This is a genomic window from Paenalicyclobacillus ferrooxydans (genome assembly GCF_001399675.1).
GTDB lineage: Bacteria > Bacillota > Bacilli > Alicyclobacillales > Alicyclobacillaceae > Alicyclobacillus_B > Alicyclobacillus_B ferrooxydans.
In genome coordinates, this window is record NZ_LJCO01000064.1 from 1 (window position 1) to 57671 (window position 57671).

Genomic DNA, 57671 nt, shown 5'->3' on the forward strand with positions numbered 1-57671 from the left:
ACGACCGTTAAGACCTCCAGCGCCGATAATACTTGGAGCGCGAGTTCCTGGGAAGGTAGGACGTTGCCAGGCAAGTGAGTAACACAGAGGGCTCAGCAGAGATGCTGGGCTCTTTTTGTGTTGTGTCTTGATTGATTCGCGCGCGAAGGCGCGCACCTTCTATTCTTTTGTTCGATACTTTGAAAAGAGGATGTGGAAGGCAGGCCTGTGGCCTGCCCGACGCACGCGCGGGCTAAATGGCGATACAGCGGGTTCCCTAGGCTAGGCAGATAAGCGAAAGAATGTTCGTTGATGGCTGAATCCAGGCGGATACGGACGAAACAACGAACAGGACTTCCCTTGTAGGGGTTCGCAGCCCTCAAAAGTAGGTGAACGGAGGCAACAAGGGAAATCATGTGCGCTAAATGCCAGCCACCATGTGCAAAGGGAGCCAGAGAGGAAGATTTGTTCGTTCCCATTAAGGCGATGCGGCACTTTTGTTCGTTATGGACCATACAGAGGAAGATTCGTTTGTACCGCCGGGCCGGAGACCTCGCTCGGTACGTCCTGTCCTGATTGATTCGCGCGCGAAGGCGCGCACCTTCTACGCTTTGTCTCTTGCATTTTGCTTTGAATTTGAAAGCTGGGAGACCATCGAGAATAGTAATACAAAGGACAACAGTGAATGAGAGGCACAAGCATAAAAGCAGAAGCAAAAGAGGATGTGGAAGGCAGGCCTGAGGCCTGCCCGCTGCACGTGTAAGGTAAGTGGCGTTGCAGGGGGGCCTTAGGCTAGGCAGATAAGGGAAAGAATGTTCGTTGATGGCTGATTTTAGGCACGTACGGACGAAACAACGAACAGGACTTCCCTTGTAGGGGTTCGCAGCCCTCAAAAGTAGGTGAACGGAGGCAACAAGGGAAGTCCTGTGCGCTAGAATGTCAGCCACCATGTGAAAACGGAGCAAGAGAGGAAGATTTGTTCGTTCTCATCTGCGTGATGCGGCACTTTTGTCCGTTATATGGCAGACAGAGGAAGATTCGTTTGTACCGCCGTGCCGTGCCGGGCCGGGCCAGAGACCTCGCTCGGTGCGTCCTGTCCTGATTGATTCGCGCGCGAAGGCGCGCACCTTCTACGCTTTGTCTTTGCATTATGCTTTGACTTTGACAGCTGTGAGTGTGAGGTCATCGAGAATAGTAAGACAAAGGACAACAGCGAATGAGAGGCAGGAGTATAACATCAGAAGCAAAACCGGATGTGGAAGGCAGGCCTGTGGCCTGCCCGTTGCAACCGGAAGTTAAGTGGCGTTGCAGGGGGTTCCTTAGGATGGGGAGATAAGGGAAAGAATGTTCGTTGACGGCTGATTCCGGGTAAGTACGGACGGAACAACGAACAGAATGTCCCTTGTAGGGGTTCGCAGCCCTCGAAAGCCGGCGAACCGAGGCAACAAGGGAAGTCCTGTACGCTAAAATGTGAGCCGCTATGTGAAAACGGAGCAAGAGAGGAAGATTTGTTCCTTCCCATTCAGGCGATGCGGCAACTTTGTTCGTTATCACCGCAGCAGAAGAAATTCTGTCCGCTAGGTTCACGCTGTGTACCAGGTTCACGCTGTGCACCAGGTTCACGCTGTGCGCCAGGTTCACGCTCTGCGCCAGGTTCACGCTCTGCACCAGGTTCACGCTGTCCGCCAGGTTCACGCTGTGCACCAGGTTCACGCTGTGCACCAGGTTCACGCTGTGCACCAGGTTCACGCTCTGCACCAGGTTCACGCTGTCCGCGAGGTTCACGCTGTGCACCAGGTTCACGCCATGCGCCAGGTTCGTGCGGTGCAGGATAATTACCGCCCCTTATGGAGGGCACGGCCTCCCAGACCAGTCCTCTCCCGTACACGCATCTTAAACAGAAGTAAGCTGGGAACTGATTACACCGGAAGCGATACCGGCGTGTGGTGGAGATGTGCAAGCAGATCGTCTTTCCAGATGAGGACATTCCGCATATCGCCTGTCTCCTCGAAGCACTCGTGCCAACTGAACGCTTCCTGAAGCAGGTGTGGTGTATTTCCGCCTTTTGCGGTTGCGCGTTCAAAGTAGTCTCGGAGTGTATCCTGGTAATCAGGGTGGACGAGTTTTTCGATGATAACCTCTGCTCGCTCGCGAGCCGATAGGCCGCGTAAGTCGGCCAGTCCCCGCTCGGTGACGATGACATCGACATCGTGTTCAGTGTGATCAACGTGAGACACAAAGGGAACGATACTCGAAATAGCACCGCCTTTGGCAATGGACTTGGTTACGAAGATGGCGATGCCTGCATTACGGGCAAAGTCACCGGATCCGCCAATGCCGTTCATCATATGGGTGCCTCGGATGTGAGTCGAGTTCACATTGCCGTACATGTCGACCTCTAGTGCTGCGTTGATGGCGATGACACCGAGCCGACGGACGATTTCAGGGTGATTGGATATCTCTTGCGGCCGCAAAATGACCTTACTCCGGTACTTTTCAATATCAGGAATGATTTTGTGCATCATTGTCTCGGACAAGGTAAATGAGCAACTTGAGGCGAACGCTACTTTACCAGCCTCAAAGAGCTCAAATACGGCATCCTGCATGACTTCGGTGTAGATTTCAAGGTTCTCAAACGAAGAAGTCTTAAGTCCGCTTAATACCGCATTGGCTACCGATCCGACGCCGCTTTGCAGTGGAGCCAGGTTCTTCGGGAGTCGACCCTCTCGTACTTCATTCTCCAAAAACTCGAGAATATAATTGGCCATGGTCTGTGTTTCCATATCCGGTTGAACAATTGTTGATGGCGAGTCCCATTCGTCGGTGATGACAATCGCCGCAATCTTGTCAGGATCGCAGGGAATAGAGGCCCTTCCGATCCGGTCCTGGACTGAGACAAGTGGAATGGGTTGCCGATGCGGTCGCTTTTCTGGCAGATAGATGTCATGAATGCCTTCAAATTCGGCAGGGATAGCCATATTGAGTTCCACAATGACTTTTTTCGCTTGTTCAACGAACACCGGAGAGTTTCCAACACTGGTCGTCGGTACAATCCCGCCGTCTTCCGTGATGGCGACCGCTTCGATAATTGCAAGATCCATCTCGCCAAGAAGGCCGCTGCGAGCCCACTCAGCTGTGTGACTGAGGTGTTGATCGATGTATGCAACCTCACCGCGGTTGATTTGACTTCGCAGCGCAGCATCGCTCTGATATGGAAGGCGGCGCAGCGTCACATTCTGCCCAGCGAGGAGAGTGTCTGTGTCAGCAAGCGATGCTCCGGAATACAGATTGATTTTCATTGGCTCTGTTGTTTGCTCCAACCGTCTGACTAGTGCACGTGGGACCGCTTTCGCATCTCCAGACCGGGTAAACCCGCTGACGCCCACTGTCATGCCGTCCTGAATCATGTTTTGCGCCTCATCGGCGCTGATAATTCGAGAGCGCAAGTCGGGCCGTCGGATCCGCTCCTCATACATGTTCATCATCTCCAAGTAACCGTTTACATTTCGTCTATTCTGAAATATACAAACCAGCTTTTGATTTGTCTGGTGTTCTTGACAGACGCTGTTATTTGACGACAAAATCAACATAGAACGGATGAACAAAATGCCTATTTAGGCTATAGCTCAGATGAAGTATCTCGCGTAGGTGCTTCCGATCTGGCTGATGCCACTTGCTTAAATATGTCATAGGCTGTATGGACGGATTAAGCCCTGGCTAAACCGAACTGGACAACTGATTCATATGGACGCACCTTTGACCAAGTGATAGGTTTTGAACTCTGAGAGGTTTGCAACATGGAGGGGACCACCTTGGACGACAACGCATTGTGGGTACAGATCAGTCAAATACTTCGGGACCTCCTGCCGCCAGAAGCGTCGATTGCCGTGGCTAATGAATATCAATATCTAGACTACCGACCAGGCGAATACGATATTCATATTCAACCGGGGTCTACAATACCGCCGCGAAGCATCGCTGCACGTGTTGTCACACAAAAGGCCAGTATTGAGGGCTTTATAGACGCATCCTTGTTCGGGGTCCCTTACTTTGGCAGGGGGTACCCTTTTCATTTGGAGAACACAAGGGGGGCAGTGACCGTCATCTATCCACCGAACGCGGTGCCGATGAGTGAGAGTCAGGCCAATGTGTTTCGCCCTGGAGGTGCGAACTTTGAGACTGTTCGTCAGGGTTTACCCGCCTTTCCGCAACTGAGACAGGGGTCCCGGCTGGTAAGCCCTCCAGTCCGATTCGACCCTTCGGTTGAGCCATCTTCATACATTACAGGGCAGCAAGGAGAATCCTGGAGACCGATTCCCGTCAGCGAGATCGCATACTTTGAAAGTAAGGATAAGCGAAACTGGATGTACACCAAAGACGAGGCTTATACTACAATTCATACGCTTCAGTCCTTGGAAGCCATGTTACCCATGTCATTTTTACGGATCCATCGGTCGTATATTGTCAACATTGATATGATAGACCACATCAGTCGAGATCTCTCAGTTCCACTGTCCATTACGTTGTCTAAACCGACTGGACAGAAGTTGCCAGTGAGCCAATCATACGTGCGATTGGTTCGAAACAGGCTGGGTTTTTAGCCTATACTCTCATCAAAGGAATGATGTCTGTGTCAGAACAAAAGACATTTCAACTTCATATCACGTTGTATCCGATGCCGGATGGAATGTATGTCGCTACGTGTGCTGAGGTTCCGTCCTGCCAGATTCTGCGTCAGAACAAAGAGCATGCTTATACAGACGCCAGGAAATACGTCATGCAGTTCCTGCGCGAGCGTGAGGCCGAGGGCCGCCCATTTGAAGTTCCTGAGATTCGTGAGGTAGAGTTTCGAATCTAGAATTCGTATCTGGAGTTTCGAGTCTGGAGTTTCGAATTTGGAGTTTCGGGTCTAGAATTGTGGTCTGAAGGAGTGACGGGGTGATGACACGTCACTATGTTTATGTTGTGGAGTGTGCAGATGGCTCCTTGTACACCGGGTGGACGACGGATGTAGACAAGCGAATTGCCGCCCATAACACAGGCCGGGGTGCAAAATACACGCGCAGCCGGCGCCCAGTCGCCCTCAAACTCGTCGAAAGCTACGAAGATAAATCACAGGCACTGAAGAGAGAGGTCGAGATCAAGCGGATGCAACGCCGCGAAAAGCAGCGTCTCATTGACCAATATGAGCAATAGCAGCTGTGCACGAGACTGTCATTCCTAAGAATGCAGTTGCGAACTCATGAGAATTAGATACGACCTAAGACAGAAGTGGAACTCATGAGATTAGACACGACCTCAGAAAGAAGTGGATGAACAGACATGAAGAAGTGGTTGCTGTCTACGGGAGTTCTCGTTGTATCTCTGGTTTTGATGTGGGGATTCTCGTGGGCCTTTATCAAAATTGGCCTCATGTACTCGCCGCCCTTGATTTTTGCTGGGTTACGGACGCTCATCGGCGGCTTAGCGTTGGTGGTTGTCGCCGCCTTCAATGGAACGCGTCCCCAGTTTCGTCAGTATTGGCACGTTTACGTTATCTCCGCAATATTTAACGCTTTTTTGTTTTTCGGGTTGCAGACGGTTGGGATGGAGTTCTTGCCGTCCGGGTTGCTTTCCGTGCTTGTGTATCTGCAACCGATCCTTGCAGGTGTCATGGCTTGGATGTTCCTCGGTGAGCAATTGACTGTCCGAAAGGTCATTGGCCTGTGCGCTGGATTTCTCGGTGTGGCGGCAGTCAGCCTCGGGAGCATCGCAGGGCACACGTCTCCAATCGGCGTGATCCTTGCGATTTGCGGTGGATTTGCTTGGGCGATTGGAACGGTCTACTCAAAACGCGTTCAAGGCAGGGTCAACATGACATGGCTGGTTGCGTTGCAGTTTGTCTTGGGTGGTGTGGGTCTGCTTGCAAGTAGTGCTTTCAGTGAATCGTTCTCAGCGATCCATTGGACGATCCCGCTTCTCATCAGCCTGATTTACTCGTGCTTCATCGGAGTTTCCCTGTCCTGGATTGTATGGTTTACCTTAGTGCATCGCGGTGAGGTGAGCCGGGTTACGTCGTATGTGTTTTTCGTCCCCATTTTGTCTGTGTTCATCGGAATTGTCTTTCTCCATGAACGATTTACGCTGTATTTACTAGTCGGGCTTGTTTTTGTCGCGTTAGGAATCTATCTTGTCAACGCAAAAGCAAAATCTAAACTGTCCTTTGCTGATGCGAGGGCATCGGATGCTCCGCTGCAAGACGGGCGATAAACGTATACTGGTCGTAACAGCCTGGGGACTCCTTCCACCCGCGTATGCGGGGAGAGGGAGTCCCTTCAGTGTTTCGCCAGTGCAACACCCGTTTCCCAGACGTCTCGTGGTAACGCGGCTCTAAGACCAAGCGCGGTATGCTTGAGTTCTATTTTGCGCCGGCTGTGCCACTTGAGTGCTGCATTTAACATCGGTCGGTTCACTGCCGGATCGTCATCGAGATCGACGAGGGCATGTTCTGCTTCTTTATCGTGGGCTTTGGCTTCAACCAAACAGCCTACCGTTAACGAAAAGAGCTCACTGGTATCGGCATCGGCTCCCCACAACAGACGACGCAGATGACCCCCTGCAGTGCTCCTGTAATAGGTTGTCGCCCGATTCGCCTGTTCAAGTACCGACCATGCGCCTCGGTCGCGCAAGTTCGGGTCGTTCTGCATCTCTGCTACAATGGAGCAGAAGACTTGTTCCGCGAGAATGCTCATGTCGAGATAGCGAATCACGTTCGCAGCAATGGCATAGTGTTCAGACCCATAAAACACATATTTCCCCCCTCCCGGATACTGCGCTGACGCAACATGCTGTATTCATATGGGCATTCGCCTCAAGTTGTGATGGGTTGCCGGAAGATCTCCTTTGCAACGGATTGGACGCGGATTTGAAATCGATGAAAGAGGTGATGCAGAGTGATGAATGTTCATGTGCTCGGCTGTTGGGGTGCGTACCCTGAAGCTGGCCAGGCGACGACGGGATTGCTGGTTGAGACCGACAAACACAAAATTTTAGTTGACGTTGGATCCGGTGTACTCGCGCAGCTGCTTGATGTATGTGCCATTCCTGAACTGACCGCACTCATCGTTACACATCACCACCATGACCACACAGCGGATTTCGGTGTCTTGACTTACGCACTTTTGCTGGCGAGGCTGATGGGCAAGCGTAAAAGACCTTTGCCGATGTACATGTTAAAGGGGTCCGAAGAAAGAATGAGGGACCTTTCGAAGGAACCGCTGGCAGACGTACATATCGTGAATGCCACATCGGAGATCCAGATCGACGGCGTCCGAGTGACCTTTGCGCCAACGATTCACCCGGTGCCCTGTCTCGCGGTTCGGATTGAATACAGTGGAGAGGTGTTTGTCTTCTCCGCAGACACAGCGTATTCAGAACCCGTGATTGCCCTAGCCAAGAATGCTGACCTGTTTTTGTGCGAATCAAGTATGTACAAGGGTCAGGAGAAAGAAGCTAAAGGCCCAGGACACGTCACAGCACCCCAGGCAGGTCAAATGGCGGGTCTAGCGGATGTCAAACAGCTCGTTTTAACGCACTTGCCGCACTATGGGAACCATCAAGATCTCATTACACAGGCGATGGAGACGTACCATGGGCCGGTAACCTTGGCACAGCACCGTATGATTCTTCAGGTTGGAGGTCAACAGATTTGATAGATGAGGCACACGCGGCATCCGCCGTGCGCTTTGAAGGTGTGACGAAAACATTCGTGGAACGCAATCAGCCGACGCACGTTTTACGTGGAATCAGCGGCGAGGTGCCAGTTGGGAAGACGTTGACGCTGGTCGGTCCGTCAGGATCGGGAAAGAGTACCCTCTTGTCGCTGTGCAACCTGCTGTTAACACCGGATGAAGGTCAGGTGTACATCAATGGAAGGGAAGTTCGGCAGTGGTCTATTCCAAAGCTGCGTCAAACTGTCGGTATGGCTTTTCAGACACCCACTTTGTTTCCTGGGACGGTCCAAGATAACCTTGAACTCGGACCTCAGCTGCGGGGAGAACGGCTGAAGAATCCGGAAGAATGGATGGAGGCGGTTGACCTTCCGGCGAATCTGCTGGGACGCAGTGTGGAAGAGTTGTCCGGGGGACAGCGTCAGCGGATCGCGCTTGTTCGCACCATTTTAAATGGCCCATCGATTCTTCTGCTTGACGAGGTAACCTCTGCGCTCGACCCTTCATCGACTCAAGTCGTTGAAAAATTGATTACAGACTGGAAAGCAAAATCAGGTGCTGCGATTTTGTGGGTGACTCACCACCTTGATCAAGCACGTCGATTGGGCGATATCACGTGGTATGTGGAAGCGGGTGAGCTCTTGGAGGCGAATGATACAAAGACGTTCTTTACGCGTCCGGAGACCGAACAGGCTCGGTCCTTCATTCATCACAAAGACGCTGAATTGGATGACACAGACGGGGGAGGCGAAGAGGCATGAGTTTGCTGTCACTTTCGCTCACTTTGGCGTTTGTCGCTGTTGCATTTGCGGTAGCACTTTGGCAACGGCTCGGCATTGAGCGCGATATCGTGGTGTCGGTTGTCCGGGCTACGATCCAACTGCTGATTGTCGGGTACATCCTGAAGTGGGTGTTCACGTCAAAATCGTCTCTGTACACGGTGTTGATGGTTCTCATCATGATTGCGGTGGCAGTAGAGAACGCTCGTCGACGCGGGCGTCAAATTCCTGGCGTTTGGTGGCGATTGACCATTGCCATCTCACTGACGACATTCGTGACCATTGGTTTCTTGCTGCTTGTGCGCATCATTCCATGGACGCCTCAGTACGTAATTCCACTCTCGGGGCTCATGACCGGGAACTCGATGGTGCTGTCATCGTTGTTTCTAAATAACCTGGTTTCGGAGACAAAGAACAGACGAGAGGAAGTCAATGTCCTCCTCTCGCTCGGCGCAACACCTCCTCAGGCCATTCGTCATGTGGTCAATCGTGCGATTCGGACGAGTATGATTCCGACTGTGGATTCCATGAAGACGACAGGCCTGGTTCAACTTCCTGGCATTATGACTGGTCAAATCTTGGCCGGACAGGATCCGGTTACAGCCGTTCGCTACCAGCTGCTGATTCTGTTCGCCATCCTGAGTGCGGCAGCGATTACGAGCATCACACTCGGATACATGACCAAGAACAGTCTGTTTAATCGTCACATGCAGCTGCTACAGGCATTTACACATCGCGAAGCATAACGACAGCTATGAACCAACAATCGTGCCTCCGTTCACGTGGATGACCTGCCCGGTAACGTAGGTACTTGCACGCGATGCGAGATAGACATATGCCGGGGCAACCTCGACCGGTTGCCCCGCGCGCCCAAGCGGAGTGTCGGCACCGAAAGACATGACTTGATTGGCATCAAATGTGGATGGAATCAAGGGCGTCCAAATTGGACCTGGAGCGACGGCATTGACACGAATTTGGCGCGGGGCCAGGGACAAAGCCAGTGAGCGTGTAAAGGTGACAATGGCACCCTTAGTGGCTGAGTAATCGATGAGAGTCTTGTTTCCTTCGTAGGCTGTGACCGATGCCGTATTGATGATGGTGCTTCCCGACTGCAGGTGTGGGAGCGCAGCTTTAGACATATAAAAGAAGGAGAAGACATTGGTCTGAAACGTGGACTCGAGTTGATGTTTGCTGATGTACTCAATACCGTTTTGAGGGTGTTGCTCAGCGGCATTGTTCACGAGGATGTCCATCTGTCCGAAAGTCTGGATGGTTTTCGCAACCGCTTCAATGCAGTTTTCCTCTTCGCCGACATCCATCGCTTGCAACAGGCACTTGCGGCCCATGGACTCTACCATTTGTTTGGTTTGCTTGGCGTCTTCGTGCTCGTTCAGGTAGACGATAGCAATGTCGGCCCCCTCTTTCGCAAAGGCCAAAGCCACAGCGCGCCCAATGCCGCTGTCCCCACCGGTGATGAGTGCCGTGGAACCGGTCAGTAGACCGCTTTTTTTGTCATCTTGCCACATGAAAACAGGCTGTGGGGACATCTCTGTTTCGAGTCCCGGCTGATTGACCTGATGTTGAGCTGGAAATTGATTTGGGAAGTTCGGTACGTCTTCTTTTCGCACAGGTCACACCCCTTTCAGACCTTAGAGTGATCCTCGATGGGAGACTTATGCGGACGGCGGACGCTTCTTGTGATATATCTGAATTATGAGGAAGGAGGGCTGGTGATGCTGCGGTGGCTGAAACACGGAAAGTGGCCGAGGTGGATGGTGCGACTACATTACTACTCCATCGTATCGTTTATTCTCCTGATTTGCTCAGGAGTTGCATTGTTCTGGCAGCCGGTTCATACTGCTTTGATTCCGTACCTGCCGGCCATTTACCGCATTCACATTGTGTTAGGCATTATTTTTGGCGTGACCCTGCTTGTCCCGTTGATAGCGAGGCTCCCTGTCGGCAAACTTATCCGGAGGCTTGATTGGATATTTCCGCTCTCCCTTGGGACTGTCATTGTCCTCACCGGGATTTTGCTTTGGCAAGTGACATGGTTTCCAACGACCTGGCGCAGCCTCGCTTTTCGTTGGCACGGATGGATCTCGTACGTACTTGGCGGCTGGCTCATCATCCATGGCATTTACAAAGCCTTGAGCTATCGCCCGGCGAATCACGGATTTAATGGGTATGTCGACCCGGAACGAAGGCAGTTCGTACGGTGGCTCGGCTACGGCGTGGTGGGAACGGTGGTACTGACGGTGATCGATCCGGTGCGTTTGTGGAAGGTTGTTGTCACGCCAGGAGGGGGTGGAGGCGCACAAGCGACCGGATCGTTCGCAGAATATTACACAGTGACAAATGGGTATCCCACGACCACCTTGTCATCGTATCAACTGCACATCGGCGGATTGGTGACGAAACCGTTGACGCTGAGTTGGCAACAGATTGCTAGTCTCGAAGCAGTGTCAGAAAAAGAGGACTTTCACTGCGTGACAGGGTGGAGCGTGGCCGGCGTGCACTGGAAAGGTATCCACCTTTCAACCATCACGGCGATGGTCGGACTGTCTTCGAATGTCAAATACGTGCACTTCTATTCCTTTGACGGGCAATACACAGAATCATTGTCGCTGCCTGAAGCGCTCGACAAAAGTGTCCTGCTTGCTTACGAGTTGGACGGTAAACCGCTCTCCACACCACAAGGGTTTCCACTGCGTTTGGTTGTGCCAAAGATGTACGGCTACAAGTCCATTAAGTGGGTAAATAAAGTCGAGTTCAGCGACAAACCGTTAACCGGCTATTGGGAATACAGAGGCTACCCGAACGAAGCCTACATCGGCACTTCCATTTGATCGATGTCTGATCACTTGATCGACTTGATCGATGTCGAATCACGACGTAACACGAATGGTCTGCAAACCCGGCACGTCAATAGTCCGTTTGACGTGCCGGCGGAAGGGTCCGTGTCATGCTTGCAGGCAATGCGCGAGCTGGGCTAGGCGTCGGCGAAGGTGCATCTGCACCTGCTTTTTGGCGGCGCCGTCTTTCCTTGGCTGCATCTGCATCTGCCTTCGGCCTGCGCAGGAATAATGCCATGAACAAGGCGAGCGCTGACAACCCCGTGGCGACAAGATAGGCGTCATTAATACCGCTCACGGTCGCCCTTTGCATGACCATTCCATAGATGAGCTCCGTTGCAGTACTCGTGCCCTGTTGCAGCGGGACACCAAGTGCGTTGGCGGCAGCTTGGCTGATGCCATTGATGATATTCGAGAACTGCGGGTTAAATAGAGACAGGCTGTCCGCCATTCGTCCGTAATGAACGTAAGATTGGTTGGTCATGGTCGTTACGAGAAATGCAGTTCCGATGGAACCCGCGATCATCCGAACTGTGTTCGAAGCCGCTGTACCATGACTGTTTAACTGCCTTGGCAAGGCGTTAAGGCCAAACGTCATAATGGTCATGGCCAAGAACGACATCCCGAACATCCGGAACGTGTACAGCACCATCACATGACTGTAACTCGTTGTCATGGTCAGGTGCGTGAACTGGTACGTTGTAATGACCGTGATGAGCAATCCCACAATGGCTAGAGGGCGGATGCCGATGCGATCGAGCAATGCGCCAGACACGGGCGACATAATGCCCATCAGAATCGCACCCGGAAGTAACAACAGGCCAGATTGCAGAGATGTATACCCACGGATGTTTTGGATGTAGATAGGTGTTAGAATTGCGCCGCCGAACATCGCCATGTTGACGACCGAGCTGACAGCCGCTGACAGACTGAATCTGCCGTACTTGAAGACACGCAGGTTGAGCATTGGCTTCTTGGCGGTAAATTCACGAATAATGAACAGGATGATAAACACAACCCCGAGAATGAGTGAGACCCGAACTTCACCGCTCCCCCATCCCTTGTTGCCTGCCTCACTAAACCCATACAACAACCCGCCAAAACCAAGCGTCGACGTAATGAAACCAAGGGTGTCGAACGTAGGTTTGGAGCGTTCTGTAACGTTTTTCAAATAAACCATGGCCAAGATAATGTCGAGGATGGCGAGTGGAATCACGACGTAAAACAACAACCGCCAGGACCAGTTTTCAAGCATCCAGCCAGAGAGGGTGGGTCCGACAGCAGGTGCGAAAAACATCGCAATTCCGATGGTACCCATGGCTTTTCCGCGAACCTCGGGAGGATAGAGATTCAACACCACGGTCATCATCAGCGGCATCATTACGCCCGCGCCGGCAGCTTGGACTACCCGCCCCAACATCATGATGGTAAAAGAGGGTGCAACGCTGCAGATGAGCGAGCCAAGGGTAAAACTGCTCATGGCCGTAATGAACAACTGTCTCGTGGTGAATGTACCAATCAAGAACGCCGTAATCGGAACTAGTACACCATTGGTGAGCATGTAGCCTGTCGATAACCACTGAACTGTATCGGCGGAAACGTTGAACGCTGTCATTAGGTGAGGGATTGCCACGTTCAGGAGGGTCTGGTTCAGAATTGCTGCGAAGGCCCCAAATATGAGTACGCCCAAGATGGGGCCTTTGTGGATTTCGTTTGATTCATGATTGCCTATGGTTTGTGCCTCAGACATGCCAACCCTTCCTTCAATAACTGGTTTGATCGTTAAATATTATCTTGGCAAAAATATTAGCACGAAGGAGTATAAGACCTCCGCTTAGGCACTGTCAAGCTCGTACCCGTGCAAACAGCTTCGAAGACCTCTGCTCGGTTCTTCAAATCGTAAGCGTCTTTTCACCGTAGAAAGCCAAGTGACTTGTCTCTTCATATAAGGTGCCATCCAAATCGAGGATGAATACGCCGCAATCGGAGGGTTTCGAAATATCACCTTGTGATTAAGAAAGGGAGTGGTGGTGGCCAGTCGTTGTAAGTCATTTTCAGGCATTTTCAGTCCTTTTCTAAAATAAAGTCTGGACCAAAACGGCTGGTCCAGACTGAGGTCTCTTTCTCTCTATGCGGTTTTCTTATCACAGCGCGTGCCAGCGAACACAAAAACGGGTATTTCGTATTTGTGATTGAATCACTGTGTTTCGCTCCAAGCAGCTGACCCGCTTAATGGCTTAAGGCTTGATTCACGATGGTCGTCATGTTTTGAAGTGTAGCCGTCGTCGACTGGTTGCCATTGATACAGGCGGCCAACTGTGTATTTAGTGCATCCGAAACGTCTGACAATGCTGTCAGTCTTGGTGAGAAATAGGCGTCTTGAAGCTCTGTCGGTGCGATACCAACATTTGGATTATGGCTGACAAATGACTCCCAAGCGGGGTCTGTCAGGGCACTTTGACGAACGGGTAAATATCCCGTGCCTTCAGCCCATCCGATGGTGTTATCTTTAGACATCAGGAAATCGATGTACTCTGCCGCTGCTTGTTGTTCAGACGCGCTTGCATCCTTGAAGAGAACGATATTCGTCCCTGTTGCCGGGACCGCAGACTGCAATCCTTTTGGCAGCGGAGCGACGCTCCAGTGCGTGTTGTTATTTGTCATAAACTGTATCGATGTTGTGGAGTCAATGGTCATGGCATACTTGTTCGTGTTAAATCCGTCCGACAGGTATCCGGCCGGTGGAACAACCCAAGCAGCACTGTCTTGTTTAACCAGCTTGTTCAAGTAAGCCAAGGTATTCCGACCTGCTGCACTGTTGAGTGACGCTTGTTTCTGATCCGTTGAAAGAACCTGACCGCCAGCTTGGTTCAGAAACATCTCAAAGGTCGGCCAGTTGGCCTGAAAACCCAGACCCGGGACTCCGGTTGCCCTCGAGATTTGAATCGCGTCCTGCTCAAGTTGGCTCCACGTTGTGGGAGGGCTGGTTATGCCTGCCTTGCTGAAATCATCGGTATTGTAGTACAGAACATCAGCTGAGACTGTGAATGGTGCAGACACAAGATGCCCGTTGTACGAATTGTCGTTCTTTAAAACCGGAATCATGTCAGACACTGTACCTTGGCTTAATAGACCGCCAAGTGGTTGCAAGAGTCCCTGATTGTAGTAATCTGTTTCCCATGTATCTCGAACCTCTGCGATGGTGGGCGGTTGATTCGCGGCAATCGCAGCGTTTAACTTTTGCTGTTCTGTGGTGAATGATCCGTTAAACACAAGATTCACACGAATCGAAGGGTGCTGACTCATAAACGTGTTCGTCAGAGAGTTCAGTTCACTTGCGGCCGATCCGGACATAGCTTCATAGAACGTGATGGTAGCATTCGGATCGGTGGAGGCCTGTCCGCCCTGACCGTTCGTCTGCTGATTGGCTGCCTGATTTGCCTGATTTGCCTGATTTGGTTGAGTGTTGTTCCCGGTGGTGCTTGGGCTGGCAATTGGTGGAACTCCGCAGCCAGCGACGAGTGCAGCAGAGAGGGCAACTGTCGCCGTGGTGGCCATCCAACGATTGCGGTTCATCACAACTCATCCCCCTGTTATCCCGGTTCTCGTTAAAGACGAGGAAATTTTGACATCATTCGGCAGAATCTGATGAACCTTGACATATTCATCCTAGGATATATTGAACCTGTCTACAAGTAGTTATGGTAATTTCCGCCTTACATGGCTTGCCACTCTTGCCTCAGTAAACCGTACAGGTACATGTCGTGGTAATCGCCGTCTCGGTGCAAAAACTTTCGAAACGTACCTTCACGCAGAAAGCCAAGAGATTCGTATAGGTGAACTGCTCCTTTGTTGTAGGCGAACACAGTCAGTTGGATACGGCGCAGGTTGAGTTCATCAAAGGCAAACCGCAATAACGTATTTAGTGCATCCCGTCCGTAGCCTTTGCCACGATCTGATTCTTCACCGATGGCAATCACCAGCCAGCTGACTTGGTGCGACCAGAGGATACTGTCGAGTTCGACGTACCCGAGCAGCCGGTCATCATCTTGGTGGCGAACAGCGAACAGAAATCCATTTTGTTGGTTGATCCGGTTTTTGTACCAGTCTCGAATCTTTTCCGGGGACTGCGGGGCAGCGGGAATTGCGTCAAGGTGACGAAGAAAGTCGGATGCGCCGTACCAGCTCGTCACAATTTGGAGGTCTGATTCTTGCATTGCGTCCAGATAAATCGCTGTTCCTTTAAGTAAACCTTGCTTCAGCATTTCACCACTCCTGGTTGATCGGTCGACACAACTTTCGACAACTGATGCGCAATTCCTTTGAACCAGAAGCTGCGAACAAGAAAAAAAGCAGCTGCCGCAGAACACCGGCAACTGCCTTTGATTCAGCTTAATTTCCCTTTTCGAGCAGGTACCCAACATAGTCCAACATGGCTGAGGCACAGTGCGGACAATAGCCGTCTTGTTCCTGTAACCTGCGCTTGACGCTGTCGAGCTTCCTTCGCTGCTCTTCATCTGGGACTTTGCTGCTCAGTGTCGTACGGATGGTCCCCTGTAAATCCGCAAACAGTCGCTGTTCGATGGCTTCCTTGAGACGAGGGTGGCTGTCCCAGCGGAATTCCTTGCCATGTCTCGCCATGGCTCCAACGCGGACGAGCAATTCCTCGCGAAATGACTTCTTTGACCCTTCCGAGACACCAATCAGGTCCTCCAGGGAACGCATGAGTTTTTCATCGGGATCGACCCATTCTCCCGTAATCGGATCGCGCAGTTTATCTTCCCGCATTGAGGCTTCTGCACTGTCTAAGTAACGAATCAGAATGTCTTGAGCGCTCGACTCGAAGGCGGCAATAAATGCCCGACTGACCGTCTGTTTCGCATAGCGGTCGTACTCCGCGCGGATGGCGCCCACAGCGCCAAGGAGTTGATCGCGCTTTTCTTTACTCTCCGCACCCGTGTGATGGTCGAGCGATTCACGCAACGCTTTTAAAGCATCGGTCGGTGTCAGACAGTTGTGCGGTGAGGCAGCTATTGCTTGGGACAAGGCGTTGACGACCTGACGCGGAGAGACGCCAAACATGCCATCCCGTGGACTCAGCTCTTTCACTTCGCGCAGGTGGGCAGGACGGAATTCTCCTTCGAACTGTCCGTCGTACAACTTGAGCTTCAGTTCCGGACTGTATTTCTCCAGTTTCTCGTACCGTGACAATAACGCCCAACCGGCAGCCGCCTTTAGTGTCCACGGCGCGATGTGGGTGTCGAGGCGGTTCCCCATCATCTTGCTGTAAATCTGTTCTTCTGCAGACCATTTGAGGTTGTACGGCACCTTAATAATGTACGTTCTGCTTTGCAAGGCTTCGTTTTTCTGGTCGCTGACAAAGCGCCGATATTCTTCTTCGTTGGTGTGGGCCAGCAGGACCTCATCTGCACTGATGAGCTCAAAGCGGGGGGCTTTGATTTGCCGTTCCTGGGCCAGCGTGAGCAATGAAAACTGCAGTTCAGCTTTCGACTTCAGGAGTTCAATCAGTTCGGCGATGCCGCGATTGGCGATATTGAGCGTACCGTCAAAGCGCCAGGCGAGTGGATGGCTTTCGACGCCGTACTGCTGAAGGGCAACGATATCCACACCGCCGACTAAGTCACTGATGTCCTGACTGTTCGGATCACTCGGTGCAAACGCAGCGATGCCGACTTTGCGCTGTTCGCTGAAGACAATTTGTTCTACGGGAATGGTACTAATACTCGACCACGCGCCTTCCGCCTGTTCGAGTCGATACCGGCAAACGGGGCATAGTTCCCCCTCCACAAGGATACCTGTGTCTTGGTGGAGCTGCTTTCGGGCCGATTGCGGCAGCAAATGCAGTGGATCTTCATGCATGGGGCAGTCTGCAATCGCGTACACGGCACCTTTCGGTGTCTGCGTGTATTCCTCGAGTAGCCGCTTCATCCGCGTCGCAATCGTGCTTTTCGCACTTCCAGGCGGGCCCATCAAAAGGATGATGCGGCGTCGGATGTCCAGCCCCTCTGCACCCGCGTGAAGCGCACTCATTAACTGAGCAATCGGATCGTCGATACCAAATATCTCATCCCGGAACGCTCCGTATACAGGCGGCTCATCATCAGCGCTGAGCGCGATTCCTTTATCGAGGATGGCGTCATACAAAAGGGCGTGTGCACTCCGAGCAAATTGCTTGTGTTCCAGGATAAGCTCCAGATAGGACGCGAAGTCACCGCGCCATAGTTGCGGCTGCTTGTCCATCGACAGGTACTGTTTCGCCGTGTTCACGATGCATGCACTCCTTGATTCAATAATGTGTTGCTTGGTTGAACCAACTCCGTACGTCCGTGCCAAAGTCGTGCAATCCCGTTCAGAATAGGCTGCGCGTAATTTGCATCAACGTCGACATCTGCCTGCAGGCGAAGCACATCGCTGCTCACCGACTTTATCCTCACTTCCACAGCTGGTAACTGTGCCGCAAACCGTTGCATGTGATCGCGAAGCTGTCGCCAATTGAGTTTCGATTCGCGCAGTGCTTCACGAAGTATTTGATTGTCGTGAATGAAGGCTTCGTCGATTCTTCCGAGAAGACTTGCGTCACTCTCCCATCGTGCCAGTTCGAGAATATCGACACCGCTTTGTTCCAGGTATTCAAGTAAGGTCAGTCCGAGCCAGTACGGATTGGGTGTGTTGGTTCCAGGATTACCGGCGACTCCGGCGTTGAGCCAGGCGTCTTGCACGGCGGAGGATGAGATTTCGCTAAGAATCCGTTTGTGTGTCCAGCTTGCGAACCCTTCATGGAGGATTTTGGTTCGGGCAATCTGCTGAAAGTAGAGTCCGGTCTCTCGGACTACACTAAGCACATCCCTTTGCCATTCCTCCAGGGGAGCGCGGCGAATGAGAAATCGCAGGATATCTGTTTCACCGATACCGAGCTCAACCCCGCGCTTTCTCTCACGGAAGGCGCGTTCAATGTCTGAGGGATCAATTTGTTCAGCCGGAAACAGGCCCTTGTAATTGTCGTCCGCGACACCGGTTGCTCTGGTCGGCTCGGCCAGTTCTTCAAACCGTGCATGGAATTTGAGCGGGTGTGCGATGTCAAGCAACGATTCGACGGCGTCAATCCCGTACTCAGCTTCATACGCTCGAAAACGCAAGCTTGCAGCATGGAGAACCTGATCCATATCGACTCGCATCCGCTGACAATAGATATTTCGTCGAAACAAGTCCGTGTGTCCCATGACGTGACTGACCACGAACTCCTGGATTTCATCACTGTTTTCATCCAGTAAATATGCCTGACAGGGATCAAGATTACAGACCATTTCGTAAATCGTGCCGCGTCCGCGCTGATGGCTTGTTCGTTGTTGTTCGTAGTTACGCCCAATCGTCCAATGTGCGTAATGTCCAGGTAGTCCTGCTGCAGCAATGGCATACAATCGGTCTGCGCTGACCTCCCAGAAATTTGTCTCTGGAGGTTTCAGTCCGAGTGCTTCTGCGACATTTCGGATCTCGGGAAGGCGCTCTCTCCATCCCATTAGGCCTCGCCTCCAAACGTTTGCTGTAACCACTTCGATACCTCTTCATTACGCCAAATGTGTCCTGCTGTGACGCGCGGGAACTCATCACCGAGTTTGGCGATCAACGAACCTGCAGCGGCCTCTCGGCCAAAGTGAATCGGGGATACCTGACAAAAGGCATACATTTCGACTGCATCATGCAGGTCTTTCACTGCTTTCACGAAGACGGCGTCATCACTTGCCCAGTTGTCGCCATCACTGAAGTGGAGAACGTAGCGGTTATACTGGCCGCTTGGAAACCGCTCTGACAGGACCTGCGATGCGAGTAATACACCACTTGAGAGCATGGTTCCGCCCATGACCGTTGCCTTCAGGAACGTTTTCTCATCGACCTCTTCAGCCTTGGTGTCATGGAGGATAAAGACTGGTTGGCAGTTTTGGTACTGTTTCTTCAGCCACCGAAGGGCCCAAAACGCGGCAGCTCGAACGCGATACCGTTTCAGTTCGTCCATGCTTGCACTGGCATCTCGAACAAACACCACTACGGCCTTTGTAACCTCGCGCAGATTGGTTCGCACATCTTTGTAGCGGAGGTCCTCTTCGCGCCAACTCCCGCCGTGCTTGAGATGTTCAATCACAGAGCGTTTCAGGTGCAGCCTGCCTCTTGGCCCTCTCGTGGTGATTCCCTCAATTTGAGTGTCCACGAGTTCGTCCTCATGTGCCTTTGGCTTCAGACGCGGGAGCTTTAGGTCATCAAACAGAAGTTCTGACAACTCTTCAATTGTCAACTCAACTTCAATTTCAGGGTCTTTGTGCCCGATTCCGGGGCTGCCCTTACCGATTCCTTGCACAGTGGGACGGCTTTGCGTTGGTGCAGCCGGTATGAACCTTGGCTCATCAAGGTAACGCACAGGAATACGAATCCGTTTCCCATCTGGAGCGGTAATGATATCTTCGCCGCCGATAATCTGGGGCAGTTGTTCTTTGATGGCGCCCCGCAGTCTGTCGTGATGACGTTCTACATTCCGTTGCATTCGATCTGTTGGCACGTGTTTCACCTCCATTTCCTGTTCGAACTTTTCAGTCGATTCTGGCTCGTTAAATGTCATGATTTCCAGTTGAGCAACTAGACATTCAACAATTGCACAAAGGTTTCGGACTTTTTTAACGATGGACTGCTCACCTGACAGGGATCGAACCGGACAGACTGTTATACTGTCATCAGGAAGGGGATAACCCCAAGCAGTGGGAGGGGGCCGTCGTTTGTGAGGAGCCCCGATTAGGGGGAGTACCGATTGTGAGGAGTACCGAGTACATAGTACTTCTGTTTAGACGGGCTATTTCAAGGTTGCAACACGGTCTGACAGATGGCGGTAGATGTCGACTTGCTCGGCGAGCGTCATACGGACAAGGCCGCTTGTTGAAGGAGCAACAAAGTCTAGGACATTGTCGATGACGGACTCCGCCTGGAACCCCCAGAGCACGCCCTGTCGGCGACGAGTGAACTCTGCATAGACACCTTTTCCAACATAGCAGGCAATGCGTGGCTGATAGCGCGTCAACTTCTCATGGAGTATCATTCGGCCCTCTGCGTACTCAGATGACGTCAGTTCGTCAGCGCGAGCGGTCGGACGTGCGACGATATTCGTGAAACCGTAGCCGTAGTCACTCAGCAGGTTTGGGCTCTCTTCTGGCGCATATAGACGTTCGGTAAGGCCGCTCTCGTAAAGCACACGATAAAAACGGTTGTTTCGCCCGGCATAGTTAAACCCGCGCTCATAGGAAGTGAGCGAGGGATTGAATCCGACAAAGATGATCAAGAGGCCAGTTCGCAGTCTTTCTGTAATCATGTTGCTGCTCCTTTTGTTCCGTCGCGCTAGTGCACCATCGCGCTAGTGCACCATCACAAAGTATACCAACTTGGAGGGAGACTGAGTCATGCAAGACGAGAAGCTAAGGTATTTTTCAATCGAAGAAATGGTGGCACTTCCTACCTATATGGGTTTGGCCATCAGTCCGGATGGGGGGAAAGTCGCTTATGTAGAGCGGCTCACCGATTGGGATAAAAACCGTTATTTGGACTTGGTCTGGTCTTACGATAAAACATCCCGCCAGCGTGTGCTCGTGACCTCCGACAAGAACGGCGGATCGCGCCCCCAGTGGTCTTTGGACGGTCAACAACTCGCCTATGTATCGTCGGTTGAGGACGACGGGGAGCATAAACCACAGCTGTTTGTGCGCTCCGAGGAAGATGGAAGGACAGTTCAGGTGACCACATCTAAGGATGGTATCGGCTCGTATCTCTTTTCACCGGACGGCTGCGGCGTGTACTTTTTATCGCAACGCCCGAACGAAGCGCTTAAAAAACGTAAAGAGGGTTATGGCGATATAGAGTATGTAGACGTGGATTACGGTCGACAGACCCTCTATTACGTCGACCTCGAAAATGCGCGTCAATATAACGACCGCTTCAGCATGCCCAAATCCCTGAGAGAAGATGAGGGAAACAGAGCTGAGGCTAGGCTTTGTGTTGATCGGAGTGACCTCCATATACTTGAGTTTGATGTCTCCCCGGATGGCCAAACGATTGTATTTTCTGCTGCGCCATCGCCGAATTTCGAAGACATGAGTCAATACGCCCTGTACAGATTTGATGTCGCCACGAAAGAGGTAGTGCACCTGCACACAGGCCAACTCGAGGGTCGGATTGAAGGCCAAGTTGCCTTTTCGCCAGACGGGGAATCCTTCGTTTTTACACACCGAACGGGCGATGGCAAGATGTTTCGCAACAATGCGCTGGTCATTTATCATTTGCTGTCGGGGGAAATTCAATCATTGCCTGTGGACATCGACGAACAGTTATCTGTTGTGGCTTGGACAGAAGCTGGAATCGTAATCCAGTGGCAGAACCGAACGAATCGGTGGATTGAACGGATCGAGCTCGACGGGAGTCGGACATCAGTTGTCACGGGTGATGGTGTACAAGCTTTTGGAGCAAGCGTGAGCCTTGATGGACACGCCGTCGCATACATCCAGTCGACAGGGAGTTTACCTCTTGACGTTTATGTGGACGGCCATCGGATTACCGACCTCCAAGAGCGCTACACGGCGCACGAAGTAAGTGAGCGAAGAGTAGTCAGTTGGCAGAGCAGGGACGGAAGTGAGATCGAGGGTGTTCTTTGCGTACCAGGTGATTTTGATTCATCGAAGCGCTACCCTCTGCTCGTTGTCGTCCACGGCGGACCGACCTGGGCTTCCTTCCCGTCGCCGACACAGGACAAATATTATCCTATTGAGCAGTTTATTGAGCGGGGATTTATCGTGCTGTTGCCCAACTACCGAGGCAGTTCCGGCTATGGTGAGGCATTTCGCGCATTAAACGAACGGAATCTCGGTATCGGTGATTACGAGGACGTCGTAACAGGTGTTGAATCACTGGTTCATGCTGGGTTCGCAGACCCCGAACGGGTCGGTGTGATGGGGTGGAGCCAAGGAGGTTACATTTCCGCCTTTTGTACAACCTTCAGCCGCAGGTTTCGCGCGGTGTCTGTCGGCGCGGGTATCAGCAACTGGGTGACATACTACGTCAACACGGATATCCATCCGTTTACCAGACACTACCTCGGCGACACGCCGTGGCGAGATCCGGAAGTCTACCGGAAAACCTCTCCGATGACGTATATCGAACAGGCCGCAACGCCAACTCTGATTCAACATGGAGACAAAGACAGTCGTGTTCCGCTCCCAAATGCATTTGAACTCTATCAGGGCTTAAAGGACGTCGGGGTGGAGACGCAGCTTGTCGTGTTCAAGGGCATGCAACATGGATCCGATAAGCCAGGCTGGAACCGTGCCATCATGCATCAGAATTATGCGTGGTTCTGCCACCACATTTTTGGCGATCCGCTGGATGCTTTCTGGCTGTAAGTCAGCTCGACTGAAAGTAAGAACTGCCGTAACTAGGCTCTGTTGCAAGTCAGGATCTGTTGCAAGTAAGGATTCATATTGTGTATTGGATCGGGTGCCACCATTTTACCAATGACCTGGCACCCGAAACGATGTTACCCTTTCGTCATACCGCTGAATCGCTCCGACCCATCGTTCACAGACTTTGACACTATGGTCACTGGTTTGTGATTTTTCTATGCACAGATGGGACGGCGTACGGGGGATTTTAGGTCCAATCTGGACCTGGGGTGAATCGCACAGCGACGGGTGACCTCGTGACCCGAACCCGACAACTAACCTCGGAAGCGAAAACGAGAGGAGAAATTCATGTGAAACACTGGAAAACTACTGCGCTTGCCGTTGTAACCATGTCGCTGACGGTCGGGTTGATGCCTGTTGCTGCAATGGCTGCAACGGTGACTGTGCACCCTGGTGATTCACTTTGGAAAATTGCTGCTGCTCATAATGTTTCTGTTTCGGCCCTCGAAACTAGCAATCCAAGTTTAAATCCAGCAGACCTGCTCGTAGGAACCACGGTACAACTTCCGCAGACCCAGAGCCAGAGTACTTACGTGGTGCAGCAAGGTGACTCGCTGTTTCTGGTTGCGCGGAAGTTCGGGGTTACGTTGGCAGCACTCCAGTCGAGTAATCCAGGCGTAAATCCAGCCCATCTGTTGGTTGGACAGACGCTGAAGATTCCGGGAGGCACCAATGGTTTAGGAAAGGTCCGTGTCGCACCAAGTTTCAGTTACTCGCCAACATCATCCAGCGCATCTGCTTCGTCTGCAGATATGTACTGGATGGCCCGGATTATCAACGCCGAGGCGGGTAATCAATCCTTGCAGGCAAAAATTGCTGTTGGTGATGTCGTATGGCACCGTGTCCAGAGCCCAAACTACCCGAATACGGTTCAGGGCGTTGTGTTCCAGGTGACAAGCGGCGCCTACCAGTTCACACCTGTCATGAACGGAACGATTTACAATACGCCGTCCGCACAAAGTATTCAAGCAGCACAAGCCGTTTTGAACAACCATACCGACCTGGTTCCGGGTGCCTACGTCTTTTACACGCCGAGTAAGACGCCAGCCGTAAGCTGGGTAAGGAAGCAACCGTATTTGGCAACGTACGACAGCATGGTATTTAGTGTCTGATAAACTCGAGCCCCGTGTCAGTGAGTTCGTGGTAGAATAGAAGTCTATGCGACATCGAGTCTACTTTACGGGGTGAATGGATTGGCAGATTTTACGAATGAAAGCAAGACTGGTGTGGCTGTCTCGGAATTCCCTGAAACAGCGCAAACCTCGGTGGATGCAGATGCGGCGAAGTCCGCTGACTCAGGACAATTCGTTGATGCAACAAATTCGATTGACACAGGAAAATCGGCCGATGAGGGTGACAAGGAATCCGAACTGACACCTGAACAAGCCATGCTCCGCTTGCATGCGAAGATTGAAACCCAGGTACTCAAGTATTTTCAGAACAAGGAAATTGCCCGCGAACGGAACGAAGAAAACAAAATGATTTTTGAAGAGCTTGAGGAACTGTTCGAGCAACTCGGCGATGATGAGGTTGTGATTTCTCTCCCTTCCGGTCAAAACGCGGTGCTGAACCTGAGTATCCGGGAGAAAGAAGTCCTCGATGTCGACATGTTAGCAGATGAAATGAAGGTTCCGAAAGACGAGTTAAAGACACCGTTTGATTATTGTGCTTTCACGGCAAAAGGTAAGCTGACGCCTGCGATGATCACAAAGCATACGTCTGTTGAGCGTGAGTCCAAGCTGAAAATCAGTAAGCGCAAGGCAACCGCAAAGCGTCGTAAAAAGTCAGCAACTGAATCAGAATCCTGAGGAAGGAGGGCTTCGCACCAGCGGAGCCCTCTCTTTTATGAAATTTTATCTTCTGACAGACTCATAAACTGCGCTGCGTGTCCCTGACCTGCTATCATAAATAACAGTAGTCGCGAAAGAAAAGGGTGATGAGAACAACCAGTGAGAAAGAACGGCAATAAGTCATCTGGGGGCAGACATGCCAAGCGCCCCAAACACATCAGACAAGAATCTGTAAGCAGTTTCAACGACCGTCCGTCACCAGAGCAGTCACCAGAGCAGTCACCAGAGCAGTCACCAGAGCAGTCACCAGAGCAGTCACCAGAAATGGGGCGTAGAAAACGGCGCAGACCCTTCAAGGCCCTAAAGCGTTCGCCCGTCTGGACGGTCTGGAACTGGATCTGGCCTGTCGGACTGGGGGTTTTGGCAGCGAGAATCCTTTCAACGTGGGTAATTGGGTTTGCGTATGTGCCTTCCGCTTCGATGGTCCCGGCCATCCAAAACCCAGGACACATCTTGTTGGATCACCTTGCGACTGAATGGATGCCGATCTACGAGGGAGAGGTTGTCGTCTTCCACTGGCCAGATAATCCAACACAGATCTTTGTGAAACGTGTGATTGGATTGCCTGGAGACACGATTGTTGTCAAAAACGGACACGTTTACCGGAACGGTCAGGAACTACAGGAACCGTATTTGCACGGTCTCTACACGGCCGGAAACTATGGTCCCTACCACGTCCCTCCCGGTCACTACTTTATGATGGGGGATAACCGCAATATCTCCGATGACAGCCGGGACTGGGTGCATAAGTACGTACCGCGATCTTTCATAATCGCAAGAGCCGACTTCGAAGTATGGCCGCCGTCAGAGTTTCACCAGATCCCTCAATAACAGCGGCGCCGGAACAACAGTGGCATTTGAAAGCTGGACCTTTCAGAACCACGTCTTCAGCGAACATCCTGTACACAGAGGTGTAATCCATGGATATTAAAAGTGCGATCGAAGAGATTCGCAAGCAATTCCCAGCCCTTACGAGGTTGTACAACCAGAAAGCGGTTGCGTATTTTGACGGTCCTGGCGGGTCGCAGATGGTACAGTCTTCCATTGACGGCATGGTTCGGTATATGGTCAGCGGGGGCGCAAATCTCCACGGGGCATTTCCATCCAGTGTTGAGACCGAAGTGGCTATTGCTTCTGCTCGGGAGCACGCGGCCGCACTGTTAGGGGCGTCACCCGACGAGATTGCATTCGGCGCGAATATGACCACTTTAAACATGGCTATCTCCCGTGCGCTTTGCCGAGATTGGAGCAAAGGGGATAAAGTCGTCGTTACAGAACTCGACCACAGGGCAAACGTTGACCCATGGTTGCGTGCTGCTGCCGATAAGGGGGCAGAGGCAGACTGGATACGGGTCAATCCAGAGACGCTTACGCTTGATCTCGATTCACTTGATGAGATTATCACCCCTGGTACACGCGTTGTAGCGGTCGGATTGGCCAGCAACGGTGTCGGCACCGTGACAAATGTTCGAGCGATTGCAGACAAAGCTCATCAGGTTGGGGCATTGGTTGTTGTAGACGCAGTTCATGCAGCGCCGCACATCGCGATCGACCGAGATGAGCTCGGTGCAGATATTCTGCTCTGTTCAGCCTACAAGTTTTTCGGACCCCATATGGGTATCGCCTGTGTTCGCCGTGACGTATTCAATGAACTCGGGGTATATAAGATTGAGCCTGCACCCACGCAGATTCCGGACAAGTTGGAGACGGGGACGCAGAACCACGAGGGCATGCTTGGTATTGTCGGGGCGATCGACTTTATCGCTTCGCTTGGGGAAGGAGAATCTCTGCGCGATCGCATTCTGTCTGCGATGTCAGCGATTGAGGCGTATGAGGAAGAGTTGGCACACCACCTGCGTACGGAGTTGCGGAAAATCGACGGGGTTACGGTGTTTGCTGCTGCAGCCGGTGTTCGAAAAACACCAACGGTTTCCTTCATCGTCAAAGGCGTTCCCTCGCGCAGCGTCTGTGAGATTTTGCTCGAGGAGAAAGGCATCTTTGCAGCAGATGGCAACTTCTACGCATCTACGCTGGCTGACAAGCTGGGAGTCGAACAACATGGCGGTTGGGTACGGGCAGGTCTCGCACCCTACAACACCTTAGCAGAGGTAGAAGCCCTGATCGATGGAGTGAAGCGGATCGCATCGAAATCAAACTGAACCTGTGAAAAAAGGCGTGCCACACGGCACGCCTTAGTTCGAATGGTCTGGCTAACACTGCTCAAAGGTGTTGAATCAGTTGCTTACGGAAGACTTACGCTTAGGCAAGGATCTCTTCAATCTTATCGAGGGTATCTCCGTCAAGCTTCACGCCTGAAGCCTTTACGTTTTCAAGAACCTGTTCTGGTCGGCTTGCACCAATCAGAGCGCTTGACACGCTGTCGAGGCGGAGAATCCAAGCAATTGCAAGCTGTGCCAAGGACAGACCTGCTTCCTTCGCAACGCCTTCAAGACGCTCAACCTTGCTCAATGTCTCGTCGTTCAGTTGGCGTTCGACAAATGCCTTGACGCGATCCGTTGCTCCGCGGGATCCCTCTGGAGCGGCCTGACCACGCCTGTACTTACCGGTGAGCACACCTTGAGCGAGCGGTGAGAACACCACTTGGCCAATGCCGGCATCGTCGCAGATGGGGATGACAGCGTGCTCAATGTAACGATTCAGCATGTTATAGACAGGCTGACTGGCAGCAAACTTGTGCAGGTTAAATTCGCGTTGGAGGCGAATTCCATCAGCAATCTGATTGGGCTGCCATTCACTTAAGCCAGCGTAGAGGATCTTGCCTTGGGAAACGAGATCGTCAAGGGCTCGAAGGGTCTCTTCAAGGTCGGTCTCGGGATCAAAGCGATGGCAATAGAAGATGTCTACGTAATCCACGTTCAGGGCACGCAGGCTTTGTTCGACTTGGGTAAAGATGTGCTTGCGGCTGAGGCCTTTATCGTTTGGACCTTTGCCTGTCGGCCAGAATGCTTTGGTAGTCAGCACGTAGCTGTCGCGGTCATACGGGGCAAGAGCCTCTCCGAGCACTACTTCAGCTGCGTGCGGCTCAGAACCATACACATTGGCACAGTCGAAGTGGTTGATGCCTTGGTCATAAGCTTCCTTGACACAGGCAATAGACTGCTGGCGCTCCGTTACTGTGCCGTATGTAAGCCAACTGCCAAGAGCAATCTCTGAAACTTTGAGACCACTTTTACCGAGTCTGCGATATTCCATATCATAGACACCTCCAAGTAGAATAGAAATAGAATTGACGAACGTCTGGGTCAGTGCGCCGCAATCAGATGGATGTACAGACTTGAGCTGCCTGATGCCTGAACAGGCTGAGGCTGGACAGGCTGGACATTGCCACTCAGGATTGCGCAGTTGTCCCGACTTATAATTGTAGGCTATTGCATACAAAAAGTGAAATTTCACTGCCGGAGGGGGAAGCAGCATGTCAGGATTCGTGTTTGGATGTCTCACACCGCATGGGTCGCAAATTATCGAGGAATTATCCACGTCGTCACCCCGACTGATGGAGAAGACTCGGCAGAGCATGGAAGAGCTCGGCAAGCGCATGGCAAACGAGCAGCCTGAAACAATTGTCGTGTTGACGCCGCACGGTTTGAGGATTGACGGACAATTCTCCATTACAGACTCTGAGCACATGTATGGTGAGCTCGAAGATGATGGAGCAATTGTGAGGATGGATCGGCGGATCGACCGTGAACTGGCCCGGCAGATTGCGGGTGTGGCTAAGGAACGCGAGGTACCTGTGGCGCAAGTCAACTACGCCACTGCTGAAGGACCTTTGTCCTGCCTCCAAATGGACTGGGGCGTTCTGGTTCCGCTCCATTTTATGCCGGAGGTCCCCATCGTCGTTATTACTCCGTCGCGCACGCTCAGCTTTGCGGATCAGATCCGTATGGGAGAGGCGCTCGCTGCAGCTGTGACTGCGTCTGGCAAACGGGTCGGCCTCATCGCGAGCTGCGACTGGGCGCACGCCCACGATGAGAAGGGGCCTTATGGATATCACCAGGATGCTGCAACCTTGGATGCAGAGGTTGTTCAGTTGCTCGAGGAAAACCGACTCGAGGCCATGGCTGACTTTGATTTGGATTTTATCGAAAACGCAAAGCCGGATGGCATTTGGCAGACGTTAATCTTGGCGGGGGCGATGCCTGCAGACACCCGCCGTGTGGAAGTCCTGTCCTACGAGGTACCCACGTATTTTGGCCTGTTGTGCGCGGCTGTGCACGCATCGTAAGCGATCAGTTAGGCGCCTTACGACCTTAGGGACCAGTTAGGGACTTAGGGACATAGGCACCGAATACATTGGGAGAGCGACCATATGTGAGATCGTGGATGACAGTCTGGCATTTGCTGTTTTCAGTGGCCATCGTGATTGTCTAATTCCCGGTCAATTCTCCGTTCAATTTCCTCATCGGAGATGTCGAATTCGCGGGCGAGTGCACGGGCTCGCTCGCGTTGTTCCTCATAATATCGGCGTAACTCCGCGCGTGTCGGCTTGTTTGGTCGGCCATTGAGCTTTCGAAACGATCGCCAGATGACATAACTGATTGCGCTGGTTGCAAGCAGCATGATCAGGGCTGTCAACGGCGATCCAAAACCGAATCCGATAATCATGCTCTGATCATCCTTTCGATGTCGGCTTCAGGCATTGCGGAGATGACACCCTCTCAACTTGGCAGTTCAGGGTGACATCATCGACGACGTGTCTACTTATGTTTTGTGTTGGGCTTCTTATGCAGTGATTTTACCAGATGGGGTACGCACCGGGTGGTCTGAATACGAAGAATTGGTAAGATAGAAGTGCAGACGCATGGGCCCAACCAACCGTTGTCACTCGGTTGTCTCTTGACGAGAGCTTTTCCTGTGTGTTACCGTACATTTTGTTCTCTCATTATGGAGGGGTACCAAAGTGGCCAAATGGGGCGGACTGTAAATCCGTTGCGAAAGCTTCGAAGGTTCGAATCCTTCCCCCTCCACCATGTTTTTGCGCCTGTAGCTCAGTCGGATAGAGCGCTTGACTTCGAATCAAGAGGCCGGGAGTTCGAGCCTCTCCGGGCGCGCCATAGGAACAAGCAAGCAGTCGTACCTTGGACAAACGTCCTTGGCACGGCTGTTTTGGTTATCTTAGACCGGTCAGACCCGAGCTTCCTCTTGTGCGTTATACGTGAAGGTAATCTGCAAAGTTTCGGCAACAAAGTCGATTGCCTCAATGGCTTGTTCAAACATCCAGGTCATTGACATGAACCCGTGAATCATCCCGGGATAGTCCCGGTGAACCGTCGGGACTCCAGCTTTTCGAAGTGCTGCCGAGTATGCAACACCTTCATCGTGCAGCGGATCGTATTCAGCTGTAATGACAACTGCGGGCGGAAGACCCTTGTGATCAGAAGCGAGGAGTGGCGACGCCAGCGGGTCCTTGGCGTCACATCTGTCCCGCAGATAGCACTCGCCAAACCACAGCATATCCGGCCCTTCGAGAAAGTAGCCTGAACCGTTTCTTGACCTCGACTCGGTTTCACTCAGCATGTGTGTTACCGGGTACATAAGGACTTGGCAGGCCAGGCGTGGGACATCGCGATCCCGCGCCAACAAACAAACCGCCGCTGCTAAGTTTCCACCGGCACTGTCGCCTGCGATAGCGATCCGGTTCGGATCTGCGCCGAGGGCCTCTGCGTGATCTGCAGCCCATCGGGTAACCGCATAGCATTCTTCCACAGGGGCTGGGAACCTCCACTCAGGCGCCAAACCGTAGTCGACAGAAACCACAATGCTGGACGCACCTTGGCAGAGTCGGCGGCACATGTCGTCGTACTGATCGAGATCGCCAAGAACCCATCCGCCGCCGTGTATAAATACGATCAAGGGAGAAGGTGCTGATGCGCCTGATTCGCGGGCTGTAGGCCAGTAAATACGAACCGGTGTCTCGCGTTTTTGTGTCGATACGGTCCGGTCTTGGACGAGGCCCACGGCAACTTTTTGGATTTTAAAAGCCAAAAAAGCATACCCTGTGGCTTGCGCCTTGCGTGCGAGGTCTGGGGACATTTTGTGAATGGCAGGTGCACCGAGCACTTTTAATCGTTGGAGAAATACCTCGGCTTTGGGATCGAGAGGCATGATGGGTCAGTCCCTTCTCGGGCGGGTAGCCCATTGTGCTATGATCCAAGTGGAAACTGTCTGTTGGAAAATGTGTTTCGAACGACAAATCATCGGAATCACAAACTGAAGGAGTGACTGCAGGGCACATGTGGTGGATTTGGCTCATTTTGATACTGATCGCGATTATCCTTGGCGCATTTACATACTTGTATGCGCACTACCTCAAATATCGCAAACAAATGCCAAAACCCTCTTACCGATATCCTGAGGTTCGGCCTGACATCGAAAACTGGCGTGACGACGAAGTAAACATTGCGTGGATTGGACATGCGACGCTGCTTATCAAGATTTATGATTTGACAATTGTGACCGATCCGGTGTTCATGCAGCGAGTCGGCATGTCGCCATTTCCAGGCATCGTGATCGGACCGAAGAGATTTACGGCACCTGCGCTGAAGATCAAGGAAGTCCAAGATAAGGTAGACCTCGTTTTGCTGTCGCACGCGCATTTAGATCACTTTGATCTGCCTTCCCTGCGTCGCTTTGCCCGTCGCGAAGCTGAGGTCATCATTCCTCAGAACACAAGTAAGTTGGTTCGCCATTTACCGTTTGGGCGCATCAGCGAGCTGAAGGTCAGGGACTCGATGGAGACTCGCCAAGGGGCAACGATTACAGCCGTACCAGCACGGCATTGGGGGGCACGCTACCCTTGGAATCGGGATTACAAGTGGAATGGATATGTCATTGATTACAAGGGTGTTCGGGTATTGTTTGCAGGGGATACGGCGATGACCAAAGACTACCAGGATCTCGGAACGTGGGAGCCCACCATTGATGTCGCGTGTATGCCGATTGGCGCCTATTCGCCGGATAACTTTCAGACGGCACACTGTACCCCTGAACAAGCCTGGCAGATGTTTCGTGACAGCAAGTCCAAGTGGCTGATCCCGATTCACTGGGGGACCCTCGTCTTGTCCATGGAGCCTGTCGACGAACCGATGGAACGCATGATGGCTGCCGCGTCGAAGGACGGCATGGCAGACCGGGTGGTGGTTCGCCGCGTAGGCGAGAGCTTCCGACTCCCGCCCAAATGAGCTGCCCGGTCCCGAAGGGTTGGCTGGTAGGCTTCGCTGATGAGATTGGGACTGATGGGTTTAGCTGGTAGATTTGATGAGATTGGCTGATGGGCTTTCGCGTTGAGGTGGGTTGTCACCGCACGGCAGGCGGCGACTAGACCTCTTCCATCAGTTCGGAGAGTCGCTGCAGGTTTTCTGGAGTGCCCATGACCTGGACAACGTCGAATTGTTCCAGCCGAGTGTGTCCGCGGGGGACGATTCGTTCGTCGCCGCGAACTAAGGATATAAACAACAAGTCTTGCGGCAGATGCAGTGTACGCAGTGCAATGTCATTGAGACGGCGAGATCGAACTTCAATTTGCCGAACTTCCCAGTTCGGTGGGAGTGTCTCGCGGTTGATGGTTACCACAGCATCTTTCTGCATTGCAGCGCGGTCTTCGGGAGCGGTGACGAAGCGAATGAGCTGATTGAATGCAGAGGGAGACAAGACACATGTCACAAGGGCGAGCAGCACAAACCCGTTGCTCATGCTTGCGGGTATGAGGCCCGCCTGTTCGCCAATTTGGCTCGCAGCAATCATCAGGCTGAGCCTGGAAGAGAGCAAGAAGCCGCCCGCAAGTCGTTGTCGGAAGCCAAATCGCCGTAAAAACCACAGGGATGGCAGCAACTTGTTGACGTACATCGTGGCCAGCAGCAAGAGCATCATCCACAGGAACGCACTGGTCCCGGTCATGGCCGTCAAATTAAACTGCATGCCTACGCTGACGAAGAAGATAGGAATGAAAAAGCCGTAACCAATCGAGTTTAACTTCGTTGTTAATTGGGAGTGCTTTTCGGCAAGCAGGGAAATGATGGCCCCGGCGAGAAAGGCGGCAATCACGACCTCGGTGCCAAGTGTCTCCGAAAATGCAAGGAAGGCAAGCACCAGCGCAAACGAAGCTCGAATCCCAATCTCGCTCGTTGCGTTCTCAACGACCCGAAAAATGGGCAGATGTCTCGCTGCGAGAAGCACCCGGTAGACAAATACGAAGAACAGAAGTAACACCATCACGAGCAGGAAACTAAACGCGTTACCTGTACTGTGAAACGTGATGTACGCCGTAAAAACAATCAGTGTTGCGACGTCGGCAATCAAGGCATAGAGGAGTACTTCCTGACCAAACTTGTCTCCAATCCAACCACGTTCCTTCAATGCCGGTGTGACTAAACCAAGCGATGTTGTGCTGAGGAGGAGGGTCACCATGAGCACGCTTTTTACAAGGCCAACGTGGTGGAGCCACAAGGCTACGGCCAAGGAGATGGCCAGTGTAATAGCAAAAAATATCAGACCGCGCAGCCAAGACGGACTGTCTCCCTTGGCGGGACGCTCGAGCAGCAGATCGAAATCAAGCTCCATTCCAGACAGAAACATCAGGTAGGCAAATCCAAACTGCGATAAAAAGTTAATGTTGGCCGTCTGTTGAGCGAGGTGCAAAATGTGGGGGCCAATCAAGAAGCCAATCAAGATCTCCACGATGACGGAAGGGATCACGGACCGAAAGAGATGCGTCGAGATCCAGGGTCCAAGTACTGCGGCGACGGTCACCAAGAACAGTGAATTGTACGTTGGGCTCATATTTTGTTTCACCGCCTGAGAGATTGTTTCTGAAACAGGTTGCGTCTGACTAAAAACAGTTCGCGTCCTACACGAGTCTCTGAAAATAGGTTGCTGTCAAATCAGGTTCCTAAACAATTCGTTTTAAGGTGCGGTTGATCCTGCCCCGATATGCCTTCGATCCCCATTCTACTGTCTTTAACAACCTGCTATAGCCCTCTGGTGTCAGAACGCACCCGCTTCACAGAGCTTTTCTGATGTGTGTGCTGTTGCTCCGTTTCGGTGCAACATGCCCAATCTCGCTCTTGAATCCCTTCGGAATTCAGTGAAACTGTATCTCTGTCATTCTCTGGCATGATGATATACTGTGAAACTGGAGAGAGAATCACGTTCTGGATTCGTTTGATGAGATTTTGATGAGATATCGTACAGACAGAGGTGGAGACCCATGGAAAGCAGCGAGAGCATACACCCTGATAAAAATACACACGCTTCTGGAAGAGTTGGTTCTGAACATAAGCTTGGCCAGGTGATTGGTTACGTTACCGATGCCGGGTCTAGCGGAAAAGTTCATCGCTTTTATACACCCGACGGCAATTTTGCTGTTCGTTTTTTGAATCATGATACCATTCGCATCAAGATGTTTTCAGGTGATGACGTTGACTGGTCATCGACACAAGCCGTTGAACCTGTAGCATCGTTTGCAGACTTAGAAAATGCAGTCACGGTCGATGTGCTCCCTGAAGAAAGTGTCATCACCTTGGCTACAGAGACTCTACGCGTTGTCGTTTGGAAGTATCCATTCAGTCTTCAGGTGTTCACCAAGGATGGAACGTTGGTATACAAGACAGATTCCGTTTGGATCGATAAGTCCGGTTCGGTCAAATGGATCGCACAGAGTGATGAAACGGAACACTTCTATGGCCTTGGCGAAAAGACGAGCTTTCTCGATAAACGCGGTGAACGTTATGAAATGTGGAATTCGGATGTCTATGCGCCGCACGTACCAGAGATTGAAGCGTTGTACGAATCGATTCCGCTTCTTCTTCACATGCGTGAGACCCTTTCCTATGGCGTGTTTCTAGACAACCCAGGCCGAACCGTATTTGATATGCGTTCTCGGAAAGATGCCTATACCATTCAGACCTCGACCGGAGACTTGGACCTGTACATATTCTTTGGCCCGAGTATCAAGCAAGTGATCGAAAAATACACGGGTTTGACCGGACGTATGCCATTGCCGCCCAAGTGGGCACTCGGTTACCATCAGTCCCGCTACAGCTACATGGATCAAGAGGAGGTCCTTGAACTCGCTCGGACGTTCAGGGCTAAACAGATTCCTTGTGACGTCATTCACCTCGACATCCATTACATGGAGGGTTATCGCGTCTTCACTTTTGACCAGGCACGATTCCCCGACCCTAAAGCGATGATGACCGAACTCGCAGAAATGGGATTTCACATTGTTCCCATTGTCGATCCCGGTGTGAAACGGGATCCCCGCTACCCGATTTACAAAGAAGGCATTGCCGGGAATTTCTTCTGCAAGACGATCGAAGGTACGGTCTACACGGGTGATGTGTGGCCGGGCGAAAGTGCGTTCCCGGACTTCACGAGTGACAACGTGGCTGCTTGGTGGGGTGAGAAGCAGCGTTTTTACACGGACCTTGGCATTCGGGGCATCTGGAATGACATGAACGAACCTGCCATATTCAACGAGATCAAGACCATGGAACCGCACATCATGCATGACAACAATGGCAACCCGAAGACACACGCGGAGTTGCATAACCTGTACGGCATGTTGATGTCGAAGGCAACTTACGAGGGATTGCGCAGTCAAGTTGGCGAGGAGCGTCCATTTGTCTTGACGCGTGCTGGATACAGTGGTGTGCAACGCTACGCAGCCGTTTGGACCGGTGACAATCGCAGTTTCTGGGAACACATGGCCATGGCGATGCCGATGGTCTTGAACCTCGGATTGTCTGGTGTGACGTTCTCCGGGCCGGATGTAGGCGGTTTTGCTCACCATACGACTGGCGAGTTGCTGACGCGCTGGACGCAGATGGGCGCGTTCTTCCCGTTCTTCCGGAACCACAGTGCTCTCGACACACTGCGTCAAGAGCCCTGGGCTTTTGATGAACCTTATGAGACTATCATTCGTGACTATACAAATTGGCGGTACCGCTGGATGCCGCATCTATACAGCCTGTTTTACGGGGCAACCCAAACGGGCGTACCTGTTGTACGCCCGTTGGTGCTGGAGTATCCGTCAGACCCGCGGACAACAAATATCAGTGACCAGTTCTTACTCGGCGAAGGAATCCTCGTTGCCCCGATTTATCGTCCTGATACGACTGCACGCAGCGTCTACCTGCCTGAAGGTGTCTGGTACGATTACTGGACCGGTCAGCGGTACAATACACCGGGACATATTCTTGCCGATGCACCGCTCGACAAGATCCCAATGTACATCAAGGCTGGCACTGTGATTGCTGAACAACCCGTCGTGCAACATCACGTCAATGGTTCACCTGTTGCTGGAGGACAGTTGTTGTTCCGGGTTTATGCGGGCAATCTGAACGGATCGAGCGTCTACACGTTCTATGAAGACGATGGGTTTACGTTCGCGCATGAGCAGGGTGAATACAACCTGTGGGAAATCACCGTGAACGAGTCAGGCGCTGCATCAGGCGCTGGCGGGGCAGCAGATGGCAACACTACTGAATTGCGTATCGAATGGAACCGGCGCCAGGATGGTTACAATGCGGGTCGTGCAGCGATTGATCTGCAGATCCACCAGTTATCGTTCGAACCGTCGACCGTGGATGGTCTGAACCAGGTCTCCAGTGTGGCGGAATTGGCCAGTGCACCGACTGGTTGGCATTATGACAGTGCGACTCACACACTCTACGTGAAGGCAGCTGACGATGTTGCAAGCCTCACGGTAAGGTAAGGTCCGAAGTTAAGGTCCGAAGGTAAGGGCCGAAGGACAGTTAATATGAATGTGGTGCAGACGGGCGCTTTTGGGCGCCCGTCTGTTCATAATTAAATGACCGTTTGACGTAGACAGGTAGGTGTCGGGTGGCCGCAGCGGAACTGAGTTCCGCTAAAGTCAGGCGGGCGTCGGGTAAGGGTAGCCGCAGAGGAACTGAGTTCCGCTAAAGTCAGGCGGGTATTGGTTAGAGGTGGCCGCAGAGGAACTGAGTTCCGCTAAAGTCAGGCGGGCGTCGGGTAAGGGTAGCCGCAGAGGAACTGAGTTCCGCTAAAGTCAGGCGGGTATTGGTTAGAGGTGGCCGCAGAGGAACTGAGTTCCGCTAAAGTCAGGCGGGTATTGGTTAGGGGTGGCCGCAGCGGAACTGAGTTCCGCTAAAGTCAGGCGGGTATTGGTTAGGGGTGGCCGCAGCGGAACTGAGTTCCGCTAAAGTCAGGTACGTGAGTGTCGCGATGTCAGTTAAGGGTTAACGGTCGCTGTCTCCCCGCCGCCAAGGCACCCCCATTGCGCGAGTGGACGGATTTCTTTTCCATCCGATGTTGCGTACCATAGAGGAGTGGCAGATGAGGCTAGGTGGAACATGAGGCAAGCGGGGTGGCTCACAAAGAGCAGCAGCGGCGTGGCACACAAAGGCCAGAGAGCCCGCCGATACCAAGAGGGTGGCGATATCACATGGTTGTTACACACCACATGGGATTTCCGTTCTTTTTTCCTTTCTCCATTTTCTACGCGTTTGCGACATTTTTCTGGTTGATTGATCTGATCATTTATTTCGTTGTGGCCGGCGCCTTCTACATGATGTTCCGTAAAGCTGGTACCCCGTACGCTTGGCTGGCGTTTATTCCTATCGCCTTCCTGTGGCCGTTGTTGTGGACCATTAACAAAAGTGCACTGAATGTACTATGGTTGCTGATCCCGATTGTCGGTTCAATCTTCCTCCTCTATTGGATAGGTCAACTTATCAAGTGTTTTGGGCTCAGCCCATGGCTTGTTCTCCTGAATATCGTACCCGTGCTCAACTTGATTTTTCTTGGTATTGTCCTGTACGTGGGGTATTCGAGCTCAGTGCTGTACAACGGAAACGGTCCCTATGGGGCCGGGACAAACCAGAATTTCTACTACTGACCCCATTTCGATCCGATTAGCGAGTTTTCATCCGATTAGCGGCGCTTGGTTCTAATTTGCGGCACTTCGATCCGATAGGCGAACTTCGAGCCGCTAATAAGGACCCCTCGAAGCAATTGTGACGCGGTTCTACCTAGTCGCATCGTCGCAGCGGACCGGACCTGTACAATGGTGAGGAGGAAATCGTCTGAAGCGGATTTTGATCATCGGCTCTGGAGGCGCAGGGAAGTCGACTCTGGCACGGGAGATGGGTGAAATCACGGGGATTCCGGTGTGTCACCTAGATGCTGCATACTGGAACCCTGGTTGGGTAGCCACCTCGGAAGAGGAGTGGGACGACACGGTAAAAGACCTCATCTCGGCAGATGAATGGATCCTCGACGGGAATTACAGCCGTACGCTTGATGTGCGGGCTGCCAGGGCGGACACCATTATCTTTCTCGACATGCCAAGCTGGATCACGGTCTATCGGATTGTCAAAAGGAGAATTCGTTATCATGGTCAAACGAGGCCGGATCTTCGCGAAGGGTGCACAGAGAAGCTGGATTGGGAGTTTGTGCGCTGGGTTTGGAGTTACCGAAATCGCAGACGTCCCGGCATAATGGACAAGCTGACCGCGCTCTCAAAGGAGAAACGAATCATCATATTAGGATCGCCAAAGCAAGTCAGACAGTTTGTACGACAAATCAGGGCCCTATCAAACAATCACACCTAAGCAGACCTAAGCAGACCTAAGAACACCTAAGCATAAGCACGGCAAGCATGCTTAATTACACCCAATTACACTGAATGAGGTGCACAATGACGCCAAAGATCAGCATCATCCTACCGGTTTATAACGGGGAAGGATACATTGGTACCGCGATTGAGTCCATGTTAAACCAGACTTTCAGCGATTTCGAGTTGATTGTCATCGACGACGGATCGACCGATGGGACAGTGGATGTTGTAAGGACCTACCACGACCCACGGGTCCGTCTCGAAGCCAATCCGAAGAATCAGGGTCTAGTTGCAGTTTTGAATCAGGGGATGGCTCTTGGCACGGGGAAGTATCTCGCACGTATGGATGCAGACGACATCTCACTCCCAGAGCGGCTCGAACGGCAATACGTGTTCATGGAGGATCACCCTGAGGTCTCGTTTTTGGCCGCGAACGCGTACATCCTTGGCACAGACGACGTGAGGGCATTTCCGTCTCATCACGAAGACATTCGTGCCAGCCTGTTGTTTTACAACGACATCATCCACTCTGCAGTGGTCGTTCGCAGAGATGACTGGATCAAACACAACTTCTCCTATCCGGCGGGGTATCCACATGCGGAAGACTACGGATTGTGGGCAACGGTTGCAGAGCAGGTGCAGTTTCACAACCTGCAAGAACCGCTGCTCTACTGCCGGCTTCACGAGGGGCAGGTTTCGACTCAGTACCGCAGTCTGCAGTTCAACAGCGGGACGAGCCTGCAGCGAGAACTGCTGACTACGCTCGGTGTTTCGTTCACTGAAGAGGAACTTGCCGTTCACACGAACTGTAAGGCTTATCGCGGCGATCCGCTGCTTTCTGGATGGTGCGACAAGGTCCTCTCCGTGAACACCCAAACGCACGTGTACGACCAAGGGGCCCTGGAACGCGTGGTTGCATGGCTCAACGGCGGCGAAAGAACGCTCGAATGACCCGCCAGATGATGTATAGGATCACCAGATCGAAGAGCAGCCCCAGAACGGAAAAGTGGTGATATCCATACATCCCGCTGTACCCGTAGTAGCTACCGAATGGATGAAATAAGCGTCCAAACATGTATCCGGCACCGAATGAAAAGAGGTGCGATCCGAATCCGCCGTACCCGAGGCGCGACCCGCTGTATCCCTGGTGCGATCCGCTGTACCCATAGCCGCCATAACCATACGAACGACTCGTCGACCGGCGGGTGTAGGACCGGAAACCGCGTGCGTACCCTTGAGTCCTTGTTGTGGAACCGTGAACGGCTGCAGGTGCTGAAGCAGATACGGGAACACCAGCGAGTCCGGACGTTTCAGTTCCCGATGTGGTAGATGTCACTGTTACCTCTGTGTTTCTATCAGCTGCGAATGCTGTATATCCAGGCAGCGAATGCATCATAGGCATGAATCCGCCACAAAATACCCCGATGCTGAGAGCAACGGAGATCATCCTTAAAAACCATCGCTTTGCCATGGTGGAAGTCCTCCCACTTGCATTTACCAGTATATTATCCCGGTTAATACACTTACTCTATTCGAGACCAAGCCTCGAAGCAACGGCCTAAAGGTGGACTCGACTTCCGCCTAAAGTCGGATTGTGAGAAAATGACATCAGAATTTGCCCGAAGGATGTGAGACGTGATGAAAGCAGTTTTAATGCGTGAATTTGGTGAGTCAGACGTGTTATACATTGGTGAAACAGAGACACCGAAGGTCGGTGAAAATGAGCTGTTGGTCCGGGTCCGGGCAACGGCTCTCAATCGAGCCGATCTCCTGCAACGGAGGGGATTCTATCCGCCGCCGAAAGGGGCGTCTGAAATCATCGGACTCGAGATGGCGGGTGAGATCGCGGAAATTGGTCCCGGCGTAGCGGGCTATCAGGTGGGAGATCGGGTGTGTGCACTGTTACCTGGCGGGGGATACGCCGAGTACGTGGTCATTCCAGCTGACATGGCCATGCCCCTGCCGGATAACCTGACCTTTGAACAGGGGGCTGCCATCCCTGAGGTTTTCCTCACTGCATATTTGAATCTCGTGCAGCTCGGCGGTTTTCAAAAAGGCATGGACGTCCTCATCCACGCAGGAGCAAGCGGGGTCGGTACAGCTGCAATTCAACTCGTCCGCGAACTGGAAGGCAGGAGCCTTGTCACCGCAGGAAGCGCGGAAAAGCTGGCCAAATGTCAAGAACTTGGAGCAAGTGCGGGATGGAATTACAAAGAGGGGTCGTTCGCGCCCTTTGTGAAAGAGCAGACTGGGGATAAAGGTGTCTCGATTATCCTCGACTTTATCGGTGCACCGTACTTCGCGGACAACCTGAAATCACTTCAGATGGACGGACGTGTGGTCATCATTGGCACAATGGGTGGATCCAAAGTGAGCGAGGTCGATCTCGGTCATCTGCTCGCCCGACGTCTTCAGGTTATCGGGACCGCTCTTCGTTCCCGGACACCGCAGCAAAAGGTTGCCTTGGCGCGGGATTTCTGGGACTTTGCATATCATCGGTTTGCAGACGGAAGGCTCGTGCCGGTGGTGGATACGGTTATGGACTGGAACGAAGTGAAAGCTGCTCACGACCGCATGGAGAGCAATCAGAATGCAGGGAAAATCGTATTACAGGTAACGGAGTGATAAACAAGGAATGGGTCGATTGATGAGTTCACGTACGTTGCTGGCGGTTGCCGTCACGCTTTTGTTTTGGTCGTCCGCCTTTGCAGGCATCCGCGCCGGGCTGGAAGGAGGGTATACCGCAGGCCACTTGGTTCTGCTTCGTTTCCTTTCCGCCTCGTTGGTATTCATCATTTACGCCCTGTTTCGAGGCATTAAAATTCCACAGGGCAAGGACTGGATACGCCTTGCCCTGCTTGGGTTTTCAGGGATCACCATCTATCATACCTCGCTCACCTTTGGTGAGCTTACGGTCCCTGCTGGGACAGCCAGTCTGATCATCGCTGCAGCGCCAGCCTTTACCTCCATTATCGCGACGTTCGTACTGAGGGAACGCCTGACTCCTATCGGTTGGCTGGGAACGTTGCTGGGATTTGTGGGTGTCGGTGTGATTACCATCGGATCGGGCGGGGTACCTGGCTTTACGAGAGGCGCACTGTTGATTTTGCTGTCCGCCATCATGACATCGCTCTTCTTTGTCTTTCAAAAACCGCTTCATGGTCGGTATCGCGCCATCGACCTGACTGCGTACTTCACCTGGTTCGGCACCTTGCCAATGCTCGTTTTTATTCCTGGTCTGTGGCACGATATGTCGCATGCAACGGTTGGGGCAACCCTGTCAGGAATCTACATTGGTATATTCCCGGCTGCGGTGGCTTACGTGGCATGGGCAGTAGCGTTGGCGAGTGCGCCGGCAGGCGTGGTCTCCAGTTCGCTCTATATCAACCCTGTGCTGGCGATTCTCATTGCGTGGGTTTGGATTGGCGAGTTGCCACACCTCATTTCCATTCTGGGTGGACTGATCGCCGTTGTCGGTGTGACTGTGGTGAATGTATGGGGGACTAAGCGGCAACCCAAACCTGTTGTCGTTGCCCCGGTTGAAGGCATGCCCGCATCAACCGAGGGATAAATTACGAAACATACGGCGGTAACAGGTTCAGACTTCAATGGTTAATAGAAATTACAGGGCAGCAAAACGCTCGACCTGGTGACTTTACGCAAACCACCGTTGCAATCCAATAGAGACGAGCACGAGTATCCCGGTAATGATGACTGAAGTCAGTGTAAATACAGTGTCACGGCGTTGCCATTGCATGCTCGAACTTCGAGTCCGAGGCAATCCAAACCGCTGCAGCCCACGGGCTTCCATCGCAAAGGATAAATCCTCTCCCAATTGAAAGACCGAAAACAAGAGCGGCATCAGTAATTGTGGGGCATCTCGGAGGCGAATCCTTCCGGGACGCCCTGTTTGTTTTCCGCGGATCTGGGCAATCTCCGCAAACCTTTTGGCTTCCTCGGACAATACCGGAATAAATCGGAGTACAAGCGAGACTCCGAATGCTATGGCTTCGACAGGGACGTGAAGGCGTTTCGTCCACCCCAGGGCAGACTCAAGGCCTTGTTTCATTTCCAGTGTACTTGTCAGATTGGTAAACAGTACCCCAAGTATGAGTACCAACACGATTCGGTAGAGAGAAAGCAATGTGTGAAAACCTGCCGGAACAGAGTAACCAATCGGCCAGGTCAGACCAGAGAATGCAACACTTCCAATCACGAACAGCAGAAACGGACGCAACAAGTGCCACAGCTTTAACCAAGACACTCCCGAACTGATAAAGACTGCCGCCACAAGCAATGTCGCCGCCCAGAGTCCAAAGGGTGGAATGGCGACCAAAGTAATTGAGAGCATCACGTATGATATCCATTTGGCACGAGCATCAAAGGCACGAAGCCTTCTCGATGATCTGTTTTCGACCAATGACTCTGACAGCTTAGACGCACTTGCTGGCGTTCCAGGTTCCAGCGTCGACCGGGGTTGCCGCGTCGACCGGGGTTCCAGCGTAGGCTGGGGCTCGAGTGTCTGCAGGGGTTGATGCTTCGCCCGGGTTTCTGCAACTGGAATTCGCACATTGGCGTCCCCTTGCTTGCCCTCAGGTTGCTGGTCTGACTCGATAGCATCAAGAAGCTGCTCTGCCAGCGCTTCTGCCGATATGGCAGACTTTGAAACGGGCCAGCCGCACTCGAATAGATACGATGCGCACAAGGCGGACGACGGCAGGCCGACCCCAGCCGTTACGAGAGGACTCGGGGAGTCCGCCAACTCCGGACCGCTGATGTCTGCCAGCACGCGCCCGCTCTCTAAAATGATGACGCGGGTGGCGAGGGGGAGCCAGATATCGAGATCGTGAGTAGCTAGAATTACGCCTGCTCCTTCGTCTACAACCCGACAGATGTCTTGTGAAAAGCGCTTGGCGGCTTCAGCATCGAGGCCGGCTGTCGGCTCGTCAAGAAGCAACCAGGCCGGTTGAGTTGAAAGCGCCGTTGCGAGGGCAACACGGCGTTGCTGCCCACCGCTCAGCGACTTTGGCGGGACTTCAGAAAGGTTTTGAGGCAGGCCTACAGCGTCAAGTGCGTCCGCCATACGCTTTCGTATATCTTCCGGTGACAATCGATAAGGGCGAAGCGAATAGCGGAACTCTCCTGCGACAGAGTTTGCAAACAGCTGTTGTTCAGGTGATTGAACGACAAGTGAGACATCTCGCAAGGCTTGACTGGAGACCTTTTGGTTTGTCCAGAGTGACACCTCGTCAATCCGAACAGCCCCCTTACGCAACCTCTCCAAGCCGCAGATTGCGCGCAGCAATGTTGTTTTGCCAGCGCCTGTTCTACCGACGAGCAGCGTCAGTTCACCGGGTCTCAGGGACAGAGTGACATCAGAAACCTCAAGGGCAGCGGCGCTCTGCAGTTCAATGGTCATCGCTGCATCGCTCCAAGAGCTGCCCCAAGCTCATCTGGTGTCGTGGGCCGATTGGATAGGGACAGACCGCGCTTCTCTAGTGCCAATGCAACTTGCACAGGGTACGGAGGGAGATAGCCGAGGGACAGACAAGATTCATAAAAAAACTCTCTCGGAGTTCCACGAAAGGCGATTTGGCCCTCCTGAAGGGCCATCACCTCGTCAGCATAGACCAACTCCTCCGTGAACTGGCTGATCCATACCACAGTCAAGCCAGACTTGTGCAGCCGCGCAGCCGTCGTGAGGAGGCGTTGTCGGGCGAACGGATCGAGCATGGCTGTTGGTTCATCAAAGACGATGCAGTCAGGGTCCGTTACCAATGCAGCAGCCGTGCAAAGCAACTGCTTCTGGCCTCCAGACAGCCGTTCAATGGGAGTATCGAACGGGACGGAGAGTCCCACTTCAGCAAGGGCATGTTTGGCTCGGTCTGGCATCTCCTCTGGCGGGATACAGACGTTTTCCATACCAAAGATGAGGTCCTCGTAAACAGTCTGACCAACAATCTGTGCATCCGGGTTCTGCATGACGACCCGAATCTGAGGTGCTGGAGTTGTACCTTCTGACTGTGGCAAAGGCTCCGTATCCGTGGAGCTTGTGTGCTTCGACCGTTTTACATGGGCCCCTTGACCGTGGTGAAGTCGTTCACGCCGGACAACCTGCCCACTCGAGACCTTGCTTAGACCTGCCACAACTCTGGCGAACGTTGACTTGCCGCCACCATTTGGTCCGATGATACCGAGCCACAATCCGTAGGGCAGCTCAAGGCTGATATCGCGAAGTGCGTAAATCAGGGTGTCTAGTCGACGTCGGACAACCGATACACCCTGCAGGCTGATTAGAACCGACATAGTTGCCTCCTTGAAGCTTATCTTGCTGTGTAGTATTTAGTTCGCTTGCAGGATAAAGGATAAGTAGAACGGCCACCCGGTTTGGAACGGACCGCCAAGGTTTTTGCTGTTGCATTCCAAACGAAGGTGCGTGTAAGATAACAACGTCAATGTAAACCTTATCATACTATCAAGTTAACGAATAGGGAGGTCTTTCATGACTGTTCGCGGCGTTGTATTTAGTGCATTGTTTGCAGCACTTCTTGTCGTTTTTAGCTTTATCCGAATTGACGCAGGTCCCGTACCCATTGTACTTGAGAACCTCATCGTTTTGCTTGCTGGAGCGTTGCTTGGTCCTCTTTATGGATTCTTCAGCATGTTGCTGATCGTCGTATTAGTCGCTCTTGGCGTGCCCTTGCTTGGGGGAAGCGGCGGTATTGGATTAATTATCGGACCGAGCGGCGGCTATGTTGTCGCTTGGCCAATCGCAGCACTGATCATTGGTTTGATTGTGCCGCGGTTGAGGAGCAAGGGAATTGCAGCATTTGTGCAAGGGTTCATCTGGATAGAGGTGTTTGGCGTTCTGCTGGTTGATGCTGTTGGAACGCCCTGGCTCATGCACGTCGCGCACCTCTCATTGGCCAAGGGGCTGGCAGAAGGCTTTTATCTGTTCCTGCCCGGAGACACAATCAAGGCCCTGATTGCAACCGGTGTGTGGCTCGCAGTCCGTAAGATATACCCGGTTTCCCGCTTAGTTGGCCGCGGCGATCACGATGTTGTCGAGGTTGCGCCTCGAACTTAGGTTGCAGGGAACCTGCATAATTTGTTCATTCTGGCGGCATACTCCATTTTGCGAAGCAAACGCTCACCAGACTGTGTTTTACAGGGACTGGAAGCAAGGGAGGATCCGAAGATGACGAAAATTGCAGTTGAAAGAGGCCTTGATCCCGTTAAAGCCTACTTGGAAAGCCAAGGCTTTCAGGTCGTGGATATGGAGAATGCAAGCGCATCCGCTCAGGATGCCAGCGTAGTTTGCATCACAGGTGCGGACAAGAATGTAATGGGGATGGAAGATGTGGTCATCAACGCACCTGTCATCTCCTGCGAGGGACTTTCACCGGAACAGGTTTTTCAACGTGTTCAGGAGTACGTGCACTAAAAAGAGAAACTCAACGGCTTGCCGCCGTAACCAAAGCATTTAATCAACAAGGTCCAATCAGGACCTTGTTTTTTTTGTTTTCTGACGTTTTTCCAGCGAGATGTAATGTTGCCTCTGCTTGGATCGTTTATTGTATAGACCGAGGGGGGAGGTGCAGGACATCGCTGACGATACCGCAAAGCACGACAAGTCTGCCAAAACTGTCTGACTGGGATCTTTTCACATGTGGCGTCCTGGCTTACAATAGTGCCGATCGGGAGGGATGTCGCAGATGTCACTGGCCGTGCCGTTTTGGAACTATTTCTGGCATATTATCGGACTTATCTCTGTTCTCTTAATTTGTCTGCCAACATTCTATTTGGCCCGTATTAGCAAGCGCCTTTCCATTCATCGCGAGCTCGTCCCTGAGAAGGTAACGGATATGCGACACGGAGGTATGGTCGTTCAGGAATGCATGCAGCGGACACTAATTGATGCGTATAATACGGCAAACTTCCTCTATCGAAAGCCCCACCTGCCCTCTGATTATCCACAGTTCGCACTGACTTGGGACTACAACTCAAGGCGGGAGTCATACGCCATATACCCAAACGGACCTTATGTGGATGTGGTGAAGACAAAGGGAAAGAAGAGCCGCCTGTTTACGCTGCAATCACCGACCTTGCGCGAATGGTTGGATGCACCCGCAGCCATAGGCAATCCATCCACGAATACCTCCGTTGAACGTATCAATGAATAAATAGGCTGCGAATAGGCTTCGTTGCCGACTCACAGTGAAGGGCGTGCCGGTGAGCACGCCCTTTTCAACGCGATTTACGAGTTAACGCCAGGAATTTTGACATTTGGTGGCAGAAAGTCCATGCCATCTGGGGTATTGAGATATCCGGGGGCCGTACCTGGAACACCCGTGTGGCCATATTGCCAGACAATCTTGTTTGTCTTCGGATCGATAATCACAACGCGGTCATTCTTGTCGTCATTGAGAATAAAGTCGCCGTTCGGAAGTTGGAAGGACAATGAAGGACTCGATAACATCCCTGGGCCGCTGGCCTTGTAGTATTCCCAGACCACTTTCCCTTGCGGCGTAACCTCCTCTATCCTCCCTGGGGTGTTGTAGTCCACAGTGAGGAGGTTACCGTTCTTCAACAACTGTGTATCTGAAGGATACGAGATGTCCCTGAAATGGACAGTGTAAAGGAGCTTGCCGCTTTTATTCAACCGGTCTGCATAGCTGCCGTCGATCTCGGTAATGAGCATGCCGCCGTCCGGCAGCGGTGTGTCTCCGTTCGGAGAGGCGTAAGAAACAGGCGGATTATGCGCCCACAACCCGTTTCCGTACTGTTTCACAATCTGACCTTTTTGATTGATAAAGAGGATACGCATATTTTTAATATCTGCGACGGTGACGAGACCGTTTGGCAACATATACGCATCATCTGGTGTGTTCAGATAGCCAGGTCTGTTGCTGGCAATACCAGCGTGGCCGTAATGCCAGATGATCTTCTTGGTCGCGATATCAATGACTGCGACCACCATGTTGTCTTCCTCGTTGATGATGATGTGTTTATAATCCGGCGTGAAAAATGCATCGTCTGCACCAAGCGAAGAGGCTCCCTTGCTGCCTTTGCCCGTACCAATGGTCATCGACCAGATGATCTTCTTCTCAGGCGTCACAATAAGCAGGCGGCTGTTTCCTCTGTCTGCAATCAAAAGATCGCCGGGGAGAGGCCCGTTAAAAACCGTGTTGCGATTGGATGACGTGGAGTTTGCCGATCCGCTCCCAGAACCGATACTCCCAGAACCGTTACGTCCAGAACTTCCACCGGACTTGCTGCCGGAAGTTCCGTTTCCCGAGCTGCTGTTCACATTCCCGGATGAGGATGTGGTTTGGTTTGTTGTGCTGCTGGATGTTGTTGCGGAAGAGGGAGATGCAGCGGTCTGATTTTGCGATGTTGAATCATTACTTGGCGGCGTGGTTCCATTCTTTCCACTCGGTCCGCAAGCCACAAGAGTCGTCGACATGAGCAGTGCCAGCGCTCCGAGTTGGACAGCCTTATTCAAAGTATAGTCACCTCTTGTACAAGCTTTCGTGAAACAGTGTATCATGTCAGATACGAGTCAGATATGACAATTGCACAGTTTGTAGGAACTACAGGAGGAGATTATGGGGGATAGAGGCTTACGTGTTACTGTCCCGCTGATTGCCAGCCTGTCGCTGACCGGGATGTTGATAACCGGGTGTGGTCCCACGTCGAATCATGTTGGGAACCGTGCGGTCGTACCAAGCCAGACCAGCAATGGGGGCAGCAACGGACGGGCAAACACGACGAACGGATCGGTATCTGAGCAGTCGAACCATGCTGGAGGACCCAATCGGAATTCAAATACCAGTACAGGGGCAGCAAACCCGTCACAAGGGGGACCTGTGAACGGTAGTGGAACGTGGAGCGGATGGCCGCAGTCAGGACAGTGGTTGTCTGTCAGTGTGAAACAAATTGCAGAGTTGCCACAAGGGATTCTTGGCAACGCGATGGCTCTGGCACCAGATGGCACCCCTATCTCCGTCGGGGGTTATACGGGTCAAGTCTCCATTACAAACGTCTACCGGCTGTTGCCGACAGTAACAACTGTTGCCAACCTCCCACAGCGTACACACGATGCAGCAGTTGGGTTTGTTGGGAATACGCTGTATGTCTTTGGCGGTGGACAAGCTGTTTCTTATAACACCGTTGTCAGCGTTACGGGCGGGGTCGCGAAAAATGTGACTACCCTGAGTCGCCCCCTGTCCGATGCGGCCAGTGCGCCGCTGACCGTGGGTTGGCACCAAGGGCTCGCAGTTGTTGGCGGGTATGACGGTTCTGTGTTCCGAACAGGTGTGGCCTTTATGAGTATCGGCAACCGCAGTTCGGGAGGCAGTGGCAGCCATCAGTCGGTTGGAGGCACGGCTTCGTCAGGCCGGACGTGGAAGACGTTATTCAACCTCACTACACCGGTCCGTTATCCTGCAGTCGCTTCGTCACAAAATACGATCTACATCGCCGGCGGGCTGAGTCAGAATGGTCTAAGCAACCATGTCTATGCATGGCATGCCAGCGGCGGCCCGCTCAAGTCCATCACGACATTGCCCCAAGGCATTCAAAAAGCCGCACTGTTCGTGGCAGGTCCGTATCTGATTGTGGTCGGCGGTGAGACAGTTGGAGGGCAGCCTAGCAAGCGAATCTTGGAAATCGACACACGGACAGGTTTGTCTAAAATAATGGGTAATTTCCCCACTCCCATTGCGGACATGGGGTATACTCAATCTAACAAGACGGGTTACATCGCCGGCGGCATTACAACGGCGAGCGACATCAGTGCTGCACGAGCTGTCTATGAAATTGCTTGGCACGAGTGATACATCGGGCGTACACCGAGAACGGTGATTCTTGAGGTGAACCCAACGACAAGGATTTGAGAGGGAACACCAACAACCAAGGAGGTTTTCCAGATGCAACAGGCGGTCACGTTAAACCACAATGGCCTGACACTTCGAGGCATGGCGCATGTGCCGAATGGTACAGAAGGCACACCAGTCCCGGCAGTCATTCTGTTTCACGGTTTCACCGGGACAAAGTTGGAGCCTCATCGGATATTTCTCAAAATATCTCGAGCGCTTGAAGCGATTGGCATCGCCAGTTTCCGCTTTGACTTTGCCGGGTCTGGGGAGAGCGACGGGGACTTTGAGGACATGACGCTGGCTGGAGAAGTGAGTGACGCGAAGGCCATTCTCGAGTGGGTCAAGGATTACCCTGGCGTGGATGCAAACCGTGTTTCACTGCTCGGACTGAGTATGGGTGGGCTCGTAGCGAGTCTCGTAGCTGGAGACCGGCCAGATGACGTGGAGCGACTCGTGTTGATGGCCCCTGCTGGGACGATGTATCGACTGGCTGATGAGTATGACAGGCAGCTCGCAGCGGGTATGGCGGCTACGCGTGTTCGTGTTGAGGGCAAGGATATTGCGGGTGATCACGCTGGCAACCTCCTTGGCAAGGCATTTATCGACGGGTTGCGCGGCTTCACACCGTATGACCGGGCAAAAGCGTATAACGGGCCGGTGTTGCTCATCCACGGTACAAAAGACGAGGCGGTTCCGTACCAAGTTTCACACGAATACCAGGAAAATTGCTACGGAGATATGGCACAGCTGCACATCATTGAAGGAGCGGATCACACCTTCAACAGCTATCCGTGGGAACAAGATGTAATTGGGGCAATTACAAGTTTCTTTGGCGCGTAGACATAGGGTAGGGGGGATGTCCGGTGTTGCCGCTCGAAGAAGAGATATTCATTGTCGGGGCAGGGGCTATGGCAGAAGCTTTTGTGAAGGGACTGACCAGCCGGAAAGCGATCCCTGCCAAGCGGATTATCGTCATGAACCGCAGCCAAACGGATCGCCTGGAGAACCTCTGTACCAGCTACGGTGTTCAAGCAGGTACGTTGGATCAAGTGGCTGATGCAAGACTTGTTGTGCTGGCGGTTAAACCAAACAGTGTTGGTGAGGTTCTGCAAACCATTGCACCCCATTTGCATGGGCAACCTGTTCTCTCGTTTGCAGCCGGGGTATCCATCGATTGGATGAGCCATGTCATCGGCGGAGTGAGTCCTGTCATCCGTACGATGCCAAACATCCCAGTTGCGGTGCTTGAGGGGGCCACAGCCGTATCGTTTGGGGAAGGTACATCTTGGACGGACAAAGAGCTCGTTCGCTACCTGCTCGGGCAGCTCGGAGAGGTTGTGGAGATTCCTGAATCGTTGATGAACTCCGCAACGGCCTTTTCTGGCAGCGGTCCCGGGTTCGTTTGCTACTTTCTCGAGGCCATGGAAGATGCAGCCGTTCGCCTTGGATTTGAGCCTGAAATTGCTCGCGAGTTGTTGTTGCAAACCGTTGTTGGCACCGCCCGTACACTGCGGGAATGGGACCTCAGCCCGCACGAACTGAGGCGGCGCGTGACCTCGCCGGGCGGGACAACCCACGCGGGGGTCACGGTAATGGACGAAGCACGGATGAGGGACATCGTTGACAAGGCACTCGGCGCTGCGGCGGATCGGTCCGCAGAAATGGGGAATGCATACCGCGCGCCGTGATATCGTCAACGGTTCAAACGATGTGATTACTGTCCCTCGCAGCTTCTGTTGGATTTTCACTGAGCTTATCGATTGTCAGTGGCGTGCTTTGTATTTCCAGCCAACAGGTTTAGGATGTGGCTGAACATGGGAAGCACTACCTCGAGGCACTCTTGAACAGCTTTGGGGCTCCCTGGCAAGGTTACGATGAGCGTCCCGTTGCGGGTTCCCACCACCTGTCTAGACAACATCGCAAACGGTGTCTTCTTTAAGGATTCTTGGCGCATCGCCTCTGCCATCCCGGGAAGTGTCTTCTCAACGACTTCGAGGACCGCTTCAGGTGTCACGTCGCGGGGGGCGATCCCGGTGCCGCCTGTCGTGATAATCCCGGCGATCTCAGGGTTGTCGGCCCAGGCCCGCAGGTGATCCGCGATCTCCGTTTGTTCGTCGGGAACGGTGTCGCGGTACGAGACTTGGAATCCCGCCCCTTCAAGAATTTCAACAATCTTATCTCCGCTTGTATCAGGTTTTAGATTTCGGCTCACTGAATCACTAACGGTCAATACGGCAAAAGTAGAGTGCATCCCGCTCAACCTCTCTATCATAGATTCACTACACTGAGTGTAGCAGACCCTGAGCAAGGCCGCGAATGAAAGGAGAACAATCAAAATGCCTTTGAACACAGGATGGATCAGATACGGAAAAGACGACCAGTACATCGGTTATGCTGCGAGGCCGGATCATGTTGATGGAACGCTGCCGGCTGTGATTGTGTTCCAAGAAATCTGGGGTGTCGATGAACACATCCAGGATGTGACGCGTCGCTTTGGCCAAGCAGGTTACGTTGCGTTCGCACCGGATTTGTATGCGAGAAACGGGGAGCGTACAGCAGGGTTTCAAGCGGATCGCATTGAGGCTGTGAAACGCTTCCTTGAGGGCCTTACGCCCACTGCGTGGCACGATGCCGCAGAGCGCGACAAGGCACTGGCAGCTTTGCCAGGTAACCAGGGACAACTCGTTGGTGAAACCTTCTCGAAGCTGTTTGGTGGTCTCGATATGGACAATTACACGGAACAGATCGTTGAGACAGCGAGGTTCTTGCGCGAAGACTTTGAAGCATCGAAGGGCCAAAAGGCGGCCTCTGTAGGTTTTTGTATGGGAGGCGCACTCTCTGCTCACCTGGCAGGGCACGACGCGAACCTCGCAGGGGCAGTCATATTCTATGGGCGGGCGCCAAAACAAGAAGTTTTGGAACGGATTGCGTGCCCTGTACGCGGATTTTTCGGGGAGTTGGACGTGCAGTTGACGCAGACCGTCCCTGCTTTTGCAGAGGCGATGAAGGCTGCTGACAAGGATTTTGAGTACATCGTCTATGATGGCGCACATCATGCCTTTTTTAATGACACGAGGCGTTCTTACAATGTCGACGCGAGCCGTGATGCATTTACCAGAACCCTTGCGTTTTTCAACCAGCGACTCTCGAACGCGAACTAAGGACCCCACGTGGAACGTTCTGTGGCCCCAGCTTGTCGGCCCGGCTTTAAGCCGGGCTTCTTGGCTGGGCTGTCAGCCCTGTGAACCCATTCTGTTGGGAAAAACACCTCATATTGATCAGATTTCACAGTTTTCTCCTCGGTATATGTCACATTTTCATGATCGTGCGCGTCTATTTTGGTGTACAATTTTGGAAGTGTGTTCATAGAGTTCTTCTGCGGCTTCTCTACTGTTTCTAGTAACTTCCCCGAAGCGGAATGCAAGTCGCCTCCTACCGACAGCTCGGTTCAAGCAGGCCGATTGGAGATGAATCAGATGCGGAAATGTCCACGGAGTCAAAGTCGAATTTGGGTTCGAGTTGCCTTAACCTCTGCGCTGACAACCGCAGTTCTCAGCGGAGGTGCGGCGCTTGATCCGACATTCGCGCCAACAAGAGCCTATGCTGCAACAACCAATTCCGCATCGGTAACAGGGATCGAAGACTATCGCTATGGTCCCCTGAATATCAACCAAACCTTGTGGCGCTATGTTCCGTATTTTGTTTCACAGAAGACAACCTTTTTTGGTATCTGGTATCTGCAACAGATGTTGAAAGACCAAGGGGTTCCATCCAACTGGGACGGACATTCACTGACTTTTACAGATCTGCCGACCATCGGTACAAATGCAACCATCTCTGTGAATGGGTTCGCATTGCCCCAGGCAGCGTCTGTTGAATATCAAGGACATACATATGTGACAGCGAGCACGGTGCTCCAAGCACTTGGTGGTTCGTCTCGTTACGACGCAACGTCAAGGACACTGTCCGTGTCCTATAACCCGTCCCAAGCATCCACTCAGTTGACCACTCAATCAACGATGTCAAATCAGACATCGAGCCCGTCAACGACTCAGTCAGGCATGCCAAATCAACCTGCCAGTCAATCTTCGAATCAAACACCAAGTCAGGCGTCAAGTTTGAGTGGGTCCTCGCTGGCGACAGTGGGAACGGAAGTCACACTTTTTGCACAGCATCCTGGCCGCCTCGATAATGCAAGTGACTTGACAGAGCCTTCGCTTGTCTGGCACAACATTCGTATTATCCCGAGCGGGGGAGGGACGAGCCCTGGTCAGGTGATTACGAAGTTATCACCGACAGGAAGTACGAGTCGAAGCCTCGCAGATTCTGCCTCGGGTGATGTGTCGGTGGGCGGCGCAACGTGGCGAACGGTTCCTATCGTGGTGGATAACAACACCACCTTCTTTGGGATCTGGTATTTACAACAGTTGCTCTCAGAGCATGGGATTCATTCAAGCTGGAATGGAAAAGCTCTGACTGTATCGAACCTGCCAAAAGTAGTTTCGAATGGAACCATCAAGGTGGGGCAAACAACAAAGCCGTCAACCCTTATCCTCTACAATGGACGAGTCCTGATGCCGTTGTCTGCTCTGTCGGGGATGGGAATCTCTGTCTTGGAAGACGCTGCTTCTCAGAGCATAAATATTCGTACAAGCAATGCAAACCTCAGAGTCCAGGGGACACTAACGACGTCAGCAAACCACCCCGCCGCTGGACTCGTTGCAATTCAAGACGCAGAGGGTAACGTCCAGGTCGTCACCGCAGGCAGTGATGGAAGCTTTTCTGCCCAGGTCTCACGGTTTGGCAGTTCAGTCATTGGTGTAAGAACTCCTGATGAAGGTTGGATCGGTGAGGATGTTCCACTGACGCCTGGCAACGCAAGCCATGTCAGTGTCGCAGCAGAGCAGAGTATGGTAACTCTGCATGGTCAAGTTGCGTTTGCCACGAGGGCAACCTATCCGGTTGTGCAGGTATCTGTTCGAAATGTCATTACACACGCACATTATTATGCAACTGTCCAGCCGGATGGCTCGTTTACCATGACCGTGCCAGTGGGGGCCTACGAAGCTTTTGCACTGGTGACAAATGAAGATGCGTTGTTTATCCTGCAGAACTTCCTCGCTGGTCCAGCCAGCAGCAACCTGGTCATTCACGCGCCAACATTGCCGACGGGGGAAGAGGTTTCATCGCTGCATGCGACAGTTCAGACCACTGACAGTAATGTGACCCCTGAGGCGCTGCAGTCGGTCGACAACCTGTTTGAACATGTCTATCAAGAGACAGTCGCCAGTGAAGGCATTACACCTGTTCAGAAGATGAATATTCATCTCTATGGGTCTATCAACGCCTACCAACAACATTATCTGAACGAGGGTTACGGCAAGTCAGATGCACAAGCCATCGCGGAGCAATCAGTTGCCTCCGAAGAAGGGACAAATACCATTAATATCTTGATGCCGACATTATCGACGGTAGATGGACTAAACATCCTTGCACATGAATTTACGCATGCACTAACCGCGCAAGTCAGTCAGAAGATCCCGAGCTGGGCGAATGAAGGCGGAGCGTGGACACAGGGCGTGAATGCCGAAACAGACCAGAGCCCGTCCTCCATGCTGAAGCAAGGCATACAGTGGAACGAGTGGGTCGACATTGTCGCGCATCAGCAGAGCAACACCTTACTTCCGCTCGGTCAAGCGAGTTCGCTCGCGGGCAACTATAACGTAGAGGCACAGGACTATTTCGCGGTTCAACAGTTGGTCGGACAGTTCGGTTGGCCGAAGTTTATGAAGTACGTCCGAGCTATCGATCACGATGCAAATGCCTTTTCCGATACCTTTGGAGAGTCGTTTTCTACCTTCTCACAGCATGTAACAGCGGTATTGAAAAAGGATGCGGCTGGGACATCGAGGGGATTCAACGTCAGCTTGCGGACGCTTCCGAACGGACCGCATCAGATTTATTTCATCAGCCCTTCCGGGCAACGTTTTTTGGTGAGCGGGCTCGAGCCAAACCAGTCCTATACTTTTGCGTGCAATGCAGATGGTACGGTGACAGCACCAAATAGTCTGACTGTGACGTCCGTGTCCGGGATTCCCGTAGCAGTGCAAGGAGACTGGTTTGTCGGCAGTGGAGGCAGCGGTACAAGTCAAAACCGACAGGAGTTCGATCTCGTTGACGAGTTCGGTTTGCCGTTTCTTGACGAAGTTATCCTATACGCCAAAGGCGGCAGTGTGGAACACGTGTACCCTGCAACCGCGATTCCGAACGGCATTGAGATGATTTCGGTTGCTCAGAAGTGAAGAGGCCAGCGAGCCTATATCCACTGATCTCCATCCAGTGATCTCCATCCAGTGATCAATGAGACTAAAAACTGACACAATGGATTTTAATAAAAACATCTCGTGAGGGGGCAATGAATGTGTCCGATGATGCACGCACATTGTATTCATATTGGGTCAGTCAATCAGATTTACCGAGTGATCTAGCTGCGGAACTGCAATCCATTTCAGGCGATGATGCTGCAATTCTTGACAGGTTCTACCGAGACCTGGAGTTTGGCACAGGGGGGCTCCGGGGCGTCCTCGGAGCGGGCACGAACCGGATGAACATCTATACGGTTCGTAAAGCAACCGTAGGGTTCGGCAGATATATCCTCGAACAAGCTCAGCGCAAAAATGCTGCGTTGCCGAAGTGCGTGGTAGGATACGATTGCCGAAGGATGTCGCGGGAGTTCGCTGTTGAGGTAGGACTCGTGCTTGCAAAGCTTGGTATTACGACGTATGTGTTTGAGCACCTTTGCCCAACGCCTGAGCTCTCGTTTGCCGTCCGACAATTGCAAGCTCAAGGCGGCATCATGATAACGGCAAGTCATAATCCGCCTGAGTATAACGGGTACAAGGTCTACGATGAGAACGGTTGTCAGGTGCTTCCGGATGATGCTGCGCGCATTACGGCACTGATTGAGCAGACGGGCAGTCTGTTTGACATTCCCGTGATGGCGCTTGAGGAAGCAGAGGCGTGCGGTCGATTTCAGTGGGTTGGAGACGCCATTGATACAGCCTATACCACGCGTGTTGTCGAGACCATCCACCTTGGGGAACTCGGGGCAACGGATCGCGATCGTGTAAAAATCGTCTACACGCCATTACATGGAACCGGGAATCTGCCCGTCAGATCGGTACTCGCACAAGCAGGCTATAAGGATGTGTTCGTCGTACCGGAGCAGGCCGAGCCGGATGGAGAATTTTCGACCGTGAAGAGTCCCAATCCGGAGGAAGCTGCAGCATTGGCGATGTCCGTCGAGCTTGCCAAGAGTAAAGGGGCGGACATCGCGATGGGGACAGATCCGGATGCCGATCGCGTTGGCATCGCGGCGCGGGATCAAGACGGGGAGTACCATTTGTTGTCCGGTAACCAGGTTGGCGGGTTGTTGGTAGACTTCGTGTTACAGCGAAGGCGTGCGACGGGAAAACTGCCTTCGGACGGGATTGTGCTGAAGACGATTGTGACATCTGAACTTGGTGCAGCATCAGCAAGGAAACTTGGGGTACAGGTAGAAGATACGCTGACGGGCTTCAAGTACATCGGAGACCGCATCGCGCACTATGAACAAGCCGGCACAGGAACGTTCTTGTTTGGCTACGAAGAGAGTTATGGCTACTTAGCTGAAGGATTTGTGCGCGACAAAGACGCCGTTCAAACTTGCCTGTTGATTGCTGAGATGACGGCGTTTTACAAGCAAAAAGGTTGGACGCTGTTAGATGCGCTTCAGGATTTGTATCGTCGTGTCGGATATTTTGAGGAGCGGCTCATCAGCGCCACTTTGCCTGGGCTTGAAGGTGTGCAGAAGATTCGAGATTTGATGACTGGACTTCGCAAGGACGGATTGAATGTAGCAGGTATGACGCTCGCGACGGTTGAGGACTACGAGTCTGGTACAAGGACATGGACGCCAGATGCTGATGGACGCGAAACGCCGACTGAGCGCCTGACACTGCCGCAAGCAGATGTGCTGAAGTATATTTTTACGGACGGATCTTGGCTAGCTGCAAGGCCTTCTGGTACCGAGCCGAAGATCAAGTTTTATGTGGGAGCTAAAGGGCTCTCACAGGAGAACTGCTTCGACGCAGTAACAAGACTTTGCGCGGCGGTTGAGGACATCTTGCAGGCTGTTCGATAGGGGCTGTTCGGAAGCTGATTCTGTCGAGGTTTGACGGGCCCACTTCACTCACACAATGGGGAGTGGGTCTTGCTTTGCGCTATTTCGGCACGGTTCGGGGGGTTTCGACAATCAACAAATAAAAACGCCCCTCGACGGGGCGCTTCACTTTGGTGGTTGTCGTTTCTTACAGCTTGGTTACGTTGGCAGCCTGAGGACCACGTTGGCCTTCAACGATCTCAAACTCAACACGCTGTCCTTCTTCGAGCGTACGGAAACCGTCGCCAAGGATAGCGGTGTAGTGTACGAATACATCGTTGCCGCCTTCGACCT

General features: G+C 52.6%; 51 protein-coding genes, 2 tRNA genes and 1 riboswitch (1 of these 54 running past the window's edge). Of the genes, 32 read left to right on the plus strand and 21 right to left on the minus strand.

Annotated features, from left to right (window positions below; genetic code table 11):
* Positions 1–1501 precede the first annotated feature (1501 nt).
* The gene (locus tag AN477_RS14705) at positions 1502–1837 is read right to left on the minus strand and encodes a hypothetical protein (protein WP_054969925.1); all 336 of its coding nucleotides are present in this window, start codon (positions 1835–1837) and stop codon (positions 1502–1504) included.
* A gap of 61 nt (positions 1838–1898) precedes the next feature.
* On the minus strand, positions 1899–3464 hold the full coding sequence (gene scpC / locus AN477_RS14710) for a succinyl-CoA:acetate CoA-transferase ScpC (protein ID WP_425388186.1): 1566 nt from the start codon (positions 3462–3464) through the stop codon (positions 1899–1901).
* Positions 3465–3791: 327 nt separating this feature from the next.
* Between scpC and AN477_RS14715 the strand changes: the two genes are divergently transcribed.
* From AN477_RS14715 to AN477_RS14730, 4 genes are all read left to right on the plus strand, one after another.
* A complete protein-coding gene (locus AN477_RS14715; protein ID WP_169787907.1) occupies positions 3792–4580 on the plus strand; it encodes a LytR/AlgR family response regulator transcription factor in 789 nt (262 codons plus the stop codon).
* 29 nt (positions 4581–4609) lie between these two features.
* Entirely contained in the window at positions 4610–4837 is a 228-nt protein-coding gene (locus tag AN477_RS14720) for a hypothetical protein (RefSeq protein WP_245631836.1), read from the plus strand.
* Positions 4838–4920: 83 nt separating this feature from the next.
* On the plus strand, positions 4921–5175 hold the full coding sequence (locus AN477_RS14725) for a GIY-YIG nuclease family protein (RefSeq protein WP_054969929.1): 255 nt from the start codon (positions 4921–4923) through the stop codon (positions 5173–5175).
* Positions 5176–5301: 126 nt separating this feature from the next.
* The gene (locus AN477_RS14730) at positions 5302–6228 is read left to right on the plus strand and encodes a DMT family transporter (protein ID WP_054969930.1); all 927 of its coding nucleotides are present in this window, start codon (positions 5302–5304) and stop codon (positions 6226–6228) included.
* Between the two features lie 65 nt (positions 6229–6293).
* Here the strand turns inward: AN477_RS14730 and AN477_RS14735 are convergent, their stop codons facing one another.
* The gene (locus tag AN477_RS14735; protein ID WP_054969931.1) at positions 6294–6767 is read right to left on the minus strand and encodes a hypothetical protein; all 474 of its coding nucleotides are present in this window, start codon (positions 6765–6767) and stop codon (positions 6294–6296) included.
* A 147-nt stretch (positions 6768–6914) separates the two neighbouring features.
* Between AN477_RS14735 and AN477_RS14740 the strand changes: the two genes are divergently transcribed.
* Genes AN477_RS14740 through AN477_RS14750 form a run of 3 tightly spaced genes read left to right on the plus strand, consistent with a single transcriptional unit; the run spans position 6915 to position 9213 of the window.
* Positions 6915–7670: an MBL fold metallo-hydrolase gene (locus tag AN477_RS14740; RefSeq protein WP_157061990.1), complete on the plus strand. Its 756-nt coding sequence runs from the start codon at positions 6915–6917 to the stop codon at positions 7668–7670.
* Positions 7667–8449, plus strand: coding sequence for an ABC transporter ATP-binding protein (locus tag AN477_RS14745; RefSeq protein ID WP_157061991.1), 783 nt, complete (start codon positions 7667–7669; stop codon positions 8447–8449). The genes AN477_RS14740 and AN477_RS14745 overlap by 4 nt, the downstream gene beginning before the upstream one ends.
* Positions 8446–9213, plus strand: coding sequence for an ABC transporter permease (locus tag AN477_RS14750; RefSeq protein WP_054969933.1), 768 nt, complete (start codon positions 8446–8448; stop codon positions 9211–9213). The genes AN477_RS14745 and AN477_RS14750 overlap by 4 nt, the downstream gene beginning before the upstream one ends.
* A gap of 6 nt (positions 9214–9219) precedes the next feature.
* Here the strand turns inward: AN477_RS14750 and AN477_RS14755 are convergent, their stop codons facing one another.
* Positions 9220–10095 carry an SDR family oxidoreductase gene (locus AN477_RS14755; protein ID WP_054969934.1) on the minus strand — a complete coding sequence of 292 codons (876 nt, stop codon included), beginning with the start codon at positions 10093–10095 and terminating at the stop codon, positions 9220–9222.
* Positions 10096–10200: 105 nt separating this feature from the next.
* Between AN477_RS14755 and AN477_RS14760 the strand changes: the two genes are divergently transcribed.
* The gene (locus AN477_RS14760) at positions 10201–11316 is read left to right on the plus strand and encodes a molybdopterin-dependent oxidoreductase (protein WP_054969935.1); all 1116 of its coding nucleotides are present in this window, start codon (positions 10201–10203) and stop codon (positions 11314–11316) included.
* A gap of 76 nt (positions 11317–11392) precedes the next feature.
* Here the strand turns inward: AN477_RS14760 and AN477_RS14765 are convergent, their stop codons facing one another.
* The 7 genes from AN477_RS14765 to AN477_RS14795 all read right to left on the minus strand — a co-directional run bounded on the left by AN477_RS14765 (position 11393) and on the right by AN477_RS14795 (position 20692).
* Positions 11393–13072, minus strand: a complete 1680-nt coding sequence (locus AN477_RS14765; protein ID WP_054969936.1) for a DHA2 family efflux MFS transporter permease subunit — start codon at positions 13070–13072, stop codon at positions 11393–11395.
* Positions 13073–13551: 479 nt separating this feature from the next.
* Positions 13552–14898: an extracellular solute-binding protein gene (locus AN477_RS14770; RefSeq protein WP_245631842.1), complete on the minus strand. Its 1347-nt coding sequence runs from the start codon at positions 14896–14898 to the stop codon at positions 13552–13554.
* 140 nt (positions 14899–15038) lie between these two features.
* Positions 15039–15587 carry a GNAT family N-acetyltransferase gene (locus AN477_RS14775; protein ID WP_054969938.1) on the minus strand — a complete coding sequence of 183 codons (549 nt, stop codon included), beginning with the start codon at positions 15585–15587 and terminating at the stop codon, positions 15039–15041.
* Positions 15588–15714: 127 nt separating this feature from the next.
* Complete coding sequence (locus AN477_RS14780) at positions 15715–17610, minus strand: serine protein kinase (RefSeq protein WP_054969939.1); 1896 nt, start codon at positions 17608–17610, stop codon at positions 15715–15717.
* Complete coding sequence (locus tag AN477_RS14785; RefSeq protein ID WP_054969940.1) at positions 17607–18860, minus strand: SpoVR family protein; 1254 nt, start codon at positions 18858–18860, stop codon at positions 17607–17609. Before AN477_RS14785 ends, AN477_RS14780 begins: the two co-directional genes overlap by 4 nt.
* Positions 18860–19891 carry a DUF444 family protein gene (locus tag AN477_RS14790; protein WP_054969941.1) on the minus strand — a complete coding sequence of 344 codons (1032 nt, stop codon included), beginning with the start codon at positions 19889–19891 and terminating at the stop codon, positions 18860–18862. Before AN477_RS14790 ends, AN477_RS14785 begins: the two co-directional genes overlap by 1 nt.
* Before the next feature lie 288 nt (positions 19892–20179).
* Positions 20180–20692, minus strand: a complete 513-nt coding sequence (locus AN477_RS14795; RefSeq protein WP_054969942.1) for a mismatch-specific DNA-glycosylase — start codon at positions 20690–20692, stop codon at positions 20180–20182.
* Positions 20693–20780: 88 nt separating this feature from the next.
* Here AN477_RS14795 and AN477_RS14800 point away from each other — a divergent pair, with 88 nt between their 5' ends.
* The 5 genes from AN477_RS14800 (at position 20781) to AN477_RS14820 (ending at position 26838) form a co-directional block, all read left to right on the plus strand.
* The gene (locus tag AN477_RS14800) at positions 20781–22769 is read left to right on the plus strand and encodes a S9 family peptidase (RefSeq protein ID WP_054969943.1); all 1989 of its coding nucleotides are present in this window, start codon (positions 20781–20783) and stop codon (positions 22767–22769) included.
* A gap of 208 nt (positions 22770–22977) precedes the next feature.
* Positions 22978–23113: riboswitch (cyclic di-AMP (ydaO/yuaA leader) on the plus strand.
* A gap of 6 nt (positions 23114–23119) precedes the next feature.
* Positions 23120–23941 carry a LysM peptidoglycan-binding domain-containing protein gene (locus AN477_RS14805; protein WP_054969944.1) on the plus strand — a complete coding sequence of 274 codons (822 nt, stop codon included), beginning with the start codon at positions 23120–23122 and terminating at the stop codon, positions 23939–23941.
* A gap of 81 nt (positions 23942–24022) precedes the next feature.
* Positions 24023–24637: a hypothetical protein gene (locus AN477_RS14810; protein ID WP_054969945.1), complete on the plus strand. Its 615-nt coding sequence runs from the start codon at positions 24023–24025 to the stop codon at positions 24635–24637.
* Positions 24638–24778: 141 nt separating this feature from the next.
* Complete coding sequence (gene lepB, locus AN477_RS14815; RefSeq protein ID WP_245631837.1) at positions 24779–25510, plus strand: signal peptidase I; 732 nt, start codon at positions 24779–24781, stop codon at positions 25508–25510.
* Between the two features lie 89 nt (positions 25511–25599).
* The gene (locus AN477_RS14820) at positions 25600–26838 is read left to right on the plus strand and encodes a cysteine desulfurase-like protein (protein WP_054969946.1); all 1239 of its coding nucleotides are present in this window, start codon (positions 25600–25602) and stop codon (positions 26836–26838) included.
* A 100-nt stretch (positions 26839–26938) separates the two neighbouring features.
* On the opposite strand, the gene AN477_RS14825 is transcribed toward AN477_RS14820, so the two are convergent.
* Positions 26939–27892: an aldo/keto reductase family protein gene (locus tag AN477_RS14825; RefSeq protein ID WP_054969947.1), complete on the minus strand. Its 954-nt coding sequence runs from the start codon at positions 27890–27892 to the stop codon at positions 26939–26941.
* 220 nt (positions 27893–28112) lie between these two features.
* Here AN477_RS14825 and AN477_RS14830 point away from each other — a divergent pair, with 220 nt between their 5' ends.
* On the plus strand, positions 28113–28925 hold the full coding sequence (locus AN477_RS14830; RefSeq protein ID WP_054969948.1) for a DODA-type extradiol aromatic ring-opening family dioxygenase: 813 nt from the start codon (positions 28113–28115) through the stop codon (positions 28923–28925).
* Positions 28926–29047: 122 nt separating this feature from the next.
* Here AN477_RS14830 and AN477_RS14835 read toward each other — a convergent pair whose 3' ends face one another.
* Positions 29048–29305: a hypothetical protein gene (locus tag AN477_RS14835; RefSeq protein WP_054969949.1), complete on the minus strand. Its 258-nt coding sequence runs from the start codon at positions 29303–29305 to the stop codon at positions 29048–29050.
* Between the two features lie 281 nt (positions 29306–29586).
* Between AN477_RS14835 and AN477_RS14840 the strand changes: the two genes are divergently transcribed.
* Both AN477_RS14840 and AN477_RS14845 read left to right on the plus strand, forming a co-directional pair.
* Positions 29587–29670, plus strand: a tRNA-Tyr gene (locus AN477_RS14840).
* 7 nt (positions 29671–29677) lie between these two features.
* A tRNA-Arg gene (locus AN477_RS14845) sits at positions 29678–29754 on the plus strand.
* Positions 29755–29824: 70 nt separating this feature from the next.
* Here AN477_RS14845 and AN477_RS14850 read toward each other — a convergent pair.
* Positions 29825–30805, minus strand: coding sequence for an alpha/beta hydrolase (locus tag AN477_RS14850; RefSeq protein WP_054969950.1), 981 nt, complete (start codon positions 30803–30805; stop codon positions 29825–29827).
* 128 nt (positions 30806–30933) lie between these two features.
* Between AN477_RS14850 and AN477_RS14855 the strand changes: the two genes are divergently transcribed.
* The gene (locus tag AN477_RS14855) at positions 30934–31881 is read left to right on the plus strand and encodes an MBL fold metallo-hydrolase (protein ID WP_083486317.1); all 948 of its coding nucleotides are present in this window, start codon (positions 30934–30936) and stop codon (positions 31879–31881) included.
* 136 nt (positions 31882–32017) lie between these two features.
* Here AN477_RS14855 and AN477_RS14860 read toward each other — a convergent pair whose 3' ends face one another.
* Positions 32018–33478 carry a cation:proton antiporter gene (locus AN477_RS14860; protein ID WP_054969951.1) on the minus strand — a complete coding sequence of 487 codons (1461 nt, stop codon included), beginning with the start codon at positions 33476–33478 and terminating at the stop codon, positions 32018–32020.
* 427 nt (positions 33479–33905) lie between these two features.
* On the opposite strand from AN477_RS14860, the gene AN477_RS14865 reads away from it, so the two are divergent.
* The 4 genes from AN477_RS14865 (at position 33906) to AN477_RS14880 (ending at position 39248) form a co-directional block, all read left to right on the plus strand.
* Positions 33906–36413: a glycoside hydrolase family 31 protein gene (locus tag AN477_RS14865; protein WP_054969952.1), complete on the plus strand. Its 2508-nt coding sequence runs from the start codon at positions 33906–33908 to the stop codon at positions 36411–36413.
* Positions 36414–37124: 711 nt separating this feature from the next.
* Positions 37125–37577: a hypothetical protein gene (locus tag AN477_RS14870; RefSeq protein ID WP_054969953.1), complete on the plus strand. Its 453-nt coding sequence runs from the start codon at positions 37125–37127 to the stop codon at positions 37575–37577.
* 199 nt (positions 37578–37776) lie between these two features.
* Positions 37777–38292: a DNA topology modulation protein gene (locus tag AN477_RS14875; protein WP_342668566.1), complete on the plus strand. Its 516-nt coding sequence runs from the start codon at positions 37777–37779 to the stop codon at positions 38290–38292.
* A gap of 86 nt (positions 38293–38378) precedes the next feature.
* Entirely contained in the window at positions 38379–39248 is an 870-nt protein-coding gene (locus AN477_RS14880; protein WP_054969954.1) for a glycosyltransferase family 2 protein, read from the plus strand.
* On the opposite strand, the gene AN477_RS14885 is transcribed toward AN477_RS14880, so the two are convergent.
* On the minus strand, positions 39220–39768 hold the full coding sequence (locus AN477_RS14885) for a hypothetical protein (protein ID WP_054969955.1): 549 nt from the start codon (positions 39766–39768) through the stop codon (positions 39220–39222). The two genes, AN477_RS14880 and AN477_RS14885, sit on opposite strands and share 29 nt — an antisense overlap.
* Positions 39769–39935: 167 nt before the next feature.
* Between AN477_RS14885 and AN477_RS14890 the strand changes: the two genes are divergently transcribed.
* Entirely contained in the window at positions 39936–40922 is a 987-nt protein-coding gene (locus AN477_RS14890) for an NAD(P)H-quinone oxidoreductase (protein WP_054969956.1), read from the plus strand.
* A gap of 22 nt (positions 40923–40944) precedes the next feature.
* Positions 40945–41868, plus strand: a complete 924-nt coding sequence (locus AN477_RS14895) for a DMT family transporter (RefSeq protein WP_054969989.1) — start codon at positions 40945–40947, stop codon at positions 41866–41868.
* 84 nt (positions 41869–41952) lie between these two features.
* Here the strand turns inward: AN477_RS14895 and AN477_RS14900 are convergent, their stop codons facing one another.
* Entirely contained in the window at positions 41953–43716 is a 1764-nt protein-coding gene (locus AN477_RS14900; protein ID WP_054969957.1) for an ATP-binding cassette domain-containing protein, read from the minus strand.
* Complete coding sequence (locus AN477_RS14905) at positions 43713–44603, minus strand: ATP-binding cassette domain-containing protein (protein WP_054969958.1); 891 nt, start codon at positions 44601–44603, stop codon at positions 43713–43715. The genes AN477_RS14900 and AN477_RS14905 overlap by 4 nt, the downstream gene beginning before the upstream one ends.
* A 196-nt stretch (positions 44604–44799) precedes the next feature.
* Between AN477_RS14905 and AN477_RS14910 the strand changes: the two genes are divergently transcribed.
* The 3 genes from AN477_RS14910 (at position 44800) to AN477_RS14920 (ending at position 46480) form a co-directional block, all read left to right on the plus strand.
* The gene (locus AN477_RS14910; RefSeq protein ID WP_054969959.1) at positions 44800–45384 is read left to right on the plus strand and encodes a biotin transporter BioY; all 585 of its coding nucleotides are present in this window, start codon (positions 44800–44802) and stop codon (positions 45382–45384) included.
* A 111-nt stretch (positions 45385–45495) separates the two neighbouring features.
* On the plus strand, positions 45496–45741 hold the full coding sequence (locus AN477_RS14915) for a YkuS family protein (protein WP_054969960.1): 246 nt from the start codon (positions 45496–45498) through the stop codon (positions 45739–45741).
* A gap of 271 nt (positions 45742–46012) precedes the next feature.
* Complete coding sequence (locus AN477_RS14920) at positions 46013–46480, plus strand: YfmQ family protein (protein WP_054969961.1); 468 nt, start codon at positions 46013–46015, stop codon at positions 46478–46480.
* A gap of 74 nt (positions 46481–46554) precedes the next feature.
* Here the strand turns inward: AN477_RS14920 and AN477_RS14925 are convergent, their stop codons facing one another.
* Positions 46555–47802 (minus strand): NHL repeat-containing protein, encoded by a 1248-nt coding sequence (locus AN477_RS14925; RefSeq protein ID WP_211266018.1) that lies wholly within the window; start codon positions 47800–47802, stop codon positions 46555–46557.
* A 103-nt stretch (positions 47803–47905) separates the two neighbouring features.
* Between AN477_RS14925 and AN477_RS14930 the strand changes: the two genes are divergently transcribed.
* From AN477_RS14930 to proC, 3 genes are all read left to right on the plus strand, one after another.
* The gene (locus AN477_RS14930; RefSeq protein ID WP_054969962.1) at positions 47906–49135 is read left to right on the plus strand and encodes a Kelch repeat-containing protein; all 1230 of its coding nucleotides are present in this window, start codon (positions 47906–47908) and stop codon (positions 49133–49135) included.
* 93 nt (positions 49136–49228) lie between these two features.
* Positions 49229–50017, plus strand: a complete 789-nt coding sequence (locus tag AN477_RS14935) for an alpha/beta hydrolase (RefSeq protein ID WP_054969963.1) — start codon at positions 49229–49231, stop codon at positions 50015–50017.
* A gap of 23 nt (positions 50018–50040) precedes the next feature.
* Positions 50041–50865 carry a pyrroline-5-carboxylate reductase gene (gene proC / locus AN477_RS14940; protein WP_245631838.1) on the plus strand — a complete coding sequence of 275 codons (825 nt, stop codon included), beginning with the start codon at positions 50041–50043 and terminating at the stop codon, positions 50863–50865.
* Positions 50866–50930: 65 nt separating this feature from the next.
* Here proC and AN477_RS14945 read toward each other — a convergent pair whose 3' ends face one another.
* A complete protein-coding gene (locus tag AN477_RS14945; protein ID WP_054969964.1) occupies positions 50931–51428 on the minus strand; it encodes a MogA/MoaB family molybdenum cofactor biosynthesis protein in 498 nt (165 codons plus the stop codon).
* Between the two features lie 85 nt (positions 51429–51513).
* On the opposite strand from AN477_RS14945, the gene AN477_RS14950 reads away from it, so the two are divergent.
* From AN477_RS14950 to AN477_RS14965, 3 genes are all read left to right on the plus strand, one after another.
* Entirely contained in the window at positions 51514–52338 is an 825-nt protein-coding gene (locus AN477_RS14950; protein ID WP_054969965.1) for a dienelactone hydrolase family protein, read from the plus strand.
* A gap of 315 nt (positions 52339–52653) precedes the next feature.
* Positions 52654–55479: a hypothetical protein gene (locus AN477_RS14960; protein ID WP_054969967.1), complete on the plus strand. Its 2826-nt coding sequence runs from the start codon at positions 52654–52656 to the stop codon at positions 55477–55479.
* A gap of 113 nt (positions 55480–55592) precedes the next feature.
* Positions 55593–57359 carry a phospho-sugar mutase gene (locus tag AN477_RS14965; protein ID WP_054969968.1) on the plus strand — a complete coding sequence of 589 codons (1767 nt, stop codon included), beginning with the start codon at positions 55593–55595 and terminating at the stop codon, positions 57357–57359.
* A gap of 166 nt (positions 57360–57525) precedes the next feature.
* On the opposite strand, the gene AN477_RS14970 is transcribed toward AN477_RS14965, so the two are convergent.
* Positions 57526–57671, minus strand: partial view of a cold-shock protein gene (locus AN477_RS14970; RefSeq protein WP_054969969.1) — the 3' portion only. Its footprint extends 55 nt past the window's final position; only the last 146 of its 201 coding nucleotides appear in the window; its start codon lies off the right edge, out of view; the stop codon is at positions 57526–57528.

Bases quoted from the DNA above. Each gene is read 5' to 3' on its own strand.
- AN477_RS14870 (WP_054969953.1), top strand. From the start codon at position 37,125: ATGGTTGTTACACACCACATGGGATTTCCGTTCTTTTTTCCTTTCTCC.
- AN477_RS14895 (WP_054969989.1), top strand. From the start codon at position 40,945: ATGAGTTCACGTACGTTGCTGGCGGTTGCCGTCACGCTTTTGTTTTGG.
- AN477_RS14765 (WP_054969936.1), bottom strand. From the start codon at position 13,072: ATGTCTGAGGCACAAACCATAGGCAATCATGAATCAAACGAAATCCAC.
- scpC (WP_425388186.1), bottom strand. From the start codon at position 3,464: ATGATGAACATGTATGAGGAGCGGATCCGACGGCCCGACTTGCGCTCT.
- AN477_RS14860 (WP_054969951.1), bottom strand. From the start codon at position 33,478: ATGAGCCCAACGTACAATTCACTGTTCTTGGTGACCGTCGCCGCAGTA.
- AN477_RS14725 (WP_054969929.1), top strand. From the start codon at position 4,921: ATGACACGTCACTATGTTTATGTTGTGGAGTGTGCAGATGGCTCCTTG.
- AN477_RS14740 (WP_157061990.1), top strand. From the start codon at position 6,915: ATGAATGTTCATGTGCTCGGCTGTTGGGGTGCGTACCCTGAAGCTGGC.
- AN477_RS14900 (WP_054969957.1), bottom strand. From the start codon at position 43,716: ATGACCATTGAACTGCAGAGCGCCGCTGCCCTTGAGGTTTCTGATGTC.
- AN477_RS14915 (WP_054969960.1), top strand. From the start codon at position 45,496: ATGACGAAAATTGCAGTTGAAAGAGGCCTTGATCCCGTTAAAGCCTAC.
- AN477_RS14945 (WP_054969964.1), bottom strand. From the start codon at position 51,428: ATGCACTCTACTTTTGCCGTATTGACCGTTAGTGATTCAGTGAGCCGA.
- AN477_RS14770 (WP_245631842.1), bottom strand. From the start codon at position 14,898: ATGAACCGCAATCGTTGGATGGCCACCACGGCGACAGTTGCCCTCTCT.
- AN477_RS14855 (WP_083486317.1), top strand. From the start codon at position 30,934: ATGTGGTGGATTTGGCTCATTTTGATACTGATCGCGATTATCCTTGGC.
- AN477_RS14760 (WP_054969935.1), top strand. From the start codon at position 10,201: ATGCTGCGGTGGCTGAAACACGGAAAGTGGCCGAGGTGGATGGTGCGA.
- AN477_RS14935 (WP_054969963.1), top strand. From the start codon at position 49,229: ATGCAACAGGCGGTCACGTTAAACCACAATGGCCTGACACTTCGAGGC.
- AN477_RS14890 (WP_054969956.1), top strand. From the start codon at position 39,936: ATGAAAGCAGTTTTAATGCGTGAATTTGGTGAGTCAGACGTGTTATAC.
- AN477_RS14835 (WP_054969949.1), bottom strand. From the start codon at position 29,305: ATGATTATCGGATTCGGTTTTGGATCGCCGTTGACAGCCCTGATCATG.
- AN477_RS14950 (WP_054969965.1), top strand. From the start codon at position 51,514: ATGCCTTTGAACACAGGATGGATCAGATACGGAAAAGACGACCAGTAC.
- AN477_RS14920 (WP_054969961.1), top strand. From the start codon at position 46,013: ATGTCACTGGCCGTGCCGTTTTGGAACTATTTCTGGCATATTATCGGA.
- AN477_RS14850 (WP_054969950.1), bottom strand. From the start codon at position 30,805: ATGCCTCTCGATCCCAAAGCCGAGGTATTTCTCCAACGATTAAAAGTG.
- AN477_RS14930 (WP_054969962.1), top strand. From the start codon at position 47,906: ATGGGGGATAGAGGCTTACGTGTTACTGTCCCGCTGATTGCCAGCCTG.
- AN477_RS14865 (WP_054969952.1), top strand. From the start codon at position 33,906: ATGGAAAGCAGCGAGAGCATACACCCTGATAAAAATACACACGCTTCT.
- AN477_RS14775 (WP_054969938.1), bottom strand. From the start codon at position 15,587: ATGCTGAAGCAAGGTTTACTTAAAGGAACAGCGATTTATCTGGACGCA.
- AN477_RS14800 (WP_054969943.1), top strand. From the start codon at position 20,781: ATGCAAGACGAGAAGCTAAGGTATTTTTCAATCGAAGAAATGGTGGCA.
- AN477_RS14910 (WP_054969959.1), top strand. From the start codon at position 44,800: ATGACTGTTCGCGGCGTTGTATTTAGTGCATTGTTTGCAGCACTTCTT.
- AN477_RS14750 (WP_054969933.1), top strand. From the start codon at position 8,446: ATGAGTTTGCTGTCACTTTCGCTCACTTTGGCGTTTGTCGCTGTTGCA.
- AN477_RS14825 (WP_054969947.1), bottom strand. From the start codon at position 27,892: ATGGAATATCGCAGACTCGGTAAAAGTGGTCTCAAAGTTTCAGAGATT.
- AN477_RS14880 (WP_054969954.1), top strand. From the start codon at position 38,379: ATGACGCCAAAGATCAGCATCATCCTACCGGTTTATAACGGGGAAGGA.
- AN477_RS14785 (WP_054969940.1), bottom strand. From the start codon at position 18,860: ATGGGATGGAGAGAGCGCCTTCCCGAGATCCGAAATGTCGCAGAAGCA.
- AN477_RS14960 (WP_054969967.1), top strand. From the start codon at position 52,654: ATGCGGAAATGTCCACGGAGTCAAAGTCGAATTTGGGTTCGAGTTGCC.
- AN477_RS14905 (WP_054969958.1), bottom strand. From the start codon at position 44,603: ATGTCGGTTCTAATCAGCCTGCAGGGTGTATCGGTTGTCCGACGTCGA.
- AN477_RS14830 (WP_054969948.1), top strand. From the start codon at position 28,113: ATGTCAGGATTCGTGTTTGGATGTCTCACACCGCATGGGTCGCAAATT.
- AN477_RS14965 (WP_054969968.1), top strand. From the start codon at position 55,593: ATGAATGTGTCCGATGATGCACGCACATTGTATTCATATTGGGTCAGT.
- AN477_RS14820 (WP_054969946.1), top strand. From the start codon at position 25,600: ATGGATATTAAAAGTGCGATCGAAGAGATTCGCAAGCAATTCCCAGCC.
- AN477_RS14730 (WP_054969930.1), top strand. From the start codon at position 5,302: ATGAAGAAGTGGTTGCTGTCTACGGGAGTTCTCGTTGTATCTCTGGTT.
- AN477_RS14795 (WP_054969942.1), bottom strand. From the start codon at position 20,692: ATGATTACAGAAAGACTGCGAACTGGCCTCTTGATCATCTTTGTCGGA.
- AN477_RS14885 (WP_054969955.1), bottom strand. From the start codon at position 39,768: ATGGCAAAGCGATGGTTTTTAAGGATGATCTCCGTTGCTCTCAGCATC.